Here is a 57,671-nt window from a genome sequence, read left to right on the forward strand (position 1 = left end):
AACAAAATGTGGGCTGGCGTCTCGGAGCCGGCTTCCAGCGTCTTGGGATTGATGGTCAGCGTCGACGTTTTTTCGTTGACCGAATCTGCCAGCGATGGCGATGGCGTGAAGGTGATATGGTCGCTAATTTTGTCCAGCCTTGTATTGTCAACCTTCAACGTGACCCGCCAGTCACCCGTTTTTGTGCCGGGCTTAATCGTGGCGGTATAGGTGCCTTTGTTGTTCTCATCTTCCTTAATATCCGAAATCTTAGGATCCGTGCCGTTGCCGGACAGTTCACTGCCATCAAAGGTAATGTGATTGGCCTTCCCTGTCATCGGTTGATTCTGCTTATTTTGCAGGATCAGCAAAATGTGGGCTGGCGTCTCGGAGCCGGCTTCCAGCGTCTTGGGATTGATGGTCAGCGTCGACGTTTTTTCGTTGACCGAATCTGCCAGCGATGGCGATGGCGTGAAGGTGATATAGCCGGTAACTTTGTCCAGCGTTTTACCGTCAATAACCGGCATTATAGTCCACTTGCCGATTTGCGTACCCGGCCTGAGATTAGCGGTATAATTTCCGGGATGGTTTGGATCTTCCTGTATATTCTCTATCGTCGGCTCACTACCGGGGCCGGACAGACCAGTGCCACTAAAATTTATATGCTGTTGAACACCGGTAATAGGTTTATTTTGCGTGTCTCTCAGATCCAATCGCAGGGTTGTTTGCTGCTTATGATTTTCATCAACTTCCAACTGCGTCGCATCAATGCTGAGTTTGGAATAGGTATCACTCACCATATCTGCTAATGTATTGCCAAAAGTGACATTAGTCGTTTTTATTTTCAGTCCATCGGCAAAGGCAGTCACACCTACTTGGCCTTTCGTCTCTTCTCCCTTCATAGCCCATTCATATTGACCACTCCCTGGAGGCAGCTCTTTCACTTGCCCTACTGACGGTTTTTTGCTCTGATTATATAAACCGCTGTCATTCAACTCTAATTTTAGATAATCTTCAACGCCGGTAATGACATTGCCGTTTTTATCAAATAAAGCCAGTTGCAAAGTGACTGATTCATCTGGATTCAATACCCCTTCCTTCGATACCCTAAGCTGTGATTTATCAACATCGATTATTGCACTCAATGACGGGGAAAAATCAATCACTGCGGGAGCCAAATCATGGCCATCCACAACTGCCTGTATTTTCCATTCACCGTATTTCTCACCAGACTCCGCAAGGACTTTATAAATACCGCTGTCTTCCGGTATTTCTTTGAGTTCTGAATTCAACTCAGGATTTTTACCTTTGCCTTTTAAGCCTTTCAGATCAGAAAACAGTTTAATGTTTCCGGCCGCTTTTGTGACCTTTTTACCATACATATCAATGACTTTAAGCCAAAGTGTCGTTTGGGTTTTACCATCAGCCAACATGGCAGTATGGGGAATTTCAAAACCTGAATGGTCAATTGAAATTTCTGAAGATAATACTCGGATTTGTGTCTCTGCCCGATCAGAGGCATTACCCTGATTGTCATAAGCGACACCCGACAGGATATAGGTGTTATTTCCTTTGTCACGGTATGGAGGCAATGTCAGTCGATAATGCGTTCCACCACGGATGGACGGATCGATTTTCTCCAGTTTACTGCCCTCTGCTTCTTTCTCCAGTTTACCGCCTCCGGCTTCCAGTGCCGCGGTATCCCAGATGATTTTTTTCAAGCCGTATTTAGAACGGAGCGTGACATTCAGCGGTATAATTTCGTTACCGCGCCCGCTAATCCGGTTTTCTAGCGTCATATGTACCAGATCTTTTTTCCGGTATTCCAGAACAATTTGATTATTACGTTCAACCAAATCATAGCGCCCGCCTTGTAAGGTGCGCTTGGAGGCCACTGCATCAGGTTCAACTTGTTTTGACCACGGCGTACCAATTTCATAATTGAGGCCGAGATTAAACAACGTTTCCCCACTGCCACTGGCACTCTGGCGACGGTTAAGTCCCAGAGTTACCAACGGGATCGGGGTGTAGTTCACACCGAGAGTAAAGGCAGCCGGATTTTTCTGCCGACGCTCTCCACTCAGCAAACCAACCTCATGCCCAAAATACTGTTCATAAACCAGTGTGCCCCCCAATTGTGGATACGTGGGCATATAGCCTTCAGCGCGCAAATCAAATCCACTGGCCGGACGTTCATCATAATCTTGTAATTTTTTACCCTCTTTCCAGCCACTGGCGCGGAAATAGCCATTAGCGCCAAACTTCATAAAATCACGGGCATATTCAGCCCCAATGCCAATGCGTGTATGGTCACCGGTAATATCATGGTCAAGGAAAGCGTTATAACCAAACAGGCTAGTATCAAAGAAGTGGCGCTGCCCCAGACCAAAATTGGCAGTTGTCCGGCTATTAATGTGGCGTAAGCCAAACTGGGTAAAGGCCATCTGTTTTTGAGTGTCATAAAGCGGCAACAGCATATCAAACTGACTGCCTTCTAAACGCCCCCGATCATCCACATTAGCCTGCAACCTGACAGTTCCATAGCGTTGCAACCAGTTTTGCACCGCCTGATTAGCTTCACTGACCGCCATACTGTGCAGCTGACTCTTAAGGCTATCCACAACATTGCCGTTTTTCAGCATTCCGGCAGCATGGGAAACACCACTGGCCAACCAGTGTTCAGTCGTATTTTCAGAAGATTCAATCGTATTCTCAGGAGATTCAGTAGCCGATGCCTGTTCTTGTTTTTCTGCCAACGATTTTGCGGCGAAACCCTCATTATTCCCTGGCTGTACGGAGGCGCTGTTCAGAGAAGATTTTTCTTGCGTATGCGTAGCAGAGGACGTTTTGCCCATCAATACAGTAGGGGTGAAAATCGCCGCAGCCAGAATGACAATTTGGACAAAAATGGCTCGCCCAACGCTCTGCTTAATTCGATAACACCGTTTATCTGCCCACAGCTTGATCCTTTTCCTTTCCATATTACCCTACCTTTCTGACTGGTTTTACTGACTCCATGAATACGGAGTTAAAAAACGTATATTCATTTTTTGCGTCAAATATATTCCCGGCTACAAGCAGGAAATATTGAATTGCCATTTGCAATGATTAGCTCATTGGCTATACAGACAGTTAGCTGATAAAAATCAAATTTGGAAAATAATCACATACATCAAAGAAAGATGACAAAATAGATTTATTCATATTATTTATCTAATCTTAGGACGTAAAAAATCAATTTTTAAAACGGCGTTAAATGGGCAATCTCAGATAAAATTTAACAAATAAAAATTATTATCATATTTATCAACCAACTAGATAGAAAAGAAAAGGAAATTAATGTTATTAAATTTATAAAAAAAAGAAAAAAATTAAAGATTCCGATACCTAATGTAATCTATTTTTATAGTTACACCTGGCACTCACAAAAATAAAAACAAAGTATTCAATTTATTATTTAAATAACACCACAAAATAAATTAATCACTTGAATTCATAACTCTAACTTATTAATTTAATGAATTAAAAATTCATTATTAATAGCGAGGGAAAATAAACTTTAACTGCAATTAAATAGACTTACATTTAAATTTTAATCACTACTTTGATTTTATTATAATTTACCAGGCACATTTTCCCCTGAATAAATCCGCACATTGCCGTACAATTCTCGCCATATTGTTTCCTATAAGTTACCCGGAGAACGGATGGACAGACGATTTGTTCAATCCCACAAAGAAGCGCGCTGGGCGGTATTCCTGACGCTGGCTTACCTTGTTGGTTGGCTGTTGTGCGCCTATTTACCCAGTGATGAGATTGGCTTTACTGGCCTGCCACGCTGGTTTGAACTGGCCTGCTTGTTGCTGCCCGCCTTATTTATCATCCTCTGCTGGTTGATGGTGAAATTTATATTCAAGGATGTACCGCTGGAGGATACCGATGCAAAATGAAGTGATTTTTCCTCTCGTAGGCTATTTGGCATTGGTTTTCATGCTATCCATTTATGCTTATCGCCGCCGCCAGACAGGCGAATTTCTGAATGAGTATTTTCTCGGTAATCGTTCAATGGGTGGTTTTGTCTTGGCAATGACCATTACCGCAACATATATCAGCGCCAGCTCATTTATTGGCGGGCCAGGAGCTGCGTATAAATACGGTATCGGCTGGGTATTGCTATCAATGATCCAACTCCCTGCGATATGGCTTTCCCTCAGTGTATTGGGGAAAAAATTTGCCATCCTTGCCCGCCGCTATAACGCGGTTACGCTCAATGACATGCTTTATGCCCGCTACCAGAGCCGCTTTCTGGTCTGGTTTGCCAGCCTGAGCCTGCTGGTTGCCTTTGTCGGTGCAATGACTGTCCAGTTTATTGGTGGAGCACGTTTGCTGGAAACTGCCGCAGGCATTCCTTACGACACAGGCTTGCTGATTTTTGGCGTATCGATTGCCCTCTACACCGCCTTTGGCGGATTCAGGGCCAGTGTCCTCAACGATGCCCTGCAAGGGCTGGTGATGCTGCTGGGAACCGCATTATTGCTGGCAGGCATTATTTACAAAGCCGGAGGGCTGTCTGCTGCCATCTCTACTTTAAGCACGATTGACCCGAATCTGGTTTCGCCACACGGTGCCGATCATATTCTCACAGGGCCATTCATGGCATCTTTCTGGGTACTTGTTTGCTTTGGTGTCGTCGGGTTGCCACACACGGCCGTACGCTGCATTTCGTATAAAGACAGCAAAGCCGTTCATCGCGGCATTATTCTTGGTACCATTGTCATGGCTATCCTGATGTTTGGGATGCATCTTGCAGGTGCGCTTGGTCGCGCAATCATTCCTGACCTTACGATCCCTGATCAGGTGATCCCAACCCTGATGATTACCGTATTGCCTCCGGTTGCTGCGGGAATATTTCTGGCCGCGCCAATGGCAGCCATCATGTCCACAATTAATGCTCAACTGTTGCAATCCTCGGCAACTATCGTCAAAGATCTCTATTTGAATTTGTTCCCGCAGCAACTCAAACAAGAGAAAAAGCTGTCACGCATTTCCAGCTATTCCACCTTAATTTTAGGTGCCTTGCTGCTGCTGGCTGCCTGGCGTCCGCCAGAGATGATTATCTGGCTGAATTTGCTGGCATTTGGAGGTCTGCAAGCTGTTTTCCTCTGGCCCCTTGTTCTGGGACTATACTGGGAAAAAGCCAATGCCCACGGCGCTATCAGCTCAATGCTGGCAGGTGCGGCAAGCTACACCCTGCTGGCAACGTTCAATATCCATCTGCTTGGTTTCCATCCCATCGTGCCATCACTGCTGTTAAGTTTACTGGCATTCGGGTTAGGGAATATGATGGGCCATAAACAACATACACGACAGAGCGCTGCATCTCAGTAATCGCAGCATGACCTTATCTTTACAAGAAGCTTTACCAACAAGAGAATTTTTATGCCTTGGATACAATTAAGATTAAACACCACGGGACAACAAGCGGAAGCATTGGGTGATGAACTGGTTGAAAGCGGTGCGGTATCCGTGACTTTTCAGGACAGCCACGACACCCCCATTTTTGAGCCTCTGCCAGGAGAAACCCGTTTATGGGGCGATACCGATGTCATCGGCTTATACGATGCTGAAATGGATATGAAAGCGGTTGTCAGCCAATTGGAACAGGTTCCGCAATTGGGCAAAGGCTTTATCCACAAAATTGAGCAACTGGAAGACAAAGACTGGGAGCGTGAATGGATGGACAACTTCCACCCAATGCGCTTCGGCAACCGTCTGTGGATTTGCCCTAGCTGGCGCGAAGTACCAGAACCAGATGCGGTCAATGTCATGCTTGATCCTGGCCTGGCATTCGGCACCGGTACTCACCCGACCACATCCCTTTGCCTGCAATGGCTTGATTCCCTTGATCTGAAAGGTAAAACCATCATCGATTTTGGTTGTGGTTCAGGAATTTTGGCTATTGCAGCATTGAAATTGGGAGCGAAGCACGCCATCGGCATTGATATCGATCCGCAAGCGATTCAGGCCAGCCGTGACAATGCTGAACGCAATGGAGTATCTGACCAATTAACCCTTTATTTATCCAAAGACCAACCCAGTGACCTTGAAAGCGATGTCGTCATTGCTAACATTTTGGCAGGCCCACTCCGTGAGCTGGCTCCGGTTATCGGCTCACTGCCTAAATCTGGTGGATTATTAGGCTTGTCCGGCGTTCTGGCAAGTCAGGCTGAAGGGGTTGCCCAAGCCTATGACAATGAATTTATTATCGATCCGATCGTAGAACACGAAGAGTGGTGTCGCATCACAGGGATTAAAAAATAATCAATTAATTTCTATTGAAAAGCGAGATTATCCACTAAAATGATCACCTAGGAGGTCAATTGGTGGTAATCCGCTCCCTTTGTGATTAGAAATATTGTTAATAATAAATTTCATCAATAAAACGCAAGTTATTGTTATTTATTGGAAATAAAGCTAATTTCAAAAAATCAACTGGAAAAAATCTATTATAAATAGCGATTCGCTCAAAGTTTGGCCTTTCATATCTCGTGAAAAATGCGTAATATACGCGCCCTTAGTCACAGTTGACCACTCTTTCTTCGCTATGCGTATCGGACAATACCAGTTGAAAAACTGTCTTATTGCAGCCCCCATGGCTGGCATAACAGATCGCCCGTTTCGATCTCTTTGCTATCACATGGGTGCAGGAATGGCAGTCTCAGAAATGCTTTCTTCCAACCCTCAGGTTTGGAAGACAGATAAATCACGGCTGCGTATGGTTCACAGTGATGAACCAGGCATTCGTTCCGTACAAATTGCCGGAAGTGATCCTGATGAAATGGCGGCAGCGGCGAAAATCAACGTCGACAATGGTGCTCAGATCATCGATATCAATATGGGGTGTCCAGCCAAAAAAGTGAATCGTAAGCTGGCAGGCTCTGCATTATTGCGTTACCCGGAATTGGTTGAAAAAATCCTTTCTGCGGTAGTCAACGCGGTTGATGTACCTGTTACTCTGAAGATTCGCACAGGGTGGTCGCCGGAAGAACGAAACTGTGTAGAAATTGCCCAATTGGCCGAGCGTTGTGGTATTCAGGCTCTTACGATACATGGCAGGACACGATCTTGCCTGTTTAATGGTGAGGCCGAGTACGACAATATTCGGACAGTTAAGCAGACTGTTGCCATTCCAATTATTGCTAATGGTGACATTACTGACCCGCTAAAAGCCAGAGCAGTGCTTGAATACACCGGGGCTGATGCCCTGATGATAGGCCGTGCTGCTCAGGGAAGACCCTGGATCTTTCGGGAAATCCAGCATTATCTGGAAACAGGAGAACTGCTGCCACCGATGCCCCTTGGCGACGTGCAGCATTTAATGAGCGAGCATGTACGAGAGTTGCACGACTTTTATGGTCAAGGCAAAGGAGTTCGTATTGCACGCAAGCATGTATCTTGGTATCTCAAGGAACATGCTCCTGATGACCAGTTTCGGCGCTCATTCAACGCCATTGAGGATGCCAGCGAACAGCTGGAGGCGTTGGAGGCATACTTCGAAAATTTTTGCGTAAATAAAGAAAAGAGCTGACAGAACTATGTTCGAACAACGCGTAAATTCTGATGTACTAACCGTTGCTACTGTAAATTCACAAGATCAGGTAACTCAAAAACCTCTGCGTGACTCAGTTAAACAAGCACTGAAGAACTATTTTGCACAACTGAATGGTCAAGACGTTAATGACCTGTATGAGCTGGTACTGGCTGAAGTAGAGCAACCACTGTTGGACATGGTGATGCAGTACACCCGTGGTAACCAAACCCGCGCAGCACTGATGATGGGAATCAACCGTGGTACTCTGCGTAAAAAACTGAAAAAATACGGCATGAACTGATCCTAGTCCAGTAACATGTTGTTGAAGAAGCACTTTCTCATTTGGGGAAGTGCTTTTTTTGTTTAGGATTACCCCACATAAAAATCCTCCACATAAAAACACGTTGCAAAGCATAAGTACCAGAAAGAAAAATAATGATATTTAAAATCGGGGCGTATTCAGAGCAATAGAGGGTTGCGAAGCATTTCGTCGAAAGTTATTGAGAAGCTGAAGTAGCGGCTAACTATATTTCTACCAATCAGAAGATTTCCCTGTAACGGTTATCATCTGACCTTTTCGTAATAACATCTCCGATAGTGCCACCCCACCAACGCCAATAACATTCTGTGAGCAATGAAATGAAGTACTTTACGAAACAGATTGGGACTCTCATGGGCAAGAGAAAAAAGGGGTTAAACCGTCCTACAGACATGCTGCATTAACTGTTAAATTTCCATTGTTAATTTTGCAATGTGACAGACGCATGAACTTTGCCAGCTTGAGTATCGCGGGGATAAGACAGGAAGCCTTTCGCTTGTTTACTACCATCATCGCTGACGAGATCCCTTTCTTCGGTATCAACAAAGGGATCGGCAATTTCAGCGGTCAACCAACCCATGATATCCACATCTCTAAACTCAATGATCTCTTGAGTAATTCTGGGGTAAGCGTAGATAGGAAACAGCTTAATGCTGACTTCTTCCATTTTCGGTGTGGCAGTCTCACCGCGTACCTTACCTTCTTCCCCGTGGGCTACAGCTGCGCCCCCGACCGAAACAAACTGTTTATACTCATTGCTGCGTGTGGTTTTCACCGAACAGATTCGGTGCATGATTGACTCATCTGTCAGTTGTTGCATGATTTGTTTGTTCAGCTCAGGGATAACGGTATAGCCGCCATCAAACGGAACGCCCGTAGATAGAGAACGGGCTTCACCCATCAGAACATAGTGGCGCAATTCGTCATTACTGAGTTTGTTACTGATTGGCTGGGTTGTTGCCTGACTGCGTTCTTCATCAGCCAGTGACTCATAACGGGCAATTTCAGTATTCAGCGTGTCGGACTGATTGCGCAGTTCATAGAACTGTTTGGCTTCGTCGGTATTGAGTGAGCGTTTTTCGTTTTCGGCTTTGGTGAGAAACGAGCGCATTTGCTGGGTTAAATCGGATTTTTGTTGACGTAATTCGAGTAATTTTTTCATGGTGTTTTTTATTTTTATTTTTATTTGTTTTCAAAAAAAATATATTTAACAGCATGAGGAATAATAATAAATTAGGTTTTCCATGGTGTTCAATTACACAATAATAAAAAAGCCTCTGAAACTTAGAGGCTAAACAGAGAGAAACATGAAAACAGAAAACTTAAAAAAAATCATTTTAATTTATTTACATAGATGACTTCATATCCATCATTTGTTGGATAGATAAAAGCATCTTTATTAGCGGTTGGAAGGCTAAATGAGGCAGAAAATGCCCCATATGATATTGACGTAAAAGGAGAACTCTTCCAGATATCTCTTTTTTTATTATCATATAAAACAATAAAATATTTGTCTCCAAAAATGACATACTTCCACATTGCATATGGAGATATTGGCAATTTCTTATATACCACAGCGGTATATTGACCATCTTCACCCTTCTCCTCAAAATATTTATTCCAATCACCGAAGAACAATGTTGATGGAAATATAATCCACATTATAAACATAATGATAAAAAATAAAACCAGCCATGATTTTCTAAAAAAGCATTTATATTTATTTTTCATAGGTGAATAATTTTATGTTGTGGTAACGGGTTCATCCATAAAATATCAGAAAAAACAATAAAATCACCACCTTCATTATGTTTTTTCTGCCATTTTCTAAAACTATCATTAATTACAGGAACATATCCATTATATTTAATCCATAAGGCCAGCCAACTTCCAGTCGCATAAAGAGCGGCATAATCAACGGAACTAATTTTATCTAATATACCATTTTTACTCCAAATGCCTAAAGGTTCATTAGCGCCAACAAAATCATAGGTATCTTTTAAATACATGCCAATCTGTTCGGTGACAAAAACATCTTTACTGTTTAACTTATCCACATGTCCCTTAACAGCCACCTTCATATTGGAATTACCCATAGCCCCATACCAATCATCAACCGTATCCAGCTTAGAACCAAATTGCCTAACATTGACTACTGAAAACGTGTCTATTCCCCGTATATCATTTTCATATCCTAATTCTTTTTTTCCACCTTCTTTTTCTAGCTGTTCTTTTAATTGCACGATACCTGCATTACTTGCCCATCCATTAATTAATACAGACATCACGTCTTGAGGTTGTTTATATTTCATTGCCCATTCCATTTTTATGATGGAATCATTAACCAATTCATTTGGTATATCTATTGCGCGACCTCGAAAATATTCTGTTTTTATTTTTTCTGTAAAAGAATAAGCAGGCTTTGTATTAAACCAATGCCGCATTAATTTTGGTGCCATTTCCCATCCCATTTTTTCCATTGCATCTGGGATTTGGTTTAGAAAAAAATATCCATTTCAAGTTCTGTATTTTTGCCGCCTTTAACGGTTTTCGTTTTAAAAATCGACATTATTAAATTCCTATTTTTGTTTGAAATAGATATTTGACCTCAAGGCTTTCTTCTTTTTTGGCATCAAATTGTTTTGTCATTCCAGATGTTTGGCATATTCCCTCAATCAGTCCCTTGTTCGTTTCCACACCATACGCGATATCTTGGCAAACATTTCCTTGATGTTTCAGCGTGAACTTATGGCTAAATAGAGCCTCTACCACCTCTTCAATCAGTGGCTTAATGGATGAAAAACCAGATAAAAGCGGCTTGCCTTCTTCACGTCCGGCTAATTGCGTAATGCTGTAACCCGAAGTCCCAGCAGCAATGTGATTGCATGAAATGGATTTGTAATCGAGTTGTACCGTTTCATACGGTATCTGGTCATTACTATTGATTGAATGGGGATAATGACAGGTAAAATTAACAATGGTTGCGCCTGTTAGCTTAATTTCATAAAAAGCTTCTAACTGCCCCATCTGGCTGGTTCGGTAACATAAAAAAGCAGCGTCTAACAATTCGTTACCGTCAATTGCCATCGCCAGCAGCGGTGAGGATTTATCAATAGGCTTAGTAAAGCTGACAGGGTGATGATGCGCGTTCTGGTCACGGCTCACCGAATGATTCACACTCAGTACCTGTATTTCATTTTCCCGACCTGTCTGATAACGGTTCCCGATAGATTCCTGCGTGGAACAACCCGCTGAAATAAGCCCTTGTTTCTTGCCTTTTAACGACAAGTAAATGATGTGTGCCATTCTTGTCTCCTGTAACAGCACTTCTGATAAATGCTCAGGAAACAGGATATAATAGAATTATTTATCTATTCCAGTGTGGATAAAAATCCATCAATGGAATTGTGATTAACTTCTACGATTAAATAAAATCAGATAATTATCTAATGTAAATTTCGGGTAGTATCAAATCGGATTGTCTACTGTATTTGCTTTCTTCGGTTGATCTGATCTCGTTTGCTTGCCAGAAGCCCCCTGAAAATCTTTTTCGTCTCCTCAACTCTACACCTTATGCACAACTCTCTGAACGCCTTGTCATATCTGGGTTTGTAGCAATTAATACGATATTCACCTCCTGTGTACCTTATACACCCTTAAATACAGCCAGATATTTAAAATGATGCAGATTGTCGATATAGCAATGAGTCGATTTCCAGTTTTGGATTGGCATAATTCATTTTCTTGAGGCTGCTTCAATGGTCAGATAAATGATTGCGCACCTCGCCATCAGGTCGCGAATAGCTTACGTTTTTTGATGGCATGCCGAATAACACTGTTGAGTGATCCTATGGCATTAGTTGTATAGATAACCTTGCGGATATCAACTGGATAGGCAAAGAAGGTATTTAGGTTTTCCCAATGCGTGTGCCAACTTTTATTGATTTGCGGGTATTAGAGCCGATCTTTACCATATTTTTCATGACCGAAGTGTGCAGTCAACTCGGCATTGAATGCCATTTCAACCGTCAATTTTGTGAGCATACAGACGAATTGAGTAAGGTTAGCTTCTGTTTTAATGTCTTTGGCAAATTAGGCCTCAAGGGCTTTAAGTCTATTTTCGTGCATAATATGCCTGCTTTGTTGTTTAATTGAACATATCAAAAGCAGGCAAATACACAATTTAAATTACAGTCTCGAAAGCAGGGTCTCCGACCCGAATCCCCCTACTTGTCTGTACTCATTCCATCTAATCCGTCTTTGCCCCCATCAGAACCGCCTTTACCATCTTTTCCTCCTTGATCTTCCCCTTTTCCGCCATCGCTACCTTTTCCTGTATTAGAATCGGAACCACCATTCCCTCCATCCTCTTCTTTAGATATTGGAGTGAAGTTCATTCCTTTAAAATGAAGGCAATTTTCACCATTAGAGCCATTCGCACCATTCAAACCACTCGAGCCATTCGAGCCTTTGCATCCAGGGGAATTATCCGTACTCCCGCCGTTTCCACCATTTCCACCGTTCCCGCCATTAACTAAACTCCCATTCCCGCCATCTCCTCCAGGAGAATTGTCGCCAGAACCACCGTTACCACCCGCGCCACCATTTGAACTGATTACTTTAGATTGACTATTAAAATCATTAGGATGAGATAATACGGTGAAAGAAATAAGTGGGATTATTAGTAATGGTAAAAAAATTTTTTTCATGGTTAAACACTCTCATAATTAAAAGTGAAATACGAGGATTACAGTTCACATTGGAATGTAACCCTATTACTAATCAAGCTGGCTGCATTCCTCCGCTACTCCCACCAGAATGATTTCCACTGCCGTTTCCGCTATTGCTATTATTCCCGCCGTCGCAGCCCTCCGCTCCCGATGAATTATTACCACTACCACCATTGCCCCTCGAGTCTCCATTAGCATCTCCAGTACTAATAAAAATTAAATTGTGAGACGGGTGATGGGGTATATACGCGTCGTACTTCAAGGTGCATGCATTATCATCCCGCGACGCGGGATGATAATGCATTGCTTCCTGAAACTTGGAGTTAATAGGGTATATGATTATTTGCATATGAGCTTGTTATACTGAATAAGTAAATAGTTATTATTGTTGTCATTAATTTTATGAATATTATTCCTCACTTTACTATTTTTAGGGTGTCACTCTTTAATTACTCTTTATTCATTCATTATATAAAATAATGACACGCATGAATCCGACCTTAAATACAAGGTTATCGCTTAATAACTAGAATATAAATTGTTCTTAAACGAATGACATGACCAGTCTTTGCCGCAGCACCAGAAATACTATTTATATTCTATTAACTTCAAGATGCATGCATCTTGAAGTACGAGGCGTATAGTAATTTATCATTTGTGGCCATCATGTTAATACTCCCTTAAAAAAACATAAAAATATCAAATTAACGCTTTGGAGTCATGACCGATAACACTTTAATCAAACCTCAGTCAGAGATTTCCTTAGGCTTTTCCCTTTCTTTCAACCATTGCATAAAATCGTCAATAAAGACTTTTGTCTTTAGCGGTAATAATTTCTGTGGCAGGGTAATGATATAGGCTTGACGCGGAAATGGGTTATCAACTTGCCACTCAGGCAGCACTTTCAATAATAATCCATCGGAAATATAATTATTGGCAATAAAAGTCGGTATGATGCCAATTCCAATGCCCTGAAGAATGGCGTCTAACATCGCATCACTACTGTTGATAAGAAATCGTGGTGTTAAAAATACATGTTCAGTGCGCCCTTTATTCTTGAAAATCCAACCATCATGGAATACCCGTTCTTCAGAGAAGAAAATATTGTGTTCATTTAATAATAGAGGCTCAGTCGGGAGTTCTTTACAATAATTTTTGGAACAGACAAGGGCGTATTCAATCGGCATTAATGCTCTGGCAACCATATTTTCAGGTGGTGACCCCGTTACACGTAATGCTAAATCAAACTGGTCATGTGCAATGTTTATAATATTATTCGTAAGTCGTAATTCGACATTGACATCCGGATAGTTGATTAAAAAAGTAGGTAAAAATGCGGTAAGTAGTATTTTTCCCAATGTATTTGGTGCGGTTATTCGTAAGACACCACTGGGTGTATCACTAAAACTCTCTGCTCTGGCAAATAAATCATCCGCTGCGGAAATAACTTTCAAAGCATAGTGATATATTTCCTGCCCACATTCAGTGACCTGTAACATACGAGTTGAACGAATGAGGAGGCGCTGATTGAGTTGAGCTTCCAACCGATCAATTATTCTGCTGACCGACGATGGTGTCATAGACATTAATCGGGCTGTTGCAGAAAAGCTTCCTGTCTCAACCGTTTTAATGAAAACATGCAGCGCTGGAATAAAACCCGTCAATTCGTTTTTATTTTTCATGTACTGGTCTTTGGCAAATAAGGCATTCGGTCAAACTATCACTTTATTTCACCATGTACAAATAAGAGTATAGAGCTAGTTCGCCCAAGCAAGAGCAATACTCGTAAGTGCAATGCCAGTCAGTACAATATCAGTAAGGACAGTACTCCGGATAAATACGCTTTTGTTTCGCATACACAACTCTTTTGCATACAGAGCATCTAGTTAAATTATCATTGAACCCTATGATGTTTAATGAAAATCAGTATCAAGTCACAAATAAAGCCCCTGTATTCATTCGGAATGTTATCAGACAATGTCCGTCATCATTATTGAATGTTAAGCAAGGAATAATTAGCCGTGAATGCGGTTCGATTAGTTATCAGGTGAACATATGAGCAATAATGAATTTGGATTGAAACGTTTTATATTTTCTCGTTTTCTTGGAACCTTATGTGATCAGTTCTTACTGTTCGCCGTTCCACTTACAATATTACAAATAACAGGCTCATTAATGTTCGCTTCTTTAGCATTTGTTATTGAATGGGTTCCACGCCTGATCTTTTACCCTTTATCTGGTTTTATAGCCGACAGAGTTAATCCCAAATCAATATTTTTCAATGTAGAGCTTGGGCGTACATTATTAATGCTGGCCGTGTTTGTTGTACTGATTTTTTATCCGGCATTAACATTCCCTGTATTGGCTGCCATGATGGCGCTGCTCTCCGTTGCCCATGCTCTTAATTTTGTCGCAACAGAATCTCTCCTGCCTCGAAATATTCCGGCTGGAGAATTACCCAAGGCATTGTCAATGGTGCAAGGCGTTGATCAAGTTACTCAGATTTTAGGGCCAACTCTGGCGGCAATTATCGCTGCCTATGGTGGCATTAATACAATATTGGCCGTTGCCGCCGCAATTTTCGCCACTTCTGCGATTAATTATCTTTTTCTCAAATCACGTCAAATTAGTGTCGAAGATAAACTCAGTTTTAAATCACTGATCGAGTCTAATAAGCAAGGCGCCCAAGTACTTTGGAAAAATAAAGTGCTGTTGCATTTGTGTGGATTAACATGGGTCGTGAATCTGGTGTACGGCGCAGCTCTGGTTGTCAGTGCCGCAGTGATCCTCGAAGAATTTCGTATGCCTGAACGTTATTTTGGCATCCTGCAATCTTCAGCCGCCATAGCAACCATTGTTGCTTTCTTCTTTGTGCCCGGTTTTGTCAGGCGCTTTGGATTATCCACATTAGGGACAATCTCTTTTTGTGCAATGATATTGTCCGGAGCATTGATGACAGCCTCAACGTATTATGCGTTGTACCTTGTTGGTTATATGTTATTGATGGCTTTTGATGGTGTATTCAGCGTTTATTTGCGGTCTGTCAGGAGCCAGATAATTCCTCAAGAACATCTTGGAAAAACTTCAGGCTTGATCGGCTTATTAAATATGTCTTCGGTTCCCGCCAGCGGCCTTGCAGTGACGTTTTTGGCAAGTTATTTCAAGCCATTGGAAATCATTGGGATCATTCTTGTCGTTGCTCTCATTTTAGGCATTGTACTGATCATTCTGGGACGTCGAGCCTTTGGATATAAAAGCTGGCTGCCACCCGTAATAACGACACAATAAGTGAAATTATTACAAGTTGATTCTGGGGGAGATGGCATCACTTTCTCCCCTATCTGAATGGTTATCTATGTCACGCATTGTTTTATCTGCATAACTTTGCCATCAGAAAAGACATGACAGACATAAGCGCGCAGAAAAAAGCATAAACATACTGTCCAATTAAATCTTCTTTATCAGGCAATGTGATTTTTTCTTATCAAGGCTTCATATGTTGCCGATACAGGCATGACGATGATTTCAATATCATATAATTCATCATTGTGAAAATTGCTATAGATTATTATGTCCTCAATATTTGGGTTGTTGCTGAATAAACCAAGGCATAAAAATATCTTCATAGAAAGATATCCTATAAATGATTAATTTACAGAATTTAATATTTCAATTGTATTGATTTGTATATTTATGTATATTTCTTCCCGCATTAAATAAGCTTAAAGAGATATTAAATAATGAAAAAAATCTATTGATCTCAACCGTTTTGGTGGGATTGGCAATGACATCATTAACAGCAAACGCTAACGGAAAACACACCATTTCTGTCGGTTATGCACAGAGTAAATTCCTGTCTGAAGAAGACAAAGATATTAAAGCGCCAAAAGGCGCAAACGCGAAGTATCGCTACGAAATTAATGAGAAACTGGGTATTGTTAGTTCTTTGACCCGTACTTCTCTAAAATACACCCTCACTGACCACAACGATAAGTACTCACATGATTTTGAGCATACTTCATTCATGGCGGGGCCATCTTACCGCTTTAATGAATATGTCAGTGCCTACGCTTTATTGGGTGCAGCTTATGGCAAGGCTTCTGGAGAGTTCACAGAACATCACGCTTATGGTTATACCCAAGGCCGCTTTGAAGAAACAGCTACAGCAGCAGCTTATGGTGCAGGTGTGCAATTTAACCCGATTCCAAATGTCGCAATTGATGTTTCATACGAATACACCAAATTGGATGAAGCGAAATTAGGCACATTCGTCTTCGGGATCGGATACCGTTTTTAATTTTTTATAAATTAAAAAACTCGTTCGCTCTTCAACCAACGCCCTATTTCTTTGTTAGGGCGTTGGTCAAAAATCATTCCAATCTCACTACTCTCTAACGTCCACAAACATATCCCAATTTCATATCGCTAAAACTCGATTGGCAATTAATCTCTCTTTATTAAAGCTGGATGAATACTGGTTCTTCCTGTCAAAATTTCTTCAATCATAACGACGATATTATGTTTTGCGACGCTAAATTGTCAGCCTATATCTCATACCTGTCGTCTTTCAAGTTGCTTCTTTGTTAGCGAAGTCCATTCACTCCGGTCACAGAGTTATCTATTGCTCCCAGAGGTTAATTCCCTTGCCGCCGTGACGCATCTTGAAATCCATAAGGTATATGTTCTGACACGATTAAGCTAAAAATGCTCTCAACACGGTAATTTTCTATAAATTGATCATCGAAGAAGAAGTAATTTTCTGTCGTTAAAATCATCACATCGCACAATAACAGATATGACATTGTTTTAATTGAATAAAATATGAAATTTCGCTCTATCCCAAGTCATGGGACAGGCTATTTTTCAAATTATGTGAAGATGCGAGTTAAATCGAATTTGAGGGATATTAAAAATTTATTCAGTCAAAAAAGTGACAGTAAATAATATTTTTGAGGAAAAGTTTGCAAATTTACGGAGATAACGCTAAATAATGATTAAATCTCTTTATATAACTCAAATCAATAAAATTTTATTTAAAAACAAAACATTTTATATCAAACTGTAAACATAATCCTATATTATATAACCTAAGTCAAATTTCGTTACATACTATAAATCATTCCACTTAACCAATTACAATATATGAATTTTTTTTGTTATTCATATATTTTGTCGTACCGTCATAATATAGATGCTGAAAAAATGTTACCTGATTTTAGTCAAGCATCACAATACCCAGCAGAATCAATAAGCATATAAACCTTACGTATCCAAAATTAAACTCTACTTAATCATTAAAAACGAGATTATAAATCTAAACTAGACAGTTTGATATATTTTGTCCAGTTTATAGCGTCAATAAGGGTCTCAATAAGATTAGTATATGTATAATAATAGAACATTAAGGATTTATTTGTTTCTAATTGCAGATTTTTCCTATTGAGAAACTTTAATTTTTTTAATAATCAATAAGTTAAATGTATTGAATTATATAAACATGCTTTAACGTGAAAATTAGGGTCATATTAGTTATCTCTCATGCCGTGAGAGCAGGAATGATGTTTATCTCACAGCAGAAAAATACAGTCAGAAGATACCGGGATAACGACAACACAGAGAAATGTAATTCATATCATGGAGAGTACACCCTACCTCGGTGAGGGTGATTTCTCACAACATGTTAATAAAAAAGATCATGTACTAAAAAAAGCGCATGTCAGAAAACAAAACGGCGAATCAAGTGGTAACAATAGACATACCGTAAACAGGAGTGAGCCCCTTCAGGCCATCCTGTTTTACGTGCAGCTGCCGGAAGAAAATCAAACTATTTTCAAGCTCCGGTTAATTCACCTTGATAGCGCCATAACTTACTGATTAAAAATATAAAGGATGAGATATGGAAGAAGCGAACCTGTTAGTCGGAATACGCATTCAGACCAAGAGGAAAGAGCTAGGTATCACAGCTACGGCATTAGCGAAGCAAATTGGCATTAGCCAACAGCAGCTTTCACGCTATGAAAGAGGGACAAACCGAATTAACTTAACTCACCTTGTTGATATTGCCAAAATATTGAGCACACCAATTGAATGGTTTTTCCTAGACTGCCAAGAAAGTCCAAATGAGGACAGCACTGTTAATAAACTTACTGACCAATATATTCCTATAGCCGAGACAATTATAGGAAGAAATGGTTGTTAAATGAAACAGGAGAAAAGGTCAGAAGCTTTTGATTAAATTGATTTTGTTATCAAACTCTAAGGCTTCTGACTCTGTTGGATAACATTTCTCTGGTTAATGCTGTCTCAAGGAATAATGCCGTGTGATTCATTTCTATTAATCCATTAATCTACTGATTCCTCTCCATTGCATATGCAATATCCATAATAAAACGCTTGATGACCCGTTGTTCTTCATCCGAATAGTTTTCAAGTATTTTCAACCAATTAGATTCAACCTGCTGATGAAGTTTCTCATGGGCTGAGAAAATCTGCTTTCCTTCTGGCGTCAGGTTAAAATAGATCTCTTTCTGGTTATCAACCAGTTTCAATTTTTCAACCAGTGCACGCTGGAGCAATTTGGCACAAATTTTCGAGATGGCCCCTTTAGTCATTTGCATTGTTTGGCTGATAGCCGTGATATTTAATAATCCGGCTTTTCCAATACACTGAATAACATGCAGTTCAGACAGTGAATAACCATTGAGCCCATACTCACGGAGTTTTTCTTCATCATGCCCTTTTTTCACACTCTCTTTTAGCTGCATCAAGTGGTTAACAGCGGCAAGGATCTCACGTTGACAAGTTGTCCTGTTAATCATGACTACTATTCCCAAATCAATATTTCAAGAACAAAGCATTCAAAGCCATATCACCTAAAAGCGTATGTTTGACAATAAATACTCCGGTTATATTTACTAAGAAACTATTTTTGTTATTTCTGGCATCATAGCAAAAAAGATAAAAAAATATCTTTACAAATCTGAGCAATCAATTAATCTCCAATTTGGTTTCCATGGAAACAAAACAGGGGAAAAAATGAATACTCAGACTTCAACTCGCAATATAAAAACAATCTTCTATCTGGTGTGCTTCAGTGCTCTTCTTGGCTCTCTAGCCCAAAACATCTACACGCCCGTTATTCCTACCATCAGGGAATTATTCAATACTTCCCTGTCGTTGGTAAATCTTACCGTATCAGCTTTCACATTTGTTTTAGCTGTTATGCAAATTGTGTATGGCCCATTAGCTGACCGCAAAGGCCGAAAGGCTGTCTTACTGCCAGCCCTTGTCATTGCCATTATCGGATCTATCGGCTGTGCCATGACTCACGATATTTATTGGCTTATTTTCTTTCGAATCATACAAGCTGTCGGGATTGCGGCAATTCCTGTCATTGCCGCCACCATTATTGGTGATTTTTACGAAGGACAAAATCGAGCAAAGGCCATCAGTACATATCAAATGCTCTTAACTCTTGCCCCTGCTTCCGGGCCATTACTGGGTGGTTATTTAGCCGAGCTGAATGGGTATGTGGCGATTTTTCAATTTATTGCCGTTATTGGTGGATTATTGCTTATCGCTAACTTGTTTTGGTTACCAGAAACCAGACAAGTCCAATCAGCCAATGGCCACACTTCACCCTCGCCGTTCCGCCGGATTTTATCCGAACACACTGCACAATCCGTTTTTGCTGTCGGCTTTATGTTGTTCTATAGCTATTTCTGTTTTCTGACTTTTTTACCCATCATCCTGCATGATACCTATAATTTCAGTCCTGCTGATATTGGCTGGATGTACATTCCCATGTCATTGGCTATGATTGCCGGCAGTTACTGCTATCGCTTGATTCATCATCGTTTTTCGCAAAAAAATGGATTGATTATCAGTAGCCTGCTGAATCTGTTTTTTGTCCTGCTCTTTTCTGTCACCTATCAATTTGGTATTCCCGCCTTAATCATTGTGACTGCTTTGTACGGTTTCACTTTGGGGCTGTCGACTCCCACACATTCTACTTTACTGCTGACAAAATTTGCACAGCAACGGGCTACTGTGGTTGGCCTTTATAATTTCATCAGATATATCGGCATGGCTGCCGGCCCAATAGTGGGCAGTTTTTTACTATTCAATAATCACTATGAATGGATATTTTTGTTCGCCGCTTCGTTATTTGCGTTGTCGATTGCTTTTACTGCCATCGTAAGCCGGCAGGATGATAAATCATGATGGTGCCTCACCTGAGGCCCTTGATCAAAATATCATCCCCCCAGATAGGCATTTCTGACCGCTTCATTGGTCAGCAATGCCTTGCCGGCATCTTCCAAAACAATCCGGCCATTTTCCAATACATAACCCCGATCCGCCAGTTTCAGCGCTTGATTCGCGTTTTGCTCAACCAAAAATAGGGTCATGCCTTCATCACGCAATTGTTGGATAGTATCAAAAATCTGCATAATGATAATGGGTGCCAACCCAAGGGATGGCTCGTCCAGCAACAATAGCTGCGGCTGGCTCATCAAGGCCCTGCCGATTGCCAGCATCTGCTGTTCACCGCCCGACATTGTCCCCGCACGTTGGCTGCGTCGTTCTTGCAGGCGAGGAAAGAGTTCGTAAACGCGGGTAATGCGCTGCTGATATTGTTTTTTATTGGCAAAAAAGCCCCCCATAGCCAGATTTTCTTCTACCGTCATACGGGAAAATACCCGCCGGCCTTCTGGCACAATAGCAATGGCTTCGCGCATGATATGCGCAGTTGGCCATTGGGTGATATTTTTGCCACGAAAGATAATGCTGCCTTCAGTTGCCCGCGGTTCGCCACACAACGTACTGAGCAAGGTCGTTTTTCCTGCACCATTGGCACCGATCAACGCAACAATTTCTCCTTGTTGAATATTCAGGCTCACTTGGTGCAACGCCTGTATTTTGCCGTAATGGGCAGAAACTTGATGGAATTCCAGCATATTAATAAGCTTCCCCCAAATAGGCTTTAATCACGTCCGGATTGTTGCGGATCTCTTCGGGAGTCCCCTGCGCCAATGGCGTACCTTGGTTCACCACATAAATACGGTCTGAAATACCCATCACTAATTTCATGTCATGCTCAATCAATAAAACGGAAACCTGATACTGCGCCCTTAATTCAACAATCAAACCATTCAGCTCTTGCGTTTCTTTTGGATTCAGTCCTGCGGCGGGTTCATCCAGCATCAATATCTCAGGCCGGGTCACCATGCAGCGGGCAATTTCCAAACGACGTTGTTGCCCATAAGCCAAATTTCCAGCTTGACGATTTGCCAGAGATAAAAGCCCTACCCGCTGTAACCAAGCCACTGCATTATCAATCGCTTCCGCTTCTGCTCTCCGAAATGCAGGTGTTTTCAATAAGCCGGCGAAAATACTGCTTTTAAGATAACGGTGCTGGGCCACCAGCAGATTTTCAATAACTGTCATGTCGCGGAATAAACGTACGTGCTGGAAAGTCCGGATAACTCCCAATCGTGCGATTGCTTGACCAGACAGACCTTCGAGATGTTTTTCCCGTAATTTTATCGTTCCGCTGCTCGGTCGATAAAAACCGGTCAGGCAGTTAAAGATCGTGGTTTTCCCCGCACCGTTTGGCCCAATCAACGAAACGATTTCACCTTGGCTCAAGGATAATCCAACGTTATACACCGCAAGCAATCCACCAAACCGCATGGTCAATCCGGAAACTTGCAATAAAGGTGATGCATTCATGCTGTATCGCCTCCCTGATTGGTACTCAATTCAACCTGATGGCGTTTCATTGGCAATAACCCTTGAGGGCGCCAGACCATCATCAGCACCATTAAAGCCCCAAGCAATAACATGCTGTATTCGTTCAGGTCACGCATCATTTCACGGGAAACCACCAAAATTATGGCCGACATAATCACCGCAGTTTGTGAACCCATTCCGCCCAATACAACAATTGCCAATACAAATGCCGATTCGACAAAAGTAAAGGATTCAGGGCTGATAAATCCCTGTCTGGCTGCAAACAATGTGCCGGCTATTCCGGCAAAAGCGGCACTGATGGTAAAAGCAGTAAGTTTGATCCGTGTTGGACTCAATCCCAACGATCGGCATGCGATTTCATCCTCGCGCAACGCTTCCCAAGCTCTTCCCAAAGGCATGCGCAGCAACCGGTTAATGATAAACAGTGTTAATGCCACCAGCAGCAAGGTAACCAGATAGAGAAAGATAATCCGGTCACTGGGATCGTATTGCAGGCCAAAAAAGTTATGGAAGGTATCCCAACCTCCTTCTTTGGTACTGCGATTAAACTCCAGGCCGAACAATGTTGGTTTGGGAATTTGGCTGATGCCATTCGGCCCGCCGGTAATGTCAGTGTTATTCAACAGCAGGATACGGACAATTTCACCAAATCCTAAAGTGACAATCGCCAGATAATCGCCCCGCAGCCGCAGTACAGGAAAACCGAGCAACAGACCAAACAATGCCGCGCTCAATCCCGCCAATGGCAGGCTTTGCCAGAAACCAAAACCATAATAGTGATACAGTAGCCCGTAGGTATACGCCCCGATCGCATAAAACCCCGCGTAACCTAAAACCAGTAATCCGGATAAACCAACAACGATATTCAGCCCTAAACCGAGCATGATATATATTAAGGTTAATGTGGCGATATCAATGCTGCCCCGCGAAGCAATAAACGGCCAGACGATGGCCATTACCATGATAATGATCAGTATAATTTGCTGCCTTTTGCCCGGACTTTTACCCAAATCTGGTAATTGAGTCAGCTTCCAGCCCCGCAAGGGAATTTTTTGCATGGTTTGTCGGATATGCGGGCGGCAAAGCTGAAACAAAAAAACAGCAGCACAGCCCGCCGTGATCCACATCCAACGCATTTCATCGGCCCTTTGTACGACCAATTTTGTTCCTTCCAGTGATAGTTGTATGCCCATCATTGAAGCGGATAAAACAAACATCATCACTGTCGCTATGAGGGCATTAATCCAGTTGGCTTTTTTCATACTTTTTCTACCTCAGGACGACCCAGAATCCCTGTCGGCATCACAAGCAATACGCCTATCAGCAAAGCGAATGACACAACATCTTTATACTCTGTGCTTAAATAAGCCGAACTAAGTGATTCCGATACGCCGAGGATCAAGCCACCCAGCATGGCTCCGGGAATACTGCCAATCCCGCCCAGCACTGCCGCAGTGAACGCTTTCATCCCTGCCATAAACCCGATATAAGGATTAATGACGCCATAAAACTGCCCCAGCAATCCTCCTGCTATGGCAGCCATGACAGCCCCAATGACAAATGTCATGGAAATGACGCGATCCGTGTTTATGCCCAGCAAACCCGCCATCTTGAGGTCTTCGGCACATGCCCGACATGCCCGCCCCATGCGGGAATAACGGATAAACAGAGTCAGTGCCAGCATCGCCACCAACGTCACTATCCAGATAGTGATTTGCATTGCACTGACCGTAGCAATAAAGCCGTTGCTTTCTCCCAATGACCATTGCCCTGTCACTAAGCTGGGCAATGCCAGATCACGGGAGCCTTGTGACAGGCTGACGTAATTTTGCAGAAAAATAGACATGCCGATAGCCGAGATCAACGCGATCAGGCGCTTGGAATTCCGGATGGGACGGTACGCAGCTCGCTCGATGCTCCAACCATAAGCACTTGCAATAATGATTGAGGCAATAAAAGCGGCGGAAATCAGCAGCCAGCCAACATCAATTCCCATCATCATCAGGGCCGCAATGACGATAAAAGAGATATAGCTGCCTATCATATAAACTTCACCGTGAGCAAAGTTGATCATGCCAATAATGCCGTAGACCATCGTATAGCCGATGGCAATCAGGGCGTAGGTGCTGCCGAGGGTCAATCCGTTCAGCATTTGCTGGATAAAATAAAGAATATGTTCCGACATAGGGGGTATCTCTAAAAATAGGTATAACCGCCGTATCTCAAATTACCGCTTTGCTGGCTGTACTCCTCCCAAACTCCATTCTTATCAATATCGCTATCTATGTTCCTGAAGGATGAATGGAAGATGTCCGCCTCTCATCGGCAAACAGCCTGTGGCTCTGGGCAAATTCGTTCCCTTGCCATCGCGCTGTATCTTGAAACCCATTGGGTATATACAATTATTTCGCCACCGTGGATGTGCCATCGGCATGCCATTCAAACACACCAAACTCGAATCCTTTCAAATCGCCTTTCTTATCCCAGCTTAGGTTTCCCATTACCGTATCGACGGGACTGGCTTTGAGATCTTCCGCCAGTGCAGACGGTTCTTTACTGCCCGTGCGTTTCATGGCGGTACTCAGTGATTGCAAGGCAGCATACGTCGTCCAGACAAACGGGCCGGTCGGATCTTGTTTTTTTGCTTTAAGGGCATCAACTATTGCCTTGTTTACTGGGAGTTGATCGTAACGTTTTGGCAATGTCACCAGCATGCCTTCAGAGGCCGAACCCGCGATATTGGACAGTGAAGAGTTACCGACCCCTTCCGGCCCCATAAATTGAATTTTCAAATTGGCTTGTTTTGCCTGACGCAAAATTTGCCCCATTTCAGGGTAGTACCCCCCGAAATAAACGAAATCCACGTTTTCTTTTTTCAGTCGGGCAATCAAAGCGGAAAAGTCTTTATCACCTGCGGTTACACCTTCAAACAGCACGGCAGCAATTCCGGCTTTTTTCAGGTTATCCCGCACAGAACGTGCCAAACCTTCCCCATATTGCTGTTTATCATGAACGATAGCCAAACGTTGTGGTTTGATCTTGTCAGCAATGTACTTGGCGGCAGTTGGCCCCTGATCAGAATCCAGCCCGGTGGTACGCAAAACTGTTTTATAGCCGCGGGTTGTTAAATCAGCATTTGTTGCCGCTGGCGTTATCATGATGACACCCTCATCTTCATAGATATCAGAAGCAGGCTGTGTTGATGAGGAACAGAGATGACCTATCACGTAGCGTATATTGTCGTTGATCACTTTGTTTGCCACGGCAACGGCTTGTTTCGGATCGCAGGCATCATCATATTCAACGCCCTGCAACATATCGCCATTAATCCCCCCTTTTGCATTGATATCAGCAATGGCCTGACGCGCGCCTGTAAATTGCATATCACCATATTGCGCAACAGGCCCGGACATTGCGCCGACAATCGCGACCTTAATATCTTTCGCCCAGCCAGCCTGACTCATTGCCATTGCAATCAAGCCCGCCAGTATCGTTTTTATGCTTGCTACTTTCATGTTGGATACTTTCATTCTGTTATCCCCGTGTTGTCATTGGATTGTTGTAATTATTTTTGATTTTTTTCATTAGGTTAGATTAATGAACGCAGTCTTTTCCATGTAATATGGGAATATCTTTATTTTATTTATAAACCTTTATTTATCATGGCATTAAACAGGAGTTTTATATGGAAAATCAAATCAGAAAGGGAGCGAAAAACATTAGAAACAGAATAAAATCCGGCCGATTGCGGTTGCTTTTTGAGCAAAAAATGGTGTGATATGCTACTAATTGAGGAGAGGTTTAATTTTAAACTCGGAATATTCACTCAGACAGAAATATATTATTGATATTTTGGAAAATGAAATATAAATAACTAAACAAAGCAAAATAACTTAATTCATACAGTGCATTATATAATCCAGGTCCAATGAATTTCACATTACCAAGCGTCAATGTGATGTTATTGCGCGTGTAAAAGCCTTCCATTTTTAAACAGGCTATTTGTTAAAACATTCCATGTTTTAATTTTCAAATCATCAATGGTTCATGGCCCAGACTGCGGCAACATTACGTGCCGTTACCCGCAGGTTATCTGCACCATTGGCAAGGGCATCAGAAAGAGAGCAAGCTCCCGGTACAATGGAGAATACCGCATCCAGTCCATGTTGATGAACCACGCTGTAATCCCGGCTCATACTTCCAACCAATGCGATGGTAGGTATGGAGAATTTTTTAGCGACACGGGCAACGCCGATAGGCGTTTTGCCATAGATGGTCTGGTTGTCGATGCGCCCTTCCCCCGTAATCACTAAATCCGCTCCCTGAATAACGTCTTCCAAACTCAAGGTATCGATAACAATTTCAATCCCTGACTGCAATTTTGCTCCCAAGCATCCCAATAAAGAGGCTCCCATTCCTCCCGCTGCACCGGCACCTGCTTCATCAAGCACATTTTTGCCGGTCAGTTGTTCGATTTTGGTTCCATAATGGCACAATGCAGAATCCAGAGCTTTAACCATCCCCGGCGTTGCCCCTTTTTGCGGGCCAAATACTGCGGATGCTCCCAATTCCCCGCATAGTGGGTTATTCACGTCACAGGCGACCGTCAACTCAATTTGGCTAAGGCGAGGATCAAGACCAGTTAAATCGATGCGTTCCAACCGAGTTAGTGCGGCACCGCCAAATGGCAGGATACGACCATCACCATCCGATAAATTTGCCCCCAAGGCTTGCATCATGCCCGCACCACCATCGTTGGTCGCGCTTCCCCCGATACCTAAAACCAATTTCTTGGCTCCCTGATCCAGCGCAGCCAGAATCAACTCGCCCGTTCCATAGCTCGTTGTTATCAAGGGATTGCGTTGTTCAGCAGGCACTAAGTGCAAGCCCGATGCGGCAGCCATTTCAATGACTGCGGTTTTTTCATCCCCCAGCAAACCGAAAAATGCTTCAACCGGCTGCCCTAAAGGATCAGTAACAGTACATGAAATGCGTTTTCCACCTGTCGCCGCAACCAGTGATTCCACCGTTCCTTCCCCTCCGTCCGCCATCGGCAATTTGATGTAATTCGCTTGCGGAAAAATCTCCTGAAACCCTTCTTCTATAGCCTGTGCCACTTGCACAGCACTCAGGCTTTCCTTAAATGAATCTGGGGCAATCACAATTTTCATGACGGGTTTCCTTTCTATTCTCTGGTATGTATTTTCTCTGTTCTCTAGCCAGAAAAACCGAATACCCCAAAGAGTAAGGTTGAGATAAAGGCGATAGTAAAACCAACCAAGGTTTCATAAGGCAGCAATTTCAAACGTTCATGTACCTGCATATGTACGCTGCCTCCTGTGGCGTGGAAAAAACTGCCATGCGGCAAATGATCCAGTACGACAGCCCCCGCGTGAACCATTGCAGCGCCCGCCAATGCGCTGATACCCAAGTCCAGCAACGTCGGGGCAAATATCGCTGATGCAACCGCAGTACCGGCGGTTGTCGAGGCAGTGGTCATGGACATCAAAGCCCCCGATATCGGAGCCAGCAAGTAAGAAGGTAATCCAGAGGCTGTTATCCCCTGAACCAGCACATTTTTTAATTCGGAATTAGCAATAATGCCCGCGAGTGTTCCTGTCCCCAACAGCATGATGGCAACAGGTGACATACGGCTCAAGCCTGAAATGATAAATTTGTTCGATTGACGCCAATGCCCCATGATCAGCGCGCCCATAATTCCCCCTACAGGCAATGCAATCAAGGGATCAATTGTGATGTTGGCAAGGGGGCGTAATGCCAGCAGCAGGATTGCAATCACGGGGGCAGAAATTGCAGCCCAAAATGAGGGCAGTGTTTCCTGACCTGTCAGCGTCAATTCCTCATTTTTGACTTTATATCCTCGGTTTATCAGGCGCTTTGACAAATAGTAAGCCATCACTAACCCAAATAACCCGGGGATGATACCGGCGGCCATCAAGGATGTCAGGGGAACATTAAACCCTTCTGAGGCAGCTATTGTATTCGGATTGGGAGACATGACATTGCCTGCTTTACCTCCACCAATCATGGCAAGCAAGATAGACAACTTGGATAAATCCGCGCGATGAGCGATCGCCAATGCAATGGGGGCCACCGTAATCACTGCGACATCAATAAATACGCCCACCGCCGTCAACAGCATCGTCGCGATTGCCAAAGCCAATAATGCCCGACTTTCTCCTGCCTTTCGGATGATAGTTTCCGCAATGGTGTTTGCCGCCCCTGATTCAATCAGTACCCCTGCCAGAACCCCCGCAGCCAGTATGCGCAGAACAGCGTTTGTCATTCCTTGCGCTCCCGTGACCATTAAACTCACGGTTTGGACTAAATCAGCGCCGCCAATCAAGCCGCCTGCCAATGCCCCAATCATCATGCCATAGACCGGGGGTACTTTTCGCAATATCAGAACAATGGCGATAACCAGCGCAATTAAGGCTCCCGCCGCAGAAATTGTTGTCATCGTTTACTATTCCCCTACTTGCCCCTTAGACCGATCCTGAATGGAGCAAAAATCTGAAGCCCAAAATCAATCCGTGCTGTTTTGCACGCATAAAAAAAGCGATAAAAATATTATCGCTTTTCATCATTAAGAGTATGGGTGCTTATGCTTCAATAGCCAGTCGCAATTTTTTCATTGCATTTTTTTCCAACTGCCTTACACGCTCAGCAGATACACCGTATTTATCTGCCAATTCCTGCAAAGTGGTTTTATTGTCATCATCCAGCCAACGTGCACGAATGATGTCTTGGCTACGTTCATCCAGCCCTTCCATCGCAACGGAAAGTTTATCCGCAGCATGGCTCTCCCAATTATCTTCCTCAATGCCATCAGCAAAATCAGAGGCCTTATCTTGCAAATACAGCACTGGCGCTACAGGTTGGCTATCTTGAGTATCGTCATCAGAGGACATATCAAATGCCATATCCTGTGCTGACATACGAGATTCCATTTCTCTGACGTCTTTACTGGTTACACCCAATTCTTTGGCAACCAGCTCAACTTCATCCTGATTGAACCATCCCAAACGTTGTTTTGCTTTGCGCAGATTAAAGAACAGCTTACGCTGCGCTTTTGTCGTTGCGACTTTCACAATACGCCAATTACGCAATACATATTCATGGATTTCTGCCTTAATCCAGTGAACTGCAAAAGAGACCAGACGCACGCCCACTTCTGGATTAAATCGACTAACGGCTTTCATCAGGCCAATATTGCCTTCCTGAATTAAGTCCGCCTGTGGCAAACCATAACCGGCATAACTGCGAGCAACATGAACAACGAAGCGTAGGTGAGAAAGAATCAGCTGTTTTGCTGCATCCAGATCTCCCTGGTAATGCAGCCTTTCTGCCAGTTCCTTTTCTTCCTTTGCCGTCAGCATTGGATAAGCATTGGAAGCACGGATGTACCCTTCCAAACTACCTTGTGGAACTAATGCTAAAGTTTGCATTTCTAATGTCATTCAAATTCTCTCAAGATTAGACCCAAATTATTGGTCTTTTAAGTTTGTCTGAATCAACCCATTCAAGGTTTATCCAAGTCAAAGATACGCCTATTTTACCACCGTGGAAATCATATTCAAATTGTCTAACTTGTATGAGTATCACTACAAAACTGTAACTGTGATTTTGGCAACAATTACGTCAAAAAGTTCACTTTAAAACCAGCGAATATCTTATTCCGGCCTAAAACGACGTAAGTGCTGAACGGTTGCAAACCACGCGGCAATCCAGCCGATCATGCCTGAAATCAATACCAAAAGCAGTGCTTCGTCCCATCCAAAGCCATATAACTTAAAACTGGTTCCGAAGACACTTGCCACTTCAGTGACAATATTTGAAAGCTTCCATACCAACAAGGATGAGAGAATAAGGGAAAAAACCGCCCCCAAAATTCCCAGCAAAGCCCCGCCATTGAGGAAAGGGCGTAAAATGAAACCATCCGTTGCCCCAATCAATTTCATGACATTAATCGTTTCACGGCGGCTAGAGATACTCAAGCGGACACTGTTGCCGATGACTAAAAGCAGCGCAACCACCATCAAGATGCCAATGACGGCAGCGATACGGCCTATCAATGAGGTCAGTGCAGTCAAACGGGCAAACCAGCTATCATCCATTCTAACTTCTTCGATACCTTTAATTTGCTCGACCCTATCACGCAATGTCATCAATGCTTTCGAATCCTGGAAGTTCAGCTCAGGAGAAACGATAGCCACCGCAGGCAGAGGGTTTTCTTCCAATAAATCCAAGGCATTGGAGAACCCTGACCAGGCACGAAATTCGTTCACGGCATCTTCGCGAGAAAGATAATTGACCGATTTCACGCCATCCACATCTTTTAACTGCGCGATGACCTGCTCGGCGCTGTTGTCATCCAAGGATTTATCTAAATAGACAGTGAGTTGAGGAACGGGATACCACTGTACCACGGCTTGATTCACGTTTTTCCAGACGATGAAAAACACGCTCGGCAAAGTCAGGGAAATAGCAACGACCATAATAGTCAGCAAGGTCGCCAGTGGCTGGCGCAGCATATCTGACAGGGTGTTTTTCCAGGCATAGCGCCACTGGACACGCCATCCACCTTTCAATGACTTGGACTTGGATTTGGCTGGCGGTACTTTTTTCGCTGAATGACGGACATTCTTAGCCATGATGTCCTCCTTGCATGCGCCCCTGAGCCAACGTCAGGATACGGTAATTTCTTCGTTCAATGAGAGCGGTATCATGAGTAGCCATCAGTACCGTCACGCCAACCCGGTTAAATTCTTCAAACAGGCGCATGATCCCCTCTGATAATTCACCATCCAAATTTCCTGTCGGCTCATCCGCCAGCAAAACTGTCGGTTTATTCACAACCGCGCGGGCAATGCCGACACGCTGCTGTTCACCGCCGGAAAGTTGGATAGGAAAGTTTTTCGCTTTGTCCAGTAAGCCAACCTTATCCAGCGCCGCAGATACCCGCCGGCGAATATCTTCTGTGCTTGCCCCTGAAATGATAAGGGGCATAGCCACATTTTCGTAGACTGTACGATCCAGCAACAGATGGTGATCTTGAAAAATCATCCCAATCTGGCGACGTAAAAAAGGGATCTCACGAGACTTCAACCGGCTGATGTCATGGCCCGAAAACCAAATATGGCCTGCGCTGGGACGTTCAATGCCACAGATAAGTTTCAAAAGTGTACTTTTGCCGGCGCCTGAATGACCGGTTAAAAATGCCATTTCCCCAGGGAGCAGATGAAAATCTACTCCTTGCAGCGCTTGCCGTCCCCCAAGATAAGCTTTACTGACCTGTTCAAAGCGAATCATTTATAGTTAATCCTCTCGGGCAAAAAGAGCTTCAATAAAATCGTCTGCCTTAAATGGACGGAGATCTTCAATGCCTTCCCCAACACCAATGTAACGAATTGGGATCTCAAATTGGTCAGCGATGGCAAAGATCACGCCGCCTTTCGCAGTCCCATCCAGCTTGGTCAGAGAAATACCCGTCAATCCCACAGCCTCATGGAATAGTTTAGCCTGACTTACCGCGTTTTGGCCTGTGCTGGCATCCAATGTCAGCATAATTTCATGCGGTGCATCTTCATCCAGTTTTTTCATCACTCGAACGATTTTTTTCAGCTCTTCCATCAGGTGAGATTTGTTCTGCAACCGTCCTGCGGTATCTGCAATCAGAACATCAACCCCTTTCGCCTTGGCTGATTGAATGGCATCAAAAATCACTGAAGCTGGATCGGCTCCGGTATGCTGGGCAACGACAGGGATTTTGTTGCGTTCTCCCCAAACTTGCAATTGTTCTACGGCTGCTGCACGGAAAGTATCCCCGGCTGCAAGCATGACCGATTTGCCCTGAGACTGGTATTGGCGAGCCAATTTACCAATCGTGGTCGTTTTGCCGACACCGTTAACTCCCACCATCAAGATGACATAAGGGAATTTACCTTCAATCTCCAGCGGCTTATCAACTTTTGCCAGAATGCCTGACATCTCTTCTTTCAATTTAGAATACAGCGCTTCCGCATCTTTCAATTCTTTACGGCTGGCGTGGGCTGTCAGGTTGGTTATGATTTTGCGGGTTGTTTCAACTCCCACATCTGCAATGAGTAATTGCTCTTCCAATTCTTCAAACAGATCATCATCAATTTTCTTACCGCGGAATAACCCCAAGAAACCGGAGCCAAGGTTTTGGCGAGTTTTCACTAAACTACGTTTCAAACGAGCAAAAAAACCTTCTTTAGTTGGACGTTCCTGCTCTTTAGGTAATGCGGCTTCTTCGGCCAAGCGTTGCTGTTCTGCCTCTTCCTCAGCGCGGCGGGCAGCTTCTTCCGCCAAGCGCTGCTGTTCCGCTTCTTCCGCTGCGCGGCGGGCAGCTTCTTCGGCCAAACGTTGTTGTTCCGCTTCTGCTGCTACGCGGCGGGCAGCTTCTTCGACCAAACGCTGCTGTTCTGCCTCTTCTTCAGCACGACGGGCGGCTTCTTCAGCCAAACGCTGCTGTTCGGCTTCTGCCTCAGCGCGACGGGCGGCTTCTTCCGCCAAGCGTTGCTGTTCCGCTTCTTCCGCAGCACGACGGGCGGCTTCTTCCGCCAAACGCTGCTGTTCTGCTTCTTCCGCCAAACGTTGTTGTTCCGATTCTGCCGCTGCGCGACGGGCAGCTTCTTCCGCCAAACGTTGTTGTTCTGCCTCTTCCTCAGCACGACGGGCGGCTTCTTCCGCCAAGCGTTGCTGTTCGGCTTCTGCCTCAGCGCGACGGGCGGCTTCTTCCGCCAAACGCTGCTGTTCCGCTTCTGCCGCAGCACGACGGGCGGCTTCTTCGGCCAAACGTTGTTGTTCGGCTTCTGCCTCAGCTCGGCGGGCGACTTCTTCCGCCAAACGTTGTTGTTCCGCTTCTGCTGCTACACGGCGGGCAGCTTCTTCAGCCAAACGCTGCTGTTCGGCTTCTGCCTCAGCGCGGCGGGCGGCTTCTTCGGCCAAACGCTGCTGTTCGGCCTCTTCTGCGGCTAATTTTTCTTTTTCAACTTGTTCTTCTTGCTGTTTCTTATCTTGACGACCAAGTCCAAACCAAGAGAAGAAACCTTTTTTTTTCTCTTTTGCCATCGGCCACTACACTCCTCGCGGTTAATTATGGCGTTATATACTTTTATTGACCCCTTTGGGTATTGAAACCCATAGGGTATAAGTGAATATCTCAATGAGATAAATTCTAACGGTGATAAAATCCAGTCTAACATTTTCATCACACCACAACACATATCTATCACTGATTTCGTGGTAAATTAATCAATGGGTTTCTTTGCTTTCACTTATTTTTGTTCCCGCCAGATATGACTTCATGGCGTCGGATGATAAATAATTAACTTATTTAAATTATGACTAAAAAACCACAACGAGCGTCGTTGGGACAAATCCGCATTATTGGCGGCAAATGGCGCGGGAGAAAATTGCCAGTTCCTGATAGTGAGGGGCTGCGCCCAACGACGGATAGAGTCCGCGAGACGCTCTTTAATTGGCTTATGCCAATCATTCAGGAAGCACGCTGCCTTGATTGTTTTTCAGGCAGCGGCGCACTCGGCTTCGAAGCTTTGTCACGCTATGCAAGCCACGCAACCTTAATTGAATATGAGAGCAATGTAGCAAAACAGCTCTCTGCCAATTTAGCGTTGCTGAAAGCCGAAAATGCTAACGTGGTGCAGGATAATGCATTACGATATCTTACCAAAACGGAATGCCTTACAGGCACAATGACGCCATTTAATGTGGTTTTTCTCGATCCTCCGTTCCGCAAGGGCATGCTTGCTGAAACAATCCGTTTATTGGAAGACAATGGCTGGCTGGCAGAAGAAAGCTGGGTTTATGTTGAAGCTGAAGCCGAATCTGCGGCGACAGATGTTCCAACGAATTGGCAATTGCACAGAGAAAAAATTGCCGGGCAAGTTGCCTACCGATTGTATATTCGCCACCAGAAATCGGGTGTCTGTTCCGATTAAACACAATTTTGGAGCCAATGATGTTTGTTCAATTAGGAAGAATTATCATGACCCTTGTTTGGGGGATCATGATTTTCAACTTATTCCATCCTTTTCCCAAGCCGTTGAAATATTTCATGGATATTGCCATGGTATTCACGGTAATCATGCATGCTTTCCAGTTACTATTGCTGAAAAACTCCCAGCCTAAAGATCAAAAGCTGTCGACTTTCCTCCAGACTAAGATTTTCTTTTTCGGTGTCTTTGAATTATTGGCCTGGCAGAAAAAGCAGCAACGAGAGAAAAAATAATTCCCCTCCTGCCTGTTTTTCCTGTCAGGAGGAACAGCAAATGCCGTCAATGAGTGATCCGGCTAATTACTCATTGACGTTCTTTGTTTTTGATAATAAAACGTTACCCGTTCGTTAATCGTTAATAATACCTAGCCAGTAGGTAATCTGATATTGAGGATTTCAAGTTTACGGATATAAATCAGGACACACTCCGCTTCCCCATCATAAATAGTAATGTCTGAACAAACAGGCATTGAACATTAAGGAAAGGAAAAATATGAGTTGGCCATTTCTTGCTGTGTTTTTCTCTGGATGGTTATATATTGACGCTGCCTATCGTGGTATCAGTTGGCAACAATGGGTTTTCCGTCCGGTCACAATGCTGCTTTTGTTGTTGTGGGCATGTCAGGCTCCCAATCTTGAGGCATCGGGTTATCTCATTATCGCCGGGCTTCTCACTGCCTTACTTTCTGATTCACTTCGCATGTTGCCAAGTAAGTATTTACTCTTTTCATTTATCGCGCTATTCCTGAGTTACCTGCTGTATACCATCAGTTTTGCCCTGCATATGAGCTTCGCCCTCTTTTTCCCGCTTCCACTGATTTTGCTGGCCGTTGGCGTTGTGGTCATGCTGCTTGTCTGGACTCGCCTTGATAAGATGCGCTGGCGAGTACTGGATAGTTACATTATGGCCTTGGTGATGGTCTGGATTGCCGGAGAACTCTATTTCTCACTTGGCAATGAGAGCCGGTTTTCTATCATTGCAGGCGCCATTTTGCTGCTTATCGGGCATAGCATCAATATTATTGGACAATATCGCTTCCCTTTCCGGTTATCCAAAGCGGTTGTCGCCACCTGTAGCTTTATCGGGCACTTCCTGATTATCCGCTCACTGTTTCTGTAAGCCATTTTTCACTTGCAGGCAGGGATTGAAGAGCCAATAGCACAAACAGCGCAATATCAGAGAGGAAGGGCGTTGATGATGAGAATTCCCCTCAAATAGCACAAATCATCAAAAGAATTCCTCTTATTAAATTTGACTCTGGAGTTAGCTCCAGAGTGTAGAGTTAATGTAATCCGACTAAAATTAACTCTATTTGAGGGGTCGCCTATGTTATTCACAGATAAAAAACATAAGCAATCACAGAACGATTCCACTTTTTCCTTGCCGCAAAATCCGCACGATTGTGGCGAAAAGGCCAAGAAAGAAAGTGGGCACTCACATAATTCTCATGATGCGCTCCATAGGCATTCTCATGATCACGATAAAGAGCATGCGCATGAGCACGATCATGGTTCGCATGACCATAGCTCGCATGATCATTGTTCACACGACCACACGCACGCCATACAAGATACCTCGCCCCTCAAATTAACGGCCAACCAGCGTTTTAATTGGGTTATTGAAGGTATGGACTGCCCAAGTTGTGCGGGAAAAATTGAGAATGCCGTCAAAAAATTACCCGAAGCTAAACAAGTCAAAGTTCTGTTTACAACAGAAAAATTAGTGGTTGATTCTGATATTGATATTCGATCCTCTGTGGAGCAAGCCGTAAAGCAGGCAGGGTTTGAAATCAGGGAAACGGATGCTGTATCCAAGCTGCCCTCAACCGCCAACCATTGGAAAACATTTGCCCCAATCCTGACCCTTGCGGCCTTGATGCTGATCAGTTGGGGAGTATCCGGAATCAGTGCCCCTGCCGGGCAAATTGCCTTTATCATTACCACATTAATTGGGTTATACCCGGTTGCGACTAAAGCCTTTAAGCTCATCCGTTCAGGCACTCCCTTTGCCATTGAAACATTGATGAGTGTTGCCGCCATCGGTGCGTTGTTTATTGATGCAACCACAGAAGCTGCAATGGTTATTTTGCTCTTCAAGTTAGGGGAAGTGCTGGAATCTTATGCCGCCGGACGGGCTCGCCGTGGTGTCAGCGCCCTGATGGCGCTGGTGCCAGATAAGGCTTTGTTGGTGAAAGAGGGAAAAAAGGTCACCGTATCTGCGACTGAGCTGAGACCCGGCGATATTATTGAGGTTGCTCCGGGTGCCCGTTTGCCTACCGATGCTGAGTTGCTCAGTTCCTTTGCCAGTTTTGATGAAAGCGCCCTGACTGGTGAATCTATTCCCGTTGAACGGAAACAGGGCGAAAAAATCGCTGCGGGTTGTCTTTCCGTCGACAGCGCGGTGCAGATGAAAGTGATTTCTGAACCCGGCCACAACGCCATTGACCGCATTCTTCAATTGATTGAAGAAGCAGAAGAGCGTCGTGCGCCGATTGAACGATTTATTGACCGTTTCAGCCGCGTCTATACCCCAATAATCATTTTGTTCTCGGCACTCATGGTGTTAATTCCGCCTCTGTTTTTTGCCGAGCCTTGGGATACGTGGCTCTACCGTGGGCTTACTTTACTGTTAATTGGTTGCCCTTGTGCATTGGTCATTTCGACACCTGCCGCAATTACTTCCGCGTTGGCAGCCGCAACGCGCCGTGGCTCTCTCATCAAGGGAGGAGCGGCATTGGAGCAACTTGGCTCCGTAACCACAATTGCGCTGGATAAAACCGGCACACTGACCGAAGGAAAACCTCAGGTTACTAACATCGAGCCAGTGCCCGCCATTAATGCAGACACGTTGCTGGCCTTGGCAGGTGCGGTAGAAAGTGGCTCCCATCACCCATTGGCTAAAGCCATCCTTAACGCGGCAGAAAATAGAGGCGTGACGATTGTTGAGGCTGAACAGCGCAAGGCGCTGGCAGGTACCGGAGTTGAAGGATTGTTGTCAGGACAGAGAATTTTAGTTTCCGCACCCGGGCGGCTTCCTGAAAATACCTTGTCTGAGGAGTGGAAACAGAGGGTTATCGAACTGGAAAGCGGCGGTAAAACCGCAGTTGCTGTCATGCAGGGTGAACAATTCATGGGCTTAATCGCCATGCAGGATACTTTGCGCCAAGATGCCATTGATGCTATCCGCGCTCTGAAAAAACAGGGTGTTGATGCCGTCATGCTCACCGGCGACAATCCCCGTGCGGCCTCAGCCATCGCAGGTCAACTGGGCATTGATTATCGGGCAGGTTTATTGCCTGAAGATAAGGTCAAGGCTGTCACTGAATTAAATAAACAACACCGTACGATGATGGTCGGTGACGGGATTAACGATGCGCCGGCCATGAAAGCCGCCAGTATCGGTGTAGCCATGGGCAGCGGCACGGATGTCGCGCTGGAGACCGCCGACGCCGCACTGACACACAACCGGCTGACTGGGTTATCTGAAATTATCGCGCTGTCCCGGGCAACCCATTACAACATTCGTCAAAATATCACCATTGCCCTTGGATTAAAGGCTATCTTCTTGGTCACCAGCTTATTGGGGATTACAGGGCTGTGGATGGCGGTTCTGGCTGATTCAGGGGCGACTGCCTTAGTTACAGCAAACGCAGTCCGGATATTGAGAATGAAATTGAAGCAATAAATAACAAAAAAATAACAAATTGAAAAGGTGCAGGATATGCACCTTTTCAAAATTACAATCACTAAAAATTGCTATTAAGGAAAAAGGAAGTATGGCATTTGGCGGAAATAATCATGGTGACCAAATGCCATATTTAAAGCTTAGCACGCATCTTTTTTTCTGCCAGAAAATCACACAAAATTTTTTCTTTTATGCAACATTGTCGCTTTTTCTAAGCAGATAGCGATAAGGTGTTTGCTCCGTTTCCTGCGCAATCAACGCATGATCCATGAAACGACAAAAGCCCGGTATATCGCGGGTTGTCGCCGGATCATCGGCAATGATCAACAACGTCTGCCCAGCGGTCATATGGCGGACGGTCTTACGCACCATCATCACTGGCTCCGGGCAACGTAATCCTAACGTATCAAGCGTTTTATCAGGATTGGCAAAAACATCGGACATAACTATCTCTGCGGGTTTAAACAATTTATGGTGGTGGATTATATTACATAATATCGTCAACTGCCGACTTTACTTTTGTTGCGCGACACGCGTATGATCCATTTCGCCTGATATTTCAGGCACATTTATTTTTTGGGTTCCCTCACCCCATTCACCAAAAAGGTACAATATGTTCCAATTGACCGAGCAACAACGCGCCACGGCATTGATCTGGCTTTCACTTTTTCACGTTTTAATCATTACTTCCAGTAACTATTTGGTGCAATTGCCCATCTCCATTTTTGGTTTTCATACCACGTGGGGAGCTTTTACCTTTCCATTTATCTTTTTGGCGACTGACCTGACTGTACGTATTTACGGCGCACCATTGGCCCGCCGGATCATTATTTCAGTGATGCTTCCTGCTTTGCTGATTTCATATCTGGCTTCCGCGTTATTCTTTCAGGGACAATGGCAAGGGTTGGAAGCATTGGGAACTTTCAATCTGTTTGTTGCCCGCATTGCCACAGCCAGCTTTATGGCTTATGTGCTCGGACAAATATTGGATGTCGGTGTCTTTAATCGCCTGCGTCAAAAACGCCGCTGGTGGGTTGCGCCTTCTGCAGCCATGTTTTTCGGCAACCTGATTGATACGCTGGCCTTTTTCTTTATTGCGTTTTACCGCAGTGCCGATGCGTTTATGGCAACACATTGGGTAGAAATTGCCTTGGTAGATTATGCGTTTAAGTTATTTATCTGTATGCTTTTCTTCCTGCCGGCTTATGGCATTTTGCTGAACTTGATTATTAAATCCTTTTTCGCGCAATCAACCGACAAGATCCTGACCAAAGCCCACTAAGCCTGCTCATTAAAGATGGTGCTCTGTATATTCAGAGTGCCCATTTTTCATCTCTAATTACGCATATTCTGCTTTTACTCATAACCTCTGTGTATATTTTGTCGTATAGTGTTGAGCACCATATTTATGTCGAACAACATATCGTGTTGAACGACGGGCACATATAGGCAACAACCTGCCACATGCCAGTCCAGTATTGTGATACTCCATGCTTAGTTTCCGCTGAAGAAGGAATATTTCTTATGCTGAAAGTGATCCAGTCTCCATCCAAATATATCCAAGGGCCGGGCGCGTTATCCCACATTGGTCAATACACCAAAATGCTTGCTGACCATGTCTTCGTGATTGCTGATAATTTTGTCATGAATCTTATTGGAGACACCGTCAGTAAAAATCTGGAGGAACATGAAGTTACCAGCCATTTCGAAATTTTTAATGGTGAATGCAGTCGAAGTGAAATCCAGCGTCTGTCCGCCATATTGGTACATAATCAATGTCAGGCTGTCATTGGCATTGGCGGGGGTAAAACCCTGGATACTGCCAAGGCAGTAGCGTACGAATCCAAAATCCCTGTCATTGTTTCACCGACTATCGCTTCAACTGATGCTCCCACCAGCGCCCTTTCCGTCCTGTATACGGAGCTGGGTGAATTCGACAGTTATTTATTCTATCCACAGAACCCAAATATTGTGCTGATGGATACCACCATTATCGCCAAAGCGCCCATTCGCTCACTTGTTGCGGGCATGGGAGATGCACTCGCCACCTACTTTGAGGCGCGGGCCAGCAGTGCTGCCCATAAGCCCACCATGGCAGGTGGAATGACATCCACAACTGGTCTGGCAATGGCAAAATTGTGCTATGAAACCTTGCTGGCGGAAGGATACAAAGCAAAACTGGCAGTAGAAGCGGGAGTCAGCACACCTGCGGTTGAGAATATTATTGAAGCAAATACTTACCTCAGTGGCATTGGTTTTGAAAGTGCAGGTCTGGCGGCGGCTCACGCCATCCACAATGGCTTCACGGTATTGGAAGAATGCCACCATCTCTATCACGGTGAGAAAGTGGCTTTTGGCACACTGACACAATTGGTAATGGAGAATAGCCCAAGTGAGGAGTTGGAAACTGTTCTCGATTTCTGTATACAGGTTGGTCTGCCTGTGACGCTGGAACAACTCGGATTACGTGATAGTGAAAATCTGCCGCAAAAAATCATGCAAGTTGCCATCGCAAGCTGTGCCGAAGGGGAAACCATCCACAATATGCCTTTCCCTGTGACGCCAGAGCAGGTTTATGCTGCGATTTTAACCGCAGACCGGATGGGACAGGATTGGTTGTATTAATTGCGTTGGTTGAAATTAAGAGAAACTTTCTAGTGTCAGGGTATATTCCGGCCCTGACACTTTTTCTCAAGAACGTAAGAGCAGCATGCACGAGGTGCGCTTACTGACTGGTAGCCACCGCCCGCGCCAACAAACTTATCGGGTGTTCACATTGTTTGCTGGTAGACATCTCTATCTGCCACTTGCAGGTCTCGCAGTCTGTAATGACCAAATCAACACCACTGGCTTCAATCTGACGGAATAAATTCGCCCCGATCCCTTGGGAAACATCATAGTTTTCCTTTTTAAACCCATACGTGCCCGCGATCCCACAACATTGAGAATCAAGAATAACCAGCTCAACACCCGGAATGCGCCTGATTAACTCAATGGAATAAGCAGCCCACCCCATTTTTTCCATGTGGCACGGGGTGTGGTAAGCCACTTTTAGCGGGGTATGTTTCAATGGCAAATCGCGCCCTTCATCCAGCAAGCGATAGATATAACGTGTTGCCAGCTCGATTTGATCACGTACAGGACGCGTATCAATGCCCAAAATATGGGGATATTCATCACGCAAGGTAAAAGTACAACTGGATGACGTTGCCACCACCGGGATTTGCCGTTCAATCACGCTTTCTGTCAAAGAAGCCAGATTGACTCGAGCCTGACGTTTCGCCTGTTCAATAAAGCCATTGGCAATCAACGGAACACCACAGCATTTTTCCCGGTTCAGCAACTGAACGCCAATGCCCATTGCATTAAAAACCGCCAGTAAATCTTTTCCCAATTGCGGATGGTTATAATTGACGAAACAACCGTGGAAATAAGCGACCTGTTCCCTAAATTGCGATTGAATTTCTGCCTGCTTACGATACCAGCGGCGAAATGTACCAAAGGAATATTTGGGCAGTTCACGCCGATGGTCAATTTTCAGCGTTTTATCCAACAAGTGGCGCATTGGTTTCAGCCCGGTCACGGCATTGACGACGGGGGCAAATGGCGTGGATAAACTTCCCATGAGATCGGTGTGGCTCAGAAGAGCATCCCGCAATTTGGGACGGCGGGAATGGTAATCGATTTTCGCCCGCTGGATGATATCACCAATTTTGACGTCGGACGGACAGGCAACTTCACAGCGCTTGCAGTTGGTGCAGTATTTCAATGCCTCATCATATAACGCAGGATCTTTGAGACGCAGGCGCTCCCCATCTGGGCCGGCCTGTTTTGGCCCCGGATATAGTGGGTTTACTTTGGCAACCGGGCAATAGGTTGTACACACCGTACATTTAATACAGCTTTCAAAACTGTTATCGAGAATGTTCATTGCGTAATCTCCCTGCTCCCAATGTTTTTTGGGGCGATTTTTTCTGGGATGATTTGCTCTGGTACGGTTTGTGCTGATAAAGGCGATGCCACGATAGCCTGCTCGGCAATAATCTGTTCAGCAATAAACAATGCACTCAATACGGAAACCCCTGCGCCGCAACCTTCTGCCAGTGGATCGTATCCCCCCAGTACCGCCCCCGCGGCATAAAGATTTTCGATCACCCTGCCTGCTTTTAGTGGGCGTAAACACGCATCTGTCTGTACACCGAATTTCAGGTAAGGTTGTGGCGCAAAAACGTTTTGCCGCGTCCACTGCCCATATTCAGGGTTTTCCAACAAATCCAGATCCAGCAACGGCTCATAAACACGGTTAAATTCAGTTTTCAGGCCATTATTGAAAAAACTGCCGGTTGCCAGCACCACATTTGAAGCCCGCAGCGGAATATCACCATGATTGCGACTATAAACATGGGTAATGTGATTATTTTCCATCCCTACGCCATTAACCTTATCTCCCACCATCATAATGCCGCCAAGCTGCCGGAATCGGTCACGCATAGTTTGATTGATTCGAATGCCAAGCAAGGAAGGTGGCAGTGTCGGCAGTAAATAGATGGGCTTGCCTACCTGCATGTGTAAATTTTCAATGATATCCCCAGACTCCAGGCCGATGCAGGCGGGTAAGAAAATCGCATCATGGCCTTTCGAATGCTGGCTAATTTCCTCTGCCAGCAGGGACAGATTTTCAGGTAAGTCCAGTAAACGGGCAATATTGACGGCACGGAATTCACTGGGGTTATCCCGCAATCTATCCAGACATGACAAATGAATTTCTTGTGCCTGCGCTTTAATTCCCTGCCTCCGCAACGCACTGGCAACTATTTTGGGCTGAAAATCCAGAAAGCCTTCAATACCGATCACAACCACATTTTCCCACGGTAATGGGCGTTCCAATTCACAGGTAGGCACACAGGCCGGACTGAGCCATGTCATGCGTCGACGACCAATCGGCGTAATACGGCAGTGGTTTTGTGATGCTGACCCCTTCATCTTTAGGCCGCTTTTCTTCAGCAAATTTTCAGCCTGATACACTAATGAGGCGATATTTTTTTCACCGATCCGGCTATAGGGATGTGCCGGAGCCTGTTTAGCCAACTCAGGCAACACGGTCAAAGGGTGCAGGACTTCACGCCCATCAGGTAGATGCGAAAGTAAATCCATGGAGCCGGATGAAAAGTGGAGCGCGCTTTGACCCGCACTGATGATTGCGCAGGATTTCCCCGCTTCCGCCAGCCTGATGCCACAGGTTAGCCCCGCCAATCCACTGCCAATAATGACGACATCAAATTTCATCGTGAACCTCCCTTATTGGTGGATTAGGTTGCGAATGAGTTGGCGGCTCATTGATAGTGTCGTCGTCCAGGCCTAGCAATCCCTGATAAATCCAACTGGTGAATTCACTTTCCCGCAATGCATCTCCCCAAGCGATCGGGCGAATGCCTTTCCATCGTTCATTCAGAAAATGCGCCAATTGCTGTTCAGAATCCAACTCGCTGGTTATCCCAAGTCGATTTAGTAGCCCTGCGGCACGACATGCACAAAGCTCACCCTGACAAGTCCCCATGCCTACACGTGTTCGGCGGCGCAAGTCCAGCAAATTATTGACCGCCAGAGATTCTGCCGCATACTTCACTTCCCCAGCCGTGACGGCTTCACATTCACACACCAAACTTTTTTCCAACCGTTCTGTACTCAGCAATTTGGTCGCCCGATCCCCGTGGCGATATACCGCTGAACCCCGAATCGGTGCCGGCAAAGAAATTGCTGTACGCAGCGTTTGTTCGGCCGTATCCCACGAGCCGGGCAGCGGCTCCTGCGCAGTCGTGCAGATCTCCTCCACCCCCAGTTTTTCGCAAACTTTATCTGTCGCCCACTCCGCCATTAAGCGATAAGTCATCAGCTTGCCACCGGTAATGGTAATGAAACCATCAAGCCCGTCGCGTTCAGCATGATCGAGCAGGACGATCCCCCGACTGACACTGCGACCGGAAGGATCATCATCGCTTGCAACCAACGGGCGCACACCGGCATAAGCGCGTAAAATGCGCGTTTTTGCCAACTGGGGAGATAATTTCGATCCTTCCCTAATCAGGGTATCCACTTCTTCCGGCGTCACATACATGTTGTCTATCTGATCATATTCAACGCGCGTGGAAGTTGTCCCGATCAGGGAAATGGTGTCGCCGGGCACGAGAATGTCGGCATCAGCCGGCTTGCGGCAACGGTTGATAACCATGTTGTTGATCCGGTGGCCGAGGATTAACAAAGCCCCTTTCGCCGGAAACATCCGCACTTTCAACTCGGCATATTCTGCAATTTTTTGCCCCCAGATCCCGCCGGCGTTCACAACTATTCGGGCATAAATATCGTATAGCCGCTTGCTTTGATGATCATAAACATGAACACCAATAATTTTGCCCCCCTGCCGAATGACCCCCATGACTTCATGGTAGGTCAATACTTGCGCTCCATGCTCTTTGGCATCCAGCATATTGGCGGCAGTCAGACGAAACGGATCCACCGTGCCATCCGGCACCATGACAGCCCCGATTAAAGCGGGATTGACAGCAGGTTCCAGTCGTCGGGCTTCTTCCGGCTCCATTGCCTGAACATCAATCCCGGCTTTCTCACATGCCGTGATAAAAGTCTGTTGATATTCCACGGGATCTTCCGGCAGGGTGATAAACAGTCCGTTGGTTTTTTCAATGCAATGGCGGGCAATACGCTTGAGAATTTTGTTTTCTTTGATGCACTCTTTGGCCGATTCACTGTCCGTGACTGCATAACGCGCCCCGCTATGCAGCAAACCGTGGTTGCGGCCCGTCGCACCGGTCGCGATATCATGGCGCTCCAGTAAAATACACCGTAATCGCCTGCGGGCGCAGTCCCTTGCAATTCCTGCGCCTGTCGCGCCTCCACCGATAATAATCACATCCGTTTCTGTTACAGGAGAACCATTCATCAAAGATGCTCCTCTTTTTTCTATGACACATTTTTATGGCCTATTTTTTATGGTAAATGCGTATACCAACCGCGCATCCGGCCAATCTGTGTCTTGTTGAGATAGATAAAATATATCCAACGGACGTGAATATTGTTTGATAAAGAACAAATACGAGCGATAAACGCGCATGAAATAACATGTAAAAGTACATATCGTGATAAATATCACGCTTTGATGAATAGCATAAAAAATGGCACGGAAAAATGAACACAAAAAAAGCGGGCATGCCCATATAGATGCATGCCCGTAGTAATAATAAGTAAGGATGATTGATAATTACCTATCCAATCCGTGGATATCCATTAATAAGCTACTTTGTAATAAGCTACTTTGTCGGCTCCGGCCAAATGGCAGCAATGTGGTTCAAACACTCTTCCTTAGAACCCATTTTTCCCGTTGCCATCCACCCCATCGGGATTTTTTCCTCAGAAGGCCAGACCGAATACTGCTTTTTACTATTAATGACAACTGCCCAATCCATGTCTCCACTTCCCTTGACGCTATTTAAAGTCAGCTGTTTCATGCGACGGCCTCCTGTGCGAATCTCTCCGGCAGAAGAGCCGGCAAGAAACCTGTACCAATTAAATAACGCAATACTTGGTGAACATATTCAGCCGTCACTGTAGGACAACGAATGTCGCTTCCGGTCAGTGCTGACAATGTATTTTTCAACTCCAATTCAGGGTGGATTTCGTCAATGTATGCCGGATCCAGCGCCCGATAAGGTCTTTCTGTCATATCCCTTATCAACGGGATAAGTGGATAAAGTGGGTGAGTATCATCTAATGCAAGGATCTTCTCTTTTCCTTCATCGAACGGCACAGGATTGAGGATATAACCAAAGTCCTGTACCCAATCAAAGAACTGCCGGATAGAGACTTGCACCGGGTTAAACAAGTTAAAGAATTTTCCGTTTGAATCCGCCTGCTTGGAGATATGCACCAAGGATGCTGCGACATAATCAACAGGTGTGATATCAAGCAGCAAATCGTGCTCAGGGTAGAAGCCCATTGCCAGATAGCCTTTCAAAGACGCTATCAGGTAATCATTCCCCTGTGCAGCCCCTGTGCGGGTATGCCCAAGGATCAGCCCCGGACGGTAAATGCTCACGGGGACACCGCGTTTGCGGGCAATATTGATGATCCCTTCTGATACCCACTTACTGCCCGAATAACCAGAAGGATCGCGTACCGTTTCACTCATGGCACGATCATCTTCCAAATAAGGGCGAGGCGATTCAGTGGCAAACAGTGCATTCACGGAAGAAACATAATGGAAGTGTTTCAAGCGTGCTGTACAAGCCAATTCCAGTGCCGTTCTGGTGCCATCAACGTTGATGCTTTTGAGTGCACTATAAGGATAGATGAAATTGACCAGCGCCCCGTTGTGATAGATAACGTCAACGTTTTCTGCAAGCTGTGCCCATGTTTCCGGCAACAGGCCGAAGCGAGGTTGCCCCAAGTCACCGACAACAAAATCCACACGCTTAAGTTCATTGCCCACATCAATTTGGTAATTCTTGAACCCAGCCTTAATCCTGTCACGGGCATGCTCTTCATCAGATGCGCGGCACAGGCAGATGATTCTGGCTGAGGTCTGTTTCAGCAATTGCTCCAGCAAATGCAGCCCAAGATATCCGGTCGAACCTGTCAACAATACAGTATCTGGCTGATACCAGTTGGCATGGGGCAAGCCGTCAGGGCGAACATTTTCTTTCAGGTAGACATCATTCCTGAGTGTCTTCGCATGCTGACGAATCAGCGCTTCGCTGTGATAAGTTCCCGCGATGCGGGCCGGATTTATCTGGCGCGCTATGGTCATTTCATCCAAGATTGCCGAAATTCTGGCAATGGTGGGTTCCACATAAATACCAGAGATTGGGATCCTCAGTGAAAACGCTTTTTCAATGTTTTCTACCATGCGGGCCACGAGGATGGAGTGCCCCCCAATCTGGAAGAAATCATCAGTGATCCCAAATACATCCGTTGCCAGCAAATCACGCCAGATGGCATAAACACGTTTTTCAGTTTCAGTCTGTGGCTGTACTGCGTCAGAACTGGCATTCAATCGTTCCGCCACTTCTTCCAACCGCTTTTTATCTCGTTTGCCACTGCTTGTCAGCGGGATATAAGGAATACGGTAATATTCAGTCGGGATCCAGGCTTCATGCAGTATTTCCCGCAGCGATACTTGCGTTTCACGTACCCACTCCTCCGGCACAATCATATTCGGGTTGAACAAGACAAACGCTTGGATCTTGGCAAAATCGCCGCTGCCAGCGACCCGGATAATTGCATCTTGTACACCTTGCTGTTTTCTTAGTGCTATTTCTATTTCACCCAACTCAATGCGATACCCACGCACTTTCACTTGATCATCTTGTCTGCCCATATAAATGAGGGAGCCGTCATCAAGCATGCGTGCCATATCACCCGTCAGATATGCCCTTTTGCCTTTTTCCGTGATATCAGGTACATACCTTTTGGCTGTTTCAGTCGGATTATTACGGTAACCCGCAGTCACGCCCAGCCCGCCAATGAGAATTTCACCGACTGTGCCTTTGGGGACTGGACGCAAGTACTTATCAACAATTGTGATGCTGGTGCCGGGGATCGGGCCACCCAATTGAACTTTATCCCCTTTTTTCATGCGAAATGCGGTTGACCAAATAGTGGTTTCTGTTGGGCCGTAAACGTTCCACAAAGAGCCACCGGTGGCGGTGAGTTGATCTGCCAGATCTTGTGACAATGCTTCCCCTCCGCAAAGCATTCCCATTTCAGGACGAGGTTTCCAACCTGCATTCAAGGCCATTGACCAAGTTACAGGTGTTGCTTGGGCAAAAGTAAAGCTTGGATCTGATAACGTGTCAGACAACGCCATCGCATCACGTTGTGTGTCAATGGAAGCGATATAGATGCTGCCACCATGGACGATAGTCAGCAGTAATTCCAGAACGGAGATATCAAAGGAGAACGTAGTCAGTGCCAGCATATGGTCATCTTGACTGACTGACAGTAATTTGCCGAATCCGCACAGGCAGGCAGCCAGATTGTCATGCTGAACTTGTACTGATTTAGGTAATCCAGTCGAGCCGGAGGTGAACATCACATAAGCAGGGTGATCGCCCAATGCAGGGATATCTATGTCTCCGGCGAACTCAGGTTTATTTATCTCATTGATGTTATCTAAAATAACATCCATAGAGATGAGCGTTGACGCCTTTAATCCCGCGGATACTGTCTTATCAGACACCAGAATACTTTCCGGCAGGCTGGCAAGAATATCATTCAGACGTTTTTCCGGCATCATTGTGTTGAGGGGGATATAGACCGCCCCAAGCCGCCAGATTGCCTGCATGGTGACAAACCATGAAATGCCTCGCTGAGCAGCAATGGCAACATTGCTTCCCATCTTTACTCCATAGTGGCGCAAAGTCTGTGCGGCTTTTTCAATACGCTGGTTCAACACGCCAAATGTCAGTGTTTCATGTGGATCAGAAACAGCGGTGTCATTTGGTACGGTTTGTGCCAATTCAGCCAACCGTGCGGGGACATTGGTGAACCATGGTTTGAGCTCTGCTGTCATTTGACTGATATTACTAATATTTTCAGTATCAAAAGCAGTTTCAGTATCAAGAGCAGGAGAAGATTTTTGCCCAGTAAATGCTGTGTGTAATATTGCCTTGTGTGTGTAAGTATTCATAATGATGTTCTCATCTTCTGAGCTCCATTTATCCCATCACTTTTCATGATGAATGGAGACATCAATGCTGGTAGTCGTTATTTTTCAGTTTTCACCTACATTCAGTACCTGCAAATACTTTATGTTGGCGTTAACCGATTAAATAAAATCAATTAAAAAAAATTTAGTGCAAATTTAATAAATATATTAATTAGTATTATTTTGTAATCTTTGATTAATTCAACAATCAACTTATATAAAGTCATTCATTCATTGGTTAGCAGAGTGCATACGCCTATACAGACTGCCAAAAATACACATAACAAACTGATATTAAAATGATTTTTATTGTTAAATAGTTATAGAACCCCTCATGATTACGCCTATCATGAGTATGAATAACTATTTGTGGTAATATCCATTATTTCGAATTCCAATTTCAAACATTTTATTTGTAATTGAGTTATAAAAAACGCCAAACATGTAAATAAAAAGAAAACGACATAAGAACATTAAGACATAATTTATATAATTAGGCCAAATTACCAGCCATAAATTTTCAATTATCCAACAAAAAATACCAATACTTATTAATAAATAGCATTTAAACTATTTAAGTTTATATAAGTTATATTTATATTGGGTTATAATTTAGGCGAAATAACCATTTTCGCAATAGGCCATTGTATGATAAAGAACATAAACGAACCTTTAAACGCATAAAAATAATAAGCAAAGTATTTTATTGTGACAAACATCACGATAATATGAACAAATTGTATTTAAAAAAACCTCTAAATCACTCAGAATCACCGCCTTTGCGAAACTATATCTATATGTTAGCCACACCTCACAGTTATATAAGGTTGTTTTAGCTAATATTCCTTTCGTTATGGAAAATATTTTTTAAAATTTTTCGTTTAATATCATTACTGCTCTGCGGTGGTGATTCGCTCATACAAAAACCATGTGGAGACAAACATGTTAAGTATTTTTAAACCGAAGCCTCATAAGGCCCGGTTGCCTGCGCAAGAAATAGATCCACTCTATCGTCGCTTGCGCTGGCAAATTTTTATGGGAATCTTCTTTGGCTATGCCGCCTACTACCTGGTAAGGAAAAACTTTGCGTTGGCAATGCCTTATTTGGTGGAACAAGGCTTCTCCAGAGGTGACCTTGGGTTTGCTCTGTCCGGGATTTCAATTGCCTATGGATTCTCGAAATTCATTATGGGTTCCGTTTCAGACCGTTCAAACCCAAGATTTTTCTTACCTGCGGGTCTGATTCTCGCTGCAGCCGTTATGTTGTTTATGGGCTTCGTTCCGTGGGCAACGTCAAGCATTGCCGTCATGTTTGTCCTGCTGTTCCTCTGTGGATGGTTCCAAGGCATGGGCTGGCCTCCTTGCGGACGTACCATGGTTCACTGGTGGTCGCAAAAAGAGCGTGGTGGAATTGTTTCTATCTGGAACTGTGCCCACAACGTCGGCGGTGGCTTACCTCCTTTATTGTTCCTGTTGGGCATGGCCTGGTTCAACGACTGGAAAGCCGCGCTGTATATGCCTGCATTTGCAGCGATTTTAGTCGCCCTGATTGTCTTTGCTTTGATGCGCGATACCCCACAATCTTGTGGTTTGCCGCCAATCGAAGAATATAAAAACGATTACCCACCTGACTACACTGAAAAAGATGAAAAAGAACTGACTGCAAAAGAAATCTTCATGCAGTACGTTCTGCCCAATAAATTGCTGTGGATGATCGCGATTGCTAACGTATTCGTCTACTTGCTGCGTTACGGCATCCTTGACTGGTCACCAACCTATTTGAGAGAAGTCAAACATTTCGCACTGGATAAATCTTCTTGGGCTTACTTCTTGTATGAGTATGCAGGTATTCCGGGAACGTTGTTGTGCGGATGGATGTCTGACAAAGTGTTCAGGGGCAACCGTGGTGCAACGGGTGTATTCTTCATGACACTGGTGACCATCGCCACCATCGTCTTCTGGATGAACCCGGCCGGTAACCCAAATGTTGACATGATCTGTATGCTGGTTATCGGGTTCTTGATTTATGGCCCTGTGATGCTGATTGGCCTGCACGCACTGGAACTGGCACCGAAAAAAGCAGCCGGAACAGCAGCAGGTTTCACCGGCCTATTCGGTTATCTGGGGGGCTCTGTAGCCGCCAGCGCCATCGTTGGTTACACCGTTGACTACTTCGGCTGGGATGGCGGCTTTATGGTCATGGTCGGCGGCAGCGCATTGGCTGTTGTTTTACTTCTGTTTGTTATGCTGAGCGAAAATAAACACAAGCAAGAAATAGCTCGTCAAGGTCAGTGATAGCATTGAAATCCACTGATTAATCTTATATGAATCGCAGTGCGGCTTGATTGCACTGCGATTTTATTATGAATATTTCATTGCACCGCAAAAAAAGAGGCTCTTGAAAAACTTAACTACCTTGGACTGAAAAACAAGAATAAGGGATATATGAATTATTCCAATTGTTCGATATTGTAAATATTTTATGCATTAAATTACCGCACAAACAAAATGGAGATTTCATATTTCTCCCTCCTTATTTTCCAACATGCTATTTTTCCACACATTATTTAATATTAAATATTTTTTACATAATTATTGCAAATTAATATAGCTCATATTATTCAATTCATTCTAATTTAAGCATAAAAAAATTATTCATCATGGTGTTGTTCATTTATTAACAATAATAATAAAACTTTTTTTAAACCAAACCTGAAGAAAAAAATTTATGTCATAAAACTGTGACATACTGCTGGTAAAAAGAATGTTCAGGGTTGTGTTACTTCATCATTTTATATAAAAAGCAATCTTAATTTTTATTCTATTATTTTAGTCACTGATGAAAAAACAGTGAAACAATAAACGACTCATTGTTGTTTAAGATTTTTATTAGAAAAAATGGAGAATTCCAATGCAGACCCCTATGAAAGCAATTATGGCCGGTATTCTGTTAGCCTCATCAATGTCAGGCATTGCACAGGCAGCCGATAAAATTGTTATTGCCCATCGCGGTGCCAGCGGCTATCTGCCTGAGCATACGTTACCCGCCAAGGCAATGGCCTATGCACAAGGTGCTGATTATCTGGAACAAGACCTCGTCATGACGAAAGATGATCAGCTCGTTGTACTGCACGATCATTATCTTGATCGCGTCACGGATGTCGCAGAACGTTTTCCAAACCGTGCCCGTGCTGACGGCCGTTATTATGCCATCGACTTTACGCTACCAGAAATTCAGTCCCTGAAATTTACTGAAGGCTTTGATATCAAAGACGGCAAAAAAGTCCAAAGCTATCCGGGTCGCTTCCCGATGGGCAAATCAGATTTCCGCATCCATACTTTCCAAGAAGAATTGGAATTTATCCAGGGTCTGAATAAATCTACGGGGAAAGATATTGGTATTTATCCTGAAATTAAAGCACCGTGGTTCCATCGTCAGGAAGGCAAAGATATTACAAGTAAGGTGCTGGAAGTCCTGAAACAATACGGCTATACCAAAAAGAGCGATAAAGTTTATCTGCAATGTTTTGATGCCAACGAACTCAAGCGCATCAAAAATGATCTGGAACCCAAAATGGGCATGGATCTGAAACTGGTTCAGCTTATTGCCTATACCGACTGGAATGAAACTTACGAACAAAAACCTGATGGTACTTGGCAAAACTACAGCTATGAGTGGATGTTCAAGCCGGGCGCCATGAAAGAAGTGGCAAAATATGCTGATGGAATTGGCCCTGATTACCATATGCTTATCGAAGGTAACTCAACACCAAACAACATCAAGTTAACCGGTATGGTAAAAGAGGCTCACGCCAGCCATCTGGTCGTTCATCCGTATACTATCCGCATTGACCAATTGCCAAAATATGCCACCAACGGCAACCAGTTGTTTGATATCGTTTTCGATAAAGCCAATGTTGACGGCGCATTCACTGACTTCCCTGATCTAGCGGTGAAATTTTTGGAAGCACACCACGAACACAAATAAGCAGAAAATCAGCAACAAGAATTCTCAGGGGCAGCTCAACGCTGCCCCAATAATAATTATGAAATTCCCACCGGAAAGGCAATAACCTCGCTGATCCGTTCGGCACCCAGCGCCAGCATAATCAGGCGATCCACCCCCAGCGCAACACCGGAACAATCCGGCATTCCATGAACAAGTGCAGCAAGCAAATATTCATCAATCGGCTGAACTGGCAGCCCCATTGCTTCACGCTTGCGGTTATCCTGCTCAAAGCGAAGGCGCTGCTCATTGCTGTCAGTCAGTTCACGGAAACCATTCGCCAGCTCCATTCCTTTAAAATAAACTTCAAAGCGTTGTGCAACACGGTGATCTTCCGGACTGATTTCTGCCAATGCCGCCTGAGATGCCGGGAAATGGTAAATAAACGTCGGTTTTTCAAGGCCGATTTGCGGTTCCACGCCCATCACAAAAAGCAATTGCAGCAGGGTATCGCGATCCTCTTCCTGATCCGCGATATTACTGAGATCCAGTTTCGCCGCGACTTCCCGCAGTTTCTCTTTACTGGCTGTCAGCGGATCCGTATTCAGATAACGGATGAATGCTTGTTGGTAGGAAAGCGATTCGGCACTTTCACAATCCAAGATCTGTTGCAACAGATCATCGACCTCATTCATCAAGCGGTACATATCGTAATGCGGGCGATACCATTCCAGCATTGTGAACTCAGGGTTGTGATGGCGGCCAGCCTCTTCATTGCGGAAACTTTTCCCCATCTGATAGATCGAGCCGCTGCCCGCTGCCAATAAGCGCTTCATATGGTATTCGGGGCTAGTCATTAAGTACAAGGTCAAGCCATCAGCCGCTCCTGGCCCGACAAATTGAGTCTGGAAAGGGACCAGATGAACGTCGGTGACAGTTGCCTGACTCATCGCAGGGGTTTCTATCTCCAACACCCCACGATCTGCGAAGAAGCGCCGTATTTCTGCTAGAATTTTTGCCCTTTTCAATAAATTGGCGATAGGGGCACTTGGCTGCCAATTCGCGACTTCGTTCATGTTCCTGTGACTCCAAAATAAAACAAAACGCGCAGTTTACCCGTATCAAGGCCACCAGACAAATTTTCAACACTCAATGGGGGAACGCATTCCTTCCTGCCATTTTCTGCAATACCAGTGGACAGAGTGCCCTTTATCTCTATATGGAAAATCATAAGACATAGACTATAAAGTTTTGTTAAACATTTTTCTGATTTTGTTGGAGATAAATTAAATGTCAGTCTGAGAATAAAAAGAAATTATAAAAATTAGATTAATTTAATTTTTATAAAAGAACTGTAAGAATTCCGCCGTAGTTCCATTAAGTAATATAGGCCTCCGTGCCCAAATACCAAAAGATACGATCCGGAATCAAAGATAGTAGATGTAATAAACAAGAGAGAAATTAACCTCATCTTAAACCCATATCAGAGACTGATCACCAGGGAGCGAGTGAATCGGGTGGTGTACCTTTGACCTCAATCATAATACCTGAAATATAACCTACTGCAGGTGTAGGTGGATTACCTTCAACTCTTAATGACATATTATACCTATTTCTATTTTTTAGAGCTGCCAATAATGCGAGATATATTCCAGTTCCGCTTATACTATAATCCGCATATGTCAAAAGATATATGCGCATTCCAAAGAATTCTGGACTTGTCACTTCCACGGAAAGATTATTCTTTAAATAATCAGTTCTAAGCCGGTTAATGTTTACATTACGAAGAACTGTAAATTTATTTTGTGCTATATTGTCTGACATTGATTTATCATTATTGTTCATATGATTATCCCTATAATAAATAAGTGAGCTATGCACTCAAAACTAATAGATATCAACGCCTGAAATAAAACCGACGTGGGGATCACCATGATAGCCATCGGCAATTAATGATACTGGCTTACCTGTGGCTAAAGCGTCCAGTAACCCTGCATAGGTTGCAAGCCCCCTCATCTGCTCAGAAGGATGCATAAAATCAAAAAAGATATACCCATATCGCGAATCATAAACCGTGACCCTAATCTGATCATTCTTAGCCTGATCCTGAATCTGATAAATCTGCAACCTGTCAATTTTTACACTGTTATAAATTGCTTCAACTTCATTTTTATCATCTAATTTTGACGCATCAACTAAATCTGATTTATCTTTAATATTCATATAGTCACCTCTTAAATAAAAATAAACTTTGGTCGTTTTTTATGGTGGTAATACGCTATATAAAAAAGATATAAAAATATTTATTTGTGATATATTTTAAAATATATGTTTTTTACTCCCCCCTATTTGTTTTAGGAGAATTATACATCAAAATACATCAAAGAGATCAAAAGATCACCAATCCCATTAATCAAAAAATAAACATACAATCAAAATATATATAATTTTTCTTGTTGTTTTGCACGCAAAAATAACCCAACAAACTGATTAATAACACCTATTAAAACCATTAAGTCAAACCATTATTATATATATTGATATATTTATTCAAAAAAATTCATACAATATATTCAACTTAAACATATCACAAAGGCATATGATATTATTAATTTAATAAGTACCTTAAATTTTATATTGATTGTGGATGTTTGCTCCAATAACATCACGACCATTAATCACAATAATATTTTTGCATTTTACATTAAAAAATTTGCTAAGTAACTTTTCACTCAAAAGGTGAAATACATAAAAACATGCCTCAGATCAACTTTTACCAGCAAAACCCGACAAAACCCACATTCAGATCAAATTTAACCGCCATATTATTAGCTACAATGAATAATATAACCAGTAAGAGATAGTCAACTTAACATTTTATTTTTATTTATTTTTTTACCCTCACTTGAACAACGGAGAAGCGCAGTGCAAACCATCAATGTCGACCTGGCGATTATCGGAGCTGGTGGCGCAGGGCTACGAGCAGCCATCGCTGCTGCTGAAACGAATCCCCAGCTCAAGATTGCTTTGATTTCAAAAGTGTATCCTATGCGTAGCCACACCGTGGCCGCAGAAGGCGGATCAGCCGCAGTCACCCAGTCCCATGATTCTTATGATTTTCACTTTAACGATACGGTGTCTGGCGGGGACTGGCTATGTGAACAAGATGTGGTTGAATATTTCGTCAAGCATTGCCCGACCGAAATGATCCAACTGGAACAATGGGGTTGCCCATGGAGCCGCAAAGAGGATGGTTCCATCAATGTTCGTCGCTTCGGGGGCATGAAAATTGAACGCACCTGGTTTGCCGCGGATAAGACTGGCTTCCATATGCTGCATACATTGTTCCAGACTTCCCTGAAATACCCCCAGATCCAACGTCTTGATGAGCACTTTGTGCTCGATATTTTAGTTGATGAAGGGCAAGCCCGCGGTTTGGTGGCATTGAATATGATGGAAGGAACGAAAGTTCAGATCCGCGCCAATGCTGTGATTATGGCCACCGGCGGTGCCGGACGTGTCTATCGTTACAATACCAACGGCGGTATTGTCACCGGTGATGGAATGGGCATGGCATTCCGCCACGGCGTACCATTGCGCGATATGGAATTTGTGCAATATCACCCAACCGGCCTGCCCGGTTCCGGTATTTTGATGACTGAAGGCTGCCGCGGTGAAGGCGGTATTTTGGTGAATAAAGATGGCTATCGCTATCTGCAAGATTATGGCTTAGGGCCAGAAACACCTCTCGGACACCCTGAAAACAAATACATGGAATTAGGCCCGCGCGATAAAGTCTCTCAGGCTTTCTGGCATGAATGGCGCGCCGGACGTACCATCGCCACACCACGGGGTGATGTTGTATATCTGGATTTACGTCATTTGGGTGAGAAAAAACTGCTCGAACGTCTGCCCTTTATTTGTGAGCTGGCAAAAGCCTACGTCGGTGTTGACCCGGTCAAAGAACCCATTCCTGTCCGTCCGACCGCACATTACACCATGGGCGGAATCGAAACCAATCAGCAATGTGAAACTCGCATCAAAGGGTTATTCGCTATCGGGGAATGTTCGTCTGTCGGCCTGCATGGCGCGAATCGCCTCGGTTCTAACTCTCTTGCAGAGCTGGTTGTCTTTGGTCGTCTGGCGGGAGAAGAAGCAGTCAGACATATTCAGGAAGCAACCCCTGCCAATGATAGCGCCCTGAATGCCCAAACTCGCGATATCGAGAATAAGCTCAATAATCTTTTGAACCAGAAAGGCAGCGAAAGCTGGGCAAAAATCCGTGATGAATTGGGAACGTCCATGGAAGAGGGCTGCGGGATTTACCGTACACCAGAGTTGATGCAGAAAACCATCGACAAAATTGCAGAATTGAAAGAGCGCTTCAAGCATATTGAAATTAGCGACCGCTCCAGTGTATTCAATACCGACTTGCTCTACACCATTGAGTTAGGATTTAGCTTGGATGTCGCTGAGTGTATGGCTCATTCAGCGCTCAACCGCAAAGAGTCACGTGGCGCCCACCAGCGTCTTGATGAAGGTTGCACCGAACGTGACGATGAGAATTTCTTGAAGCATACGCTGGCTTTCTACACGCCTGAAGGTGCCCCCCGTCTGGAATACAGTGATGTGAAAATCACTAAATCTCAACCAGCGAAGCGCGTATACGGTGGTGAAGCGGCAGCGCAAGAGAAAAAACAGAAGGAGAAAGCGAATGACTGAGATGAAAAACCTGAAAATGGAAGTCATGCGCTATAACCCCGAAGTGGATAATGAGCCTCATTTCTCCACTTATGAAGTCCCTTACGATGAGCAAACTTCACTGTTGGATGCGTTGGGCTACATTAAGGATAATTTAGCGCCTGACCTGTCTTACCGCTGGTCATG

At 44.3% G+C, this 57,671-nt stretch carries 45 protein-coding genes and 4 pseudogenes (1 of these 49 only partly in view); 19 read left to right on the forward strand and 30 right to left on the reverse strand.

Annotation, left to right across the window (positions count from 1 at the left end; all coding sequences use genetic code 11):
- The coding region (locus BM100_RS13735) for an inverse autotransporter beta domain-containing protein (protein ID WP_092511877.1) at nt 1-2,960 on the reverse strand (2,960 nt) is incomplete at its 3' end.
- A 726-nt stretch (nt 2,961-3,686) separates the two neighbouring features.
- Here BM100_RS13735 and BM100_RS13740 point away from each other — a divergent pair.
- From BM100_RS13740 to fis, 5 genes are all read left to right on the forward strand, one after another.
- On the forward strand, nt 3,687-3,929 hold the full coding sequence (locus BM100_RS13740; protein WP_092511879.1) for a YhdT family protein: 243 nt from the start codon (nt 3,687-3,689) through the stop codon (nt 3,927-3,929).
- Nucleotides 3,919-5,367, forward strand: coding sequence for a sodium/pantothenate symporter (panF, locus tag BM100_RS13745; RefSeq protein WP_092511882.1), 1,449 nt, complete (start codon nt 3,919-3,921; stop codon nt 5,365-5,367). Before BM100_RS13740 ends, panF begins: the two co-directional genes overlap by 11 nt.
- Nucleotides 5,368-5,418: 51 nt before the next feature.
- Nucleotides 5,419-6,300, forward strand: a complete 882-nt coding sequence (prmA, locus tag BM100_RS13750; RefSeq protein ID WP_092511884.1) for a 50S ribosomal protein L11 methyltransferase — start codon at nt 5,419-5,421, stop codon at nt 6,298-6,300.
- Between the two features lie 283 nt (nt 6,301-6,583).
- Nucleotides 6,584-7,567: a tRNA dihydrouridine synthase DusB gene (gene dusB, locus BM100_RS13755; RefSeq protein WP_092511886.1), complete on the forward strand. Its 984-nt coding sequence runs from the start codon at nt 6,584-6,586 to the stop codon at nt 7,565-7,567.
- Between the two features lie 7 nt (nt 7,568-7,574).
- Nucleotides 7,575-7,871 (forward strand): DNA-binding transcriptional regulator Fis, encoded by a 297-nt coding sequence (gene fis / locus BM100_RS13760; protein WP_010847912.1) that lies wholly within the window; start codon nt 7,575-7,577, stop codon nt 7,869-7,871.
- 445 nt (nt 7,872-8,316) lie between these two features.
- Here the strand turns inward: fis and BM100_RS13765 are convergent.
- The 8 genes and pseudogenes from BM100_RS13765 to BM100_RS13800 all read right to left on the reverse strand — a co-directional run.
- A pseudogene (locus tag BM100_RS13765) lies at nt 8,317-9,051 on the reverse strand (phage major capsid protein); the annotation flags it as partial.
- A 170-nt stretch (nt 9,052-9,221) separates the two neighbouring features.
- Complete coding sequence (locus tag BM100_RS23090) at nt 9,222-9,620, reverse strand: DUF6201 family protein (protein WP_244590716.1); 399 nt, start codon at nt 9,618-9,620, stop codon at nt 9,222-9,224.
- Nucleotides 9,617-10,348 (reverse strand): DUF6402 family protein, encoded by a 732-nt coding sequence (locus tag BM100_RS13775; RefSeq protein WP_244590717.1) that lies wholly within the window; start codon nt 10,346-10,348, stop codon nt 9,617-9,619. The genes BM100_RS23090 and BM100_RS13775 overlap by 4 nt, the downstream gene beginning before the upstream one ends.
- Before the next feature lie 388 nt (nt 10,349-10,736).
- Nucleotides 10,737-11,195, reverse strand: a pseudogene (locus tag BM100_RS23960) (Hcp family type VI secretion system effector); the annotation flags it as partial.
- A gap of 433 nt (nt 11,196-11,628) precedes the next feature.
- Nucleotides 11,629-11,843 (reverse strand): annotated as a pseudogene (locus BM100_RS13785) (transposase); the annotation flags it as partial.
- 272 nt (nt 11,844-12,115) lie between these two features.
- On the reverse strand, nt 12,116-12,598 hold the full coding sequence (locus tag BM100_RS13795; RefSeq protein ID WP_092511892.1) for a hypothetical protein: 483 nt from the start codon (nt 12,596-12,598) through the stop codon (nt 12,116-12,118).
- A 69-nt stretch (nt 12,599-12,667) separates the two neighbouring features.
- Entirely contained in the window at nt 12,668-12,811 is a 144-nt protein-coding gene (locus tag BM100_RS23095) for a hypothetical protein (protein WP_169924785.1), read from the reverse strand.
- Nucleotides 12,812-13,365: 554 nt separating this feature from the next.
- Complete coding sequence (locus tag BM100_RS13800) at nt 13,366-14,301, reverse strand: LysR family transcriptional regulator (RefSeq protein ID WP_092511894.1); 936 nt, start codon at nt 14,299-14,301, stop codon at nt 13,366-13,368.
- Between the two features lie 373 nt (nt 14,302-14,674).
- Between BM100_RS13800 and BM100_RS13805 the strand changes: the two genes are divergently transcribed.
- The 3 genes from BM100_RS13805 (at nt 14,675) to BM100_RS13820 (ending at nt 18,818) form a co-directional block, all read left to right on the forward strand.
- Nucleotides 14,675-15,907 carry an MFS transporter gene (locus BM100_RS13805; protein WP_092511897.1) on the forward strand — a complete coding sequence of 411 codons (1,233 nt, stop codon included), beginning with the start codon at nt 14,675-14,677 and terminating at the stop codon, nt 15,905-15,907.
- A 484-nt stretch (nt 15,908-16,391) separates the two neighbouring features.
- Nucleotides 16,392-16,916 carry an Ail/Lom family outer membrane beta-barrel protein gene (locus tag BM100_RS13810; RefSeq protein WP_274539957.1) on the forward strand — a complete coding sequence of 175 codons (525 nt, stop codon included), beginning with the start codon at nt 16,392-16,394 and terminating at the stop codon, nt 16,914-16,916.
- 1,599 nt (nt 16,917-18,515) lie between these two features.
- Nucleotides 18,516-18,818, forward strand: coding sequence for a helix-turn-helix domain-containing protein (locus tag BM100_RS13820; RefSeq protein WP_092511904.1), 303 nt, complete (start codon nt 18,516-18,518; stop codon nt 18,816-18,818).
- Between the two features lie 148 nt (nt 18,819-18,966).
- Here the strand turns inward: BM100_RS13820 and BM100_RS13825 are convergent, their stop codons facing one another.
- Entirely contained in the window at nt 18,967-19,437 is a 471-nt protein-coding gene (locus BM100_RS13825; protein WP_244590718.1) for a MarR family transcriptional regulator, read from the reverse strand.
- A gap of 217 nt (nt 19,438-19,654) precedes the next feature.
- Here BM100_RS13825 and BM100_RS13830 point away from each other — a divergent pair, with 217 nt between their 5' ends.
- The gene (locus BM100_RS13830; protein WP_092511906.1) at nt 19,655-20,842 is read left to right on the forward strand and encodes an MFS transporter; all 1,188 of its coding nucleotides are present in this window, start codon (nt 19,655-19,657) and stop codon (nt 20,840-20,842) included.
- Between the two features lie 32 nt (nt 20,843-20,874).
- Here the strand turns inward: BM100_RS13830 and livF are convergent, their stop codons facing one another.
- The 11 genes from livF to ftsY all read right to left on the reverse strand — a co-directional run bounded on the left by livF (nt 20,875) and on the right by ftsY (nt 33,490).
- On the reverse strand, nt 20,875-21,576 hold the full coding sequence (gene livF, locus BM100_RS13835) for a high-affinity branched-chain amino acid ABC transporter ATP-binding protein LivF (protein WP_092511908.1): 702 nt from the start codon (nt 21,574-21,576) through the stop codon (nt 20,875-20,877).
- Nucleotide 21,577: 1 nt separating this feature from the next.
- A complete protein-coding gene (gene livG / locus BM100_RS13840; protein WP_092511910.1) occupies nt 21,578-22,351 on the reverse strand; it encodes a high-affinity branched-chain amino acid ABC transporter ATP-binding protein LivG in 774 nt (257 codons plus the stop codon).
- Nucleotides 22,348-23,634: a high-affinity branched-chain amino acid ABC transporter permease LivM gene (locus BM100_RS13845; RefSeq protein WP_092511912.1), complete on the reverse strand. Its 1,287-nt coding sequence runs from the start codon at nt 23,632-23,634 to the stop codon at nt 22,348-22,350. Before BM100_RS13845 ends, livG begins: the two co-directional genes overlap by 4 nt.
- Complete coding sequence (gene livH / locus BM100_RS13850; RefSeq protein ID WP_092511914.1) at nt 23,631-24,557, reverse strand: high-affinity branched-chain amino acid ABC transporter permease LivH; 927 nt, start codon at nt 24,555-24,557, stop codon at nt 23,631-23,633. Before livH ends, BM100_RS13845 begins: the two co-directional genes overlap by 4 nt.
- 217 nt (nt 24,558-24,774) lie before the next feature.
- Complete coding sequence (locus tag BM100_RS13855) at nt 24,775-25,887, reverse strand: branched-chain amino acid ABC transporter substrate-binding protein (protein WP_092511993.1); 1,113 nt, start codon at nt 25,885-25,887, stop codon at nt 24,775-24,777.
- A 522-nt stretch (nt 25,888-26,409) separates the two neighbouring features.
- Nucleotides 26,410-27,543 (reverse strand): glycerate kinase, encoded by a 1,134-nt coding sequence (locus BM100_RS13865; RefSeq protein WP_092511919.1) that lies wholly within the window; start codon nt 27,541-27,543, stop codon nt 26,410-26,412.
- A gap of 44 nt (nt 27,544-27,587) precedes the next feature.
- Nucleotides 27,588-28,853, reverse strand: coding sequence for a GntP family permease (locus tag BM100_RS13870; protein ID WP_092511921.1), 1,266 nt, complete (start codon nt 28,851-28,853; stop codon nt 27,588-27,590).
- A 142-nt stretch (nt 28,854-28,995) separates the two neighbouring features.
- Nucleotides 28,996-29,853: an RNA polymerase sigma factor RpoH gene (gene rpoH / locus BM100_RS13875; protein ID WP_092511923.1), complete on the reverse strand. Its 858-nt coding sequence runs from the start codon at nt 29,851-29,853 to the stop codon at nt 28,996-28,998.
- A 213-nt stretch (nt 29,854-30,066) separates the two neighbouring features.
- Nucleotides 30,067-31,047 carry a permease-like cell division protein FtsX gene (gene ftsX / locus BM100_RS13880; RefSeq protein ID WP_092511926.1) on the reverse strand — a complete coding sequence of 327 codons (981 nt, stop codon included), beginning with the start codon at nt 31,045-31,047 and terminating at the stop codon, nt 30,067-30,069.
- Entirely contained in the window at nt 31,040-31,705 is a 666-nt protein-coding gene (ftsE, locus tag BM100_RS13885; protein WP_092511928.1) for a cell division ATP-binding protein FtsE, read from the reverse strand. The genes ftsX and ftsE overlap by 8 nt, the downstream gene beginning before the upstream one ends.
- Before the next feature lie 6 nt (nt 31,706-31,711).
- Entirely contained in the window at nt 31,712-33,490 is a 1,779-nt protein-coding gene (gene ftsY / locus BM100_RS13890) for a signal recognition particle-docking protein FtsY (RefSeq protein ID WP_092511930.1), read from the reverse strand.
- A gap of 272 nt (nt 33,491-33,762) precedes the next feature.
- Here ftsY and rsmD point away from each other — a divergent pair, with 272 nt between their 5' ends.
- The 4 genes from rsmD (at nt 33,763) to BM100_RS13910 (ending at nt 38,121) form a co-directional block, all read left to right on the forward strand.
- Nucleotides 33,763-34,380 carry a 16S rRNA (guanine(966)-N(2))-methyltransferase gene (gene rsmD / locus BM100_RS13895; protein ID WP_092511932.1) on the forward strand — a complete coding sequence of 206 codons (618 nt, stop codon included), beginning with the start codon at nt 33,763-33,765 and terminating at the stop codon, nt 34,378-34,380.
- Nucleotides 34,381-34,400: 20 nt separating this feature from the next.
- Complete coding sequence (locus BM100_RS13900; RefSeq protein WP_092511934.1) at nt 34,401-34,670, forward strand: DUF1145 family protein; 270 nt, start codon at nt 34,401-34,403, stop codon at nt 34,668-34,670.
- 259 nt (nt 34,671-34,929) lie between these two features.
- Nucleotides 34,930-35,556: a lysoplasmalogenase gene (locus BM100_RS13905; protein WP_092511936.1), complete on the forward strand. Its 627-nt coding sequence runs from the start codon at nt 34,930-34,932 to the stop codon at nt 35,554-35,556.
- 207 nt (nt 35,557-35,763) lie between these two features.
- Nucleotides 35,764-38,121: a zinc/cadmium/mercury/lead-transporting ATPase gene (locus tag BM100_RS13910; protein WP_092511938.1), complete on the forward strand. Its 2,358-nt coding sequence runs from the start codon at nt 35,764-35,766 to the stop codon at nt 38,119-38,121.
- Nucleotides 38,122-38,310: 189 nt separating this feature from the next.
- Here BM100_RS13910 and tusA read toward each other — a convergent pair whose 3' ends face one another.
- On the reverse strand, nt 38,311-38,565 hold the full coding sequence (gene tusA, locus BM100_RS13915; protein WP_092511939.1) for a sulfurtransferase TusA: 255 nt from the start codon (nt 38,563-38,565) through the stop codon (nt 38,311-38,313).
- 169 nt (nt 38,566-38,734) lie between these two features.
- Between tusA and BM100_RS13920 the strand changes: the two genes are divergently transcribed.
- Nucleotides 38,735-39,403: a 7-cyano-7-deazaguanine/7-aminomethyl-7-deazaguanine transporter gene (locus BM100_RS13920; RefSeq protein WP_092511941.1), complete on the forward strand. Its 669-nt coding sequence runs from the start codon at nt 38,735-38,737 to the stop codon at nt 39,401-39,403.
- Nucleotides 39,404-39,645: 242 nt separating this feature from the next.
- Complete coding sequence (locus tag BM100_RS13925) at nt 39,646-40,746, forward strand: glycerol dehydrogenase (RefSeq protein ID WP_092511943.1); 1,101 nt, start codon at nt 39,646-39,648, stop codon at nt 40,744-40,746.
- A 100-nt stretch (nt 40,747-40,846) separates the two neighbouring features.
- On the opposite strand, the gene glpC is transcribed toward BM100_RS13925, so the two are convergent.
- The 5 genes and pseudogenes from glpC to BM100_RS13950 form a co-directional block, all read right to left on the reverse strand.
- Nucleotides 40,847-42,052, reverse strand: a complete 1,206-nt coding sequence (glpC, locus tag BM100_RS13930) for an anaerobic glycerol-3-phosphate dehydrogenase subunit GlpC (protein ID WP_092511945.1) — start codon at nt 42,050-42,052, stop codon at nt 40,847-40,849.
- A gap of 92 nt (nt 42,053-42,144) precedes the next feature.
- Nucleotides 42,145-43,407: pseudogene (glpB, locus tag BM100_RS13935) on the reverse strand (glycerol-3-phosphate dehydrogenase subunit GlpB); the annotation flags it as partial.
- Entirely contained in the window at nt 43,397-45,079 is a 1,683-nt protein-coding gene (gene glpA, locus BM100_RS13940) for an anaerobic glycerol-3-phosphate dehydrogenase subunit A (protein WP_092511949.1), read from the reverse strand. The pseudogene glpB and the gene glpA, both read right to left, overlap by 11 nt.
- A 364-nt stretch (nt 45,080-45,443) precedes the next feature.
- Nucleotides 45,444-45,641 carry an MbtH family NRPS accessory protein gene (locus BM100_RS13945; protein WP_092511951.1) on the reverse strand — a complete coding sequence of 66 codons (198 nt, stop codon included), beginning with the start codon at nt 45,639-45,641 and terminating at the stop codon, nt 45,444-45,446.
- Entirely contained in the window at nt 45,638-48,820 is a 3,183-nt protein-coding gene (locus BM100_RS13950) for a thioester reductase domain-containing protein (protein WP_092511953.1), read from the reverse strand. The genes BM100_RS13945 and BM100_RS13950 overlap by 4 nt, the downstream gene beginning before the upstream one ends.
- Nucleotides 48,821-49,780: 960 nt before the next feature.
- Between BM100_RS13950 and glpT the strand changes: the two genes are divergently transcribed.
- Together glpT and glpQ are read left to right on the forward strand one after the other, a co-directional pair.
- Nucleotides 49,781-51,133 (forward strand): glycerol-3-phosphate transporter, encoded by a 1,353-nt coding sequence (glpT, locus tag BM100_RS13955; RefSeq protein WP_092511955.1) that lies wholly within the window; start codon nt 49,781-49,783, stop codon nt 51,131-51,133.
- A 616-nt stretch (nt 51,134-51,749) separates the two neighbouring features.
- Nucleotides 51,750-52,826 carry a glycerophosphodiester phosphodiesterase gene (glpQ, locus tag BM100_RS13960; protein ID WP_092511957.1) on the forward strand — a complete coding sequence of 359 codons (1,077 nt, stop codon included), beginning with the start codon at nt 51,750-51,752 and terminating at the stop codon, nt 52,824-52,826.
- Between the two features lie 56 nt (nt 52,827-52,882).
- On the opposite strand, the gene epmA is transcribed toward glpQ, so the two are convergent.
- The 3 genes from epmA to BM100_RS13975 all read right to left on the reverse strand — a co-directional run bounded on the left by epmA (nt 52,883) and on the right by BM100_RS13975 (nt 55,007).
- A complete protein-coding gene (gene epmA, locus BM100_RS13965) occupies nt 52,883-53,860 on the reverse strand; it encodes an elongation factor P--(R)-beta-lysine ligase (RefSeq protein ID WP_092511959.1) in 978 nt (325 codons plus the stop codon).
- A gap of 418 nt (nt 53,861-54,278) precedes the next feature.
- Nucleotides 54,279-54,629 carry a hypothetical protein gene (locus BM100_RS13970; RefSeq protein ID WP_092511961.1) on the reverse strand — a complete coding sequence of 117 codons (351 nt, stop codon included), beginning with the start codon at nt 54,627-54,629 and terminating at the stop codon, nt 54,279-54,281.
- 42 nt (nt 54,630-54,671) lie between these two features.
- Entirely contained in the window at nt 54,672-55,007 is a 336-nt protein-coding gene (locus BM100_RS13975) for a hypothetical protein (RefSeq protein WP_092511963.1), read from the reverse strand.
- Between the two features lie 702 nt (nt 55,008-55,709).
- Between BM100_RS13975 and frdA the strand changes: the two genes are divergently transcribed.
- Both frdA and BM100_RS13985 read left to right on the forward strand, forming a co-directional pair.
- The gene (gene frdA / locus BM100_RS13980; protein WP_092511965.1) at nt 55,710-57,506 is read left to right on the forward strand and encodes a fumarate reductase (quinol) flavoprotein subunit; all 1,797 of its coding nucleotides are present in this window, start codon (nt 55,710-55,712) and stop codon (nt 57,504-57,506) included.
- Nucleotides 57,499-57,671: the 5' portion of a succinate dehydrogenase/fumarate reductase iron-sulfur subunit gene (locus BM100_RS13985; RefSeq protein WP_092511967.1), read on the forward strand. The gene runs 562 nt beyond the window's last position; 173 of the gene's 735 nt are visible here — the first part of the coding sequence; the start codon lies at nt 57,499-57,501; its stop codon lies off the right edge, out of view. The genes frdA and BM100_RS13985 overlap by 8 nt, the downstream gene beginning before the upstream one ends.

Origin of the sequence: Xenorhabdus mauleonii, assembly GCF_900113945.1 — a bacterium.
GTDB lineage: Bacteria > Pseudomonadota > Gammaproteobacteria > Enterobacterales > Enterobacteriaceae > Xenorhabdus > Xenorhabdus mauleonii.

Bases quoted from the DNA above. Each gene is read 5' to 3' on its own strand.
- BM100_RS13740 (WP_092511879.1), top strand. From the start codon at position 3,687: ATGGACAGACGATTTGTTCAATCCCACAAAGAAGCGCGCTGGGCGGTA.
- panF (WP_092511882.1), top strand. From the start codon at position 3,919: ATGCAAAATGAAGTGATTTTTCCTCTCGTAGGCTATTTGGCATTGGTT.
- prmA (WP_092511884.1), top strand. From the start codon at position 5,419: ATGCCTTGGATACAATTAAGATTAAACACCACGGGACAACAAGCGGAA.
- dusB (WP_092511886.1), top strand. From the start codon at position 6,584: ATGCGTATCGGACAATACCAGTTGAAAAACTGTCTTATTGCAGCCCCC.
- fis (WP_010847912.1), top strand. From the start codon at position 7,575: ATGTTCGAACAACGCGTAAATTCTGATGTACTAACCGTTGCTACTGTA.
- BM100_RS23090 (WP_244590716.1), bottom strand. From the start codon at position 9,620: ATGAAAAATAAATATAAATGCTTTTTTAGAAAATCATGGCTGGTTTTA.
- BM100_RS13775 (WP_244590717.1), bottom strand. From the start codon at position 10,348: ATGGCACCAAAATTAATGCGGCATTGGTTTAATACAAAGCCTGCTTAT.
- BM100_RS13795 (WP_092511892.1), bottom strand. From the start codon at position 12,598: ATGAAAAAAATTTTTTTACCATTACTAATAATCCCACTTATTTCTTTC.
- BM100_RS23095 (WP_169924785.1), bottom strand. From the start codon at position 12,811: ATGGAGACTCGAGGGGCAATGGTGGTAGTGGTAATAATTCATCGGGAG.
- BM100_RS13800 (WP_092511894.1), bottom strand. From the start codon at position 14,301: ATGAAAAATAAAAACGAATTGACGGGTTTTATTCCAGCGCTGCATGTT.
- BM100_RS13805 (WP_092511897.1), top strand. From the start codon at position 14,675: ATGAGCAATAATGAATTTGGATTGAAACGTTTTATATTTTCTCGTTTT.
- BM100_RS13820 (WP_092511904.1), top strand. From the start codon at position 18,516: ATGGAAGAAGCGAACCTGTTAGTCGGAATACGCATTCAGACCAAGAGG.
- BM100_RS13825 (WP_244590718.1), bottom strand. From the start codon at position 19,437: ATGATTAACAGGACAACTTGTCAACGTGAGATCCTTGCCGCTGTTAAC.
- BM100_RS13830 (WP_092511906.1), top strand. From the start codon at position 19,655: ATGAATACTCAGACTTCAACTCGCAATATAAAAACAATCTTCTATCTG.
- livF (WP_092511908.1), bottom strand. From the start codon at position 21,576: ATGCTGGAATTCCATCAAGTTTCTGCCCATTACGGCAAAATACAGGCG.
- livG (WP_092511910.1), bottom strand. From the start codon at position 22,351: ATGAATGCATCACCTTTATTGCAAGTTTCCGGATTGACCATGCGGTTT.
- BM100_RS13845 (WP_092511912.1), bottom strand. From the start codon at position 23,634: ATGAAAAAAGCCAACTGGATTAATGCCCTCATAGCGACAGTGATGATG.
- livH (WP_092511914.1), bottom strand. From the start codon at position 24,557: ATGTCGGAACATATTCTTTATTTTATCCAGCAAATGCTGAACGGATTG.
- BM100_RS13855 (WP_092511993.1), bottom strand. From the start codon at position 25,887: ATGAAAGTAGCAAGCATAAAAACGATACTGGCGGGCTTGATTGCAATG.
- BM100_RS13865 (WP_092511919.1), bottom strand. From the start codon at position 27,543: ATGAAAATTGTGATTGCCCCAGATTCATTTAAGGAAAGCCTGAGTGCT.
- BM100_RS13870 (WP_092511921.1), bottom strand. From the start codon at position 28,853: ATGACAACAATTTCTGCGGCGGGAGCCTTAATTGCGCTGGTTATCGCC.
- rpoH (WP_092511923.1), bottom strand. From the start codon at position 29,853: ATGACATTAGAAATGCAAACTTTAGCATTAGTTCCACAAGGTAGTTTG.
- ftsX (WP_092511926.1), bottom strand. From the start codon at position 31,047: ATGGCTAAGAATGTCCGTCATTCAGCGAAAAAAGTACCGCCAGCCAAA.
- ftsE (WP_092511928.1), bottom strand. From the start codon at position 31,705: ATGATTCGCTTTGAACAGGTCAGTAAAGCTTATCTTGGGGGACGGCAA.
- ftsY (WP_092511930.1), bottom strand. From the start codon at position 33,490: ATGGCAAAAGAGAAAAAAAAAGGTTTCTTCTCTTGGTTTGGACTTGGT.
- rsmD (WP_092511932.1), top strand. From the start codon at position 33,763: ATGACTAAAAAACCACAACGAGCGTCGTTGGGACAAATCCGCATTATT.
- BM100_RS13900 (WP_092511934.1), top strand. From the start codon at position 34,401: ATGTTTGTTCAATTAGGAAGAATTATCATGACCCTTGTTTGGGGGATC.
- BM100_RS13905 (WP_092511936.1), top strand. From the start codon at position 34,930: ATGAGTTGGCCATTTCTTGCTGTGTTTTTCTCTGGATGGTTATATATT.
- BM100_RS13910 (WP_092511938.1), top strand. From the start codon at position 35,764: ATGTTATTCACAGATAAAAAACATAAGCAATCACAGAACGATTCCACT.
- tusA (WP_092511939.1), bottom strand. From the start codon at position 38,565: ATGTCCGATGTTTTTGCCAATCCTGATAAAACGCTTGATACGTTAGGA.
- BM100_RS13920 (WP_092511941.1), top strand. From the start codon at position 38,735: ATGTTCCAATTGACCGAGCAACAACGCGCCACGGCATTGATCTGGCTT.
- BM100_RS13925 (WP_092511943.1), top strand. From the start codon at position 39,646: ATGCTGAAAGTGATCCAGTCTCCATCCAAATATATCCAAGGGCCGGGC.
- glpC (WP_092511945.1), bottom strand. From the start codon at position 42,052: ATGAACATTCTCGATAACAGTTTTGAAAGCTGTATTAAATGTACGGTG.
- BM100_RS13945 (WP_092511951.1), bottom strand. From the start codon at position 45,641: ATGAAACAGCTGACTTTAAATAGCGTCAAGGGAAGTGGAGACATGGAT.
- BM100_RS13950 (WP_092511953.1), bottom strand. From the start codon at position 48,820: ATGAATACTTACACACACAAGGCAATATTACACACAGCATTTACTGGG.
- glpT (WP_092511955.1), top strand. From the start codon at position 49,781: ATGTTAAGTATTTTTAAACCGAAGCCTCATAAGGCCCGGTTGCCTGCG.
- glpQ (WP_092511957.1), top strand. From the start codon at position 51,750: ATGCAGACCCCTATGAAAGCAATTATGGCCGGTATTCTGTTAGCCTCA.
- epmA (WP_092511959.1), bottom strand. From the start codon at position 53,860: ATGAACGAAGTCGCGAATTGGCAGCCAAGTGCCCCTATCGCCAATTTA.
- BM100_RS13970 (WP_092511961.1), bottom strand. From the start codon at position 54,629: ATGAACAATAATGATAAATCAATGTCAGACAATATAGCACAAAATAAA.
- BM100_RS13975 (WP_092511963.1), bottom strand. From the start codon at position 55,007: ATGAATATTAAAGATAAATCAGATTTAGTTGATGCGTCAAAATTAGAT.